At 40.9% G+C, this 54141-nt stretch carries 68 protein-coding genes, 1 rRNA gene and 2 other annotated features; of the genes, 1 reads left to right on the top strand and 68 read right to left on the bottom strand.

Annotated elements, in window-relative coordinates:
* Positions 1-703, bottom strand: a 703-nt coding sequence (locus tag KC820_RS06880; RefSeq protein ID WP_272874469.1) for a lyase family protein, incomplete at its 3' end; no start/stop codon positions are given.
* A 188-nt stretch (positions 704-891) separates the two neighbouring features.
* Here KC820_RS06880 and KC820_RS06875 point away from each other — a divergent pair.
* Positions 892-1128, top strand: coding sequence for a hypothetical protein (locus tag KC820_RS06875; RefSeq protein ID WP_212369603.1), 237 nt, complete (start codon positions 892-894; stop codon positions 1126-1128).
* Here KC820_RS06875 and truA read toward each other — a convergent pair.
* The 67 genes from truA to rrf all read right to left on the bottom strand — a co-directional run bounded on the left by truA (position 1125) and on the right by rrf (position 54037).
* Entirely contained in the window at positions 1125-1862 is a 738-nt protein-coding gene (truA, locus tag KC820_RS06870) for a tRNA pseudouridine(38-40) synthase TruA (protein ID WP_212369600.1), read from the bottom strand. The genes KC820_RS06875 and truA overlap by 4 nt on opposite strands.
* A 10-nt stretch (positions 1863-1872) precedes the next feature.
* Positions 1873-2670 (bottom strand): energy-coupling factor transporter transmembrane component T family protein, encoded by a 798-nt coding sequence (locus KC820_RS06865; protein WP_212369598.1) that lies wholly within the window; start codon positions 2668-2670, stop codon positions 1873-1875.
* A complete protein-coding gene (locus KC820_RS06860) occupies positions 2667-3533 on the bottom strand; it encodes an energy-coupling factor transporter ATPase (protein WP_144163557.1) in 867 nt (288 codons plus the stop codon). Before KC820_RS06860 ends, KC820_RS06865 begins: the two co-directional genes overlap by 4 nt.
* Positions 3509-4336, bottom strand: coding sequence for an energy-coupling factor ABC transporter ATP-binding protein (locus KC820_RS06855; protein WP_144163558.1), 828 nt, complete (start codon positions 4334-4336; stop codon positions 3509-3511). The genes KC820_RS06860 and KC820_RS06855 overlap by 25 nt, the downstream gene beginning before the upstream one ends.
* A 394-nt stretch (positions 4337-4730) precedes the next feature.
* Entirely contained in the window at positions 4731-5096 is a 366-nt protein-coding gene (gene rplQ / locus KC820_RS06850; RefSeq protein ID WP_212369596.1) for a 50S ribosomal protein L17, read from the bottom strand.
* Positions 5097-5138: 42 nt separating this feature from the next.
* Positions 5139-6083 carry a DNA-directed RNA polymerase subunit alpha gene (locus KC820_RS06845; protein WP_212369593.1) on the bottom strand — a complete coding sequence of 315 codons (945 nt, stop codon included), beginning with the start codon at positions 6081-6083 and terminating at the stop codon, positions 5139-5141.
* 165 nt (positions 6084-6248) lie between these two features.
* Positions 6249-6644, bottom strand: a complete 396-nt coding sequence (rpsK, locus tag KC820_RS06840) for a 30S ribosomal protein S11 (RefSeq protein ID WP_144088772.1) — start codon at positions 6642-6644, stop codon at positions 6249-6251.
* A gap of 25 nt (positions 6645-6669) precedes the next feature.
* On the bottom strand, positions 6670-7035 hold the full coding sequence (rpsM, locus tag KC820_RS06835; RefSeq protein ID WP_144088771.1) for a 30S ribosomal protein S13: 366 nt from the start codon (positions 7033-7035) through the stop codon (positions 6670-6672).
* A gap of 24 nt (positions 7036-7059) precedes the next feature.
* A complete protein-coding gene (gene rpmJ / locus KC820_RS06830) occupies positions 7060-7173 on the bottom strand; it encodes a 50S ribosomal protein L36 (RefSeq protein WP_144088770.1) in 114 nt (37 codons plus the stop codon).
* Between the two features lie 32 nt (positions 7174-7205).
* Positions 7206-7424, bottom strand: coding sequence for a translation initiation factor IF-1 (gene infA / locus KC820_RS06825; protein WP_144088769.1), 219 nt, complete (start codon positions 7422-7424; stop codon positions 7206-7208).
* Positions 7417-7740, bottom strand: coding sequence for a KOW domain-containing RNA-binding protein (locus KC820_RS06820; protein ID WP_212369591.1), 324 nt, complete (start codon positions 7738-7740; stop codon positions 7417-7419). Before KC820_RS06820 ends, infA begins: the two co-directional genes overlap by 8 nt.
* 21 nt (positions 7741-7761) lie before the next feature.
* On the bottom strand, positions 7762-8508 hold the full coding sequence (gene map / locus KC820_RS06815) for a type I methionyl aminopeptidase (protein WP_212369588.1): 747 nt from the start codon (positions 8506-8508) through the stop codon (positions 7762-7764).
* Positions 8509-9159, bottom strand: a complete 651-nt coding sequence (locus KC820_RS06810) for an adenylate kinase (RefSeq protein WP_212369586.1) — start codon at positions 9157-9159, stop codon at positions 8509-8511. It abuts the gene before it with no gap.
* A 33-nt stretch (positions 9160-9192) separates the two neighbouring features.
* Positions 9193-10485, bottom strand: coding sequence for a preprotein translocase subunit SecY (secY, locus tag KC820_RS06805; RefSeq protein ID WP_212369584.1), 1293 nt, complete (start codon positions 10483-10485; stop codon positions 9193-9195).
* Positions 10485-10925, bottom strand: coding sequence for a 50S ribosomal protein L15 (gene rplO / locus KC820_RS06800; protein ID WP_144088764.1), 441 nt, complete (start codon positions 10923-10925; stop codon positions 10485-10487). The genes secY and rplO overlap by 1 nt, the downstream gene beginning before the upstream one ends.
* 29 nt (positions 10926-10954) lie before the next feature.
* Complete coding sequence (rpmD, locus tag KC820_RS06795; RefSeq protein ID WP_144088763.1) at positions 10955-11137, bottom strand: 50S ribosomal protein L30; 183 nt, start codon at positions 11135-11137, stop codon at positions 10955-10957.
* Between the two features lie 12 nt (positions 11138-11149).
* Complete coding sequence (gene rpsE, locus KC820_RS06790) at positions 11150-11653, bottom strand: 30S ribosomal protein S5 (RefSeq protein ID WP_144163569.1); 504 nt, start codon at positions 11651-11653, stop codon at positions 11150-11152.
* A 27-nt stretch (positions 11654-11680) separates the two neighbouring features.
* A complete protein-coding gene (rplR, locus tag KC820_RS06785; protein ID WP_212369580.1) occupies positions 11681-12043 on the bottom strand; it encodes a 50S ribosomal protein L18 in 363 nt (120 codons plus the stop codon).
* Positions 12044-12075: 32 nt separating this feature from the next.
* Entirely contained in the window at positions 12076-12612 is a 537-nt protein-coding gene (gene rplF / locus KC820_RS06780) for a 50S ribosomal protein L6 (RefSeq protein WP_212369577.1), read from the bottom strand.
* A gap of 28 nt (positions 12613-12640) precedes the next feature.
* Positions 12641-13039: a 30S ribosomal protein S8 gene (gene rpsH, locus KC820_RS06775; RefSeq protein WP_144088759.1), complete on the bottom strand. Its 399-nt coding sequence runs from the start codon at positions 13037-13039 to the stop codon at positions 12641-12643.
* 30 nt (positions 13040-13069) lie between these two features.
* Entirely contained in the window at positions 13070-13255 is a 186-nt protein-coding gene (locus tag KC820_RS06770) for a type Z 30S ribosomal protein S14 (protein WP_144088758.1), read from the bottom strand.
* Positions 13256-13281: 26 nt separating this feature from the next.
* Positions 13282-13821 carry a 50S ribosomal protein L5 gene (rplE, locus tag KC820_RS06765; RefSeq protein WP_144088757.1) on the bottom strand — a complete coding sequence of 180 codons (540 nt, stop codon included), beginning with the start codon at positions 13819-13821 and terminating at the stop codon, positions 13282-13284.
* 26 nt (positions 13822-13847) lie between these two features.
* The gene (gene rplX / locus KC820_RS06760) at positions 13848-14159 is read right to left on the bottom strand and encodes a 50S ribosomal protein L24 (RefSeq protein ID WP_212369574.1); all 312 of its coding nucleotides are present in this window, start codon (positions 14157-14159) and stop codon (positions 13848-13850) included.
* 39 nt (positions 14160-14198) lie between these two features.
* Positions 14199-14567: a 50S ribosomal protein L14 gene (gene rplN / locus KC820_RS06755; protein WP_144088755.1), complete on the bottom strand. Its 369-nt coding sequence runs from the start codon at positions 14565-14567 to the stop codon at positions 14199-14201.
* A 40-nt stretch (positions 14568-14607) separates the two neighbouring features.
* Entirely contained in the window at positions 14608-14871 is a 264-nt protein-coding gene (rpsQ, locus tag KC820_RS06750) for a 30S ribosomal protein S17 (protein WP_144088754.1), read from the bottom strand.
* A 28-nt stretch (positions 14872-14899) separates the two neighbouring features.
* Positions 14900-15097, bottom strand: a complete 198-nt coding sequence (gene rpmC / locus KC820_RS06745; protein ID WP_144088753.1) for a 50S ribosomal protein L29 — start codon at positions 15095-15097, stop codon at positions 14900-14902.
* The gene (gene rplP / locus KC820_RS06740) at positions 15087-15521 is read right to left on the bottom strand and encodes a 50S ribosomal protein L16 (RefSeq protein WP_144088752.1); all 435 of its coding nucleotides are present in this window, start codon (positions 15519-15521) and stop codon (positions 15087-15089) included. The genes rpmC and rplP overlap by 11 nt, the downstream gene beginning before the upstream one ends.
* Before the next feature lie 18 nt (positions 15522-15539).
* Entirely contained in the window at positions 15540-16181 is a 642-nt protein-coding gene (gene rpsC / locus KC820_RS06735; protein WP_212369570.1) for a 30S ribosomal protein S3, read from the bottom strand.
* A 3-nt stretch (positions 16182-16184) separates the two neighbouring features.
* A complete protein-coding gene (rplV, locus tag KC820_RS06730) occupies positions 16185-16529 on the bottom strand; it encodes a 50S ribosomal protein L22 (protein WP_144088750.1) in 345 nt (114 codons plus the stop codon).
* A 19-nt stretch (positions 16530-16548) separates the two neighbouring features.
* Positions 16549-16827 (bottom strand): 30S ribosomal protein S19, encoded by a 279-nt coding sequence (gene rpsS, locus KC820_RS06725; RefSeq protein WP_144088749.1) that lies wholly within the window; start codon positions 16825-16827, stop codon positions 16549-16551.
* Between the two features lie 45 nt (positions 16828-16872).
* The gene (gene rplB / locus KC820_RS06720; protein WP_212369567.1) at positions 16873-17706 is read right to left on the bottom strand and encodes a 50S ribosomal protein L2; all 834 of its coding nucleotides are present in this window, start codon (positions 17704-17706) and stop codon (positions 16873-16875) included.
* Positions 17707-17739: 33 nt separating this feature from the next.
* Positions 17740-18030 carry a 50S ribosomal protein L23 gene (gene rplW / locus KC820_RS06715; RefSeq protein WP_144088747.1) on the bottom strand — a complete coding sequence of 97 codons (291 nt, stop codon included), beginning with the start codon at positions 18028-18030 and terminating at the stop codon, positions 17740-17742.
* On the bottom strand, positions 18030-18653 hold the full coding sequence (gene rplD / locus KC820_RS06710) for a 50S ribosomal protein L4 (RefSeq protein WP_144088746.1): 624 nt from the start codon (positions 18651-18653) through the stop codon (positions 18030-18032). The genes rplW and rplD overlap by 1 nt, the downstream gene beginning before the upstream one ends.
* Before the next feature lie 28 nt (positions 18654-18681).
* A complete protein-coding gene (gene rplC, locus KC820_RS06705) occupies positions 18682-19308 on the bottom strand; it encodes a 50S ribosomal protein L3 (protein WP_212369565.1) in 627 nt (208 codons plus the stop codon).
* Positions 19309-19328: 20 nt separating this feature from the next.
* Positions 19329-19637: a 30S ribosomal protein S10 gene (rpsJ, locus tag KC820_RS06700; RefSeq protein ID WP_212369563.1), complete on the bottom strand. Its 309-nt coding sequence runs from the start codon at positions 19635-19637 to the stop codon at positions 19329-19331.
* Positions 19638-20553: 916 nt separating this feature from the next.
* Entirely contained in the window at positions 20554-21744 is a 1191-nt protein-coding gene (gene tuf / locus KC820_RS06695) for an elongation factor Tu (RefSeq protein ID WP_144088743.1), read from the bottom strand.
* A gap of 123 nt (positions 21745-21867) precedes the next feature.
* Positions 21868-23946, bottom strand: coding sequence for an elongation factor G (gene fusA, locus KC820_RS06690; protein WP_212369614.1), 2079 nt, complete (start codon positions 23944-23946; stop codon positions 21868-21870).
* A 50-nt stretch (positions 23947-23996) separates the two neighbouring features.
* Entirely contained in the window at positions 23997-24467 is a 471-nt protein-coding gene (rpsG, locus tag KC820_RS06685; protein ID WP_144088741.1) for a 30S ribosomal protein S7, read from the bottom strand.
* 37 nt (positions 24468-24504) lie between these two features.
* Complete coding sequence (gene rpsL / locus KC820_RS06680; protein WP_144088740.1) at positions 24505-24918, bottom strand: 30S ribosomal protein S12; 414 nt, start codon at positions 24916-24918, stop codon at positions 24505-24507.
* Positions 24919-25018: 100 nt separating this feature from the next.
* Positions 25019-25270: a ribosomal L7Ae/L30e/S12e/Gadd45 family protein gene (locus tag KC820_RS06675; RefSeq protein WP_212369561.1), complete on the bottom strand. Its 252-nt coding sequence runs from the start codon at positions 25268-25270 to the stop codon at positions 25019-25021.
* Between the two features lie 111 nt (positions 25271-25381).
* Positions 25382-28999, bottom strand: a complete 3618-nt coding sequence (gene rpoC / locus KC820_RS06670; protein ID WP_212369558.1) for a DNA-directed RNA polymerase subunit beta' — start codon at positions 28997-28999, stop codon at positions 25382-25384.
* Positions 29000-29052: 53 nt separating this feature from the next.
* The gene (rpoB, locus tag KC820_RS06665; protein ID WP_212369556.1) at positions 29053-32601 is read right to left on the bottom strand and encodes a DNA-directed RNA polymerase subunit beta; all 3549 of its coding nucleotides are present in this window, start codon (positions 32599-32601) and stop codon (positions 29053-29055) included.
* 432 nt (positions 32602-33033) lie between these two features.
* Positions 33034-33639, bottom strand: a complete 606-nt coding sequence (locus tag KC820_RS06660) for a class I SAM-dependent methyltransferase (protein ID WP_212369552.1) — start codon at positions 33637-33639, stop codon at positions 33034-33036.
* A 124-nt stretch (positions 33640-33763) separates the two neighbouring features.
* A complete protein-coding gene (gene rplL, locus KC820_RS06655; protein WP_144088735.1) occupies positions 33764-34126 on the bottom strand; it encodes a 50S ribosomal protein L7/L12 in 363 nt (120 codons plus the stop codon).
* A 54-nt stretch (positions 34127-34180) separates the two neighbouring features.
* Positions 34181-34681 (bottom strand): 50S ribosomal protein L10, encoded by a 501-nt coding sequence (gene rplJ / locus KC820_RS06650; RefSeq protein WP_212369548.1) that lies wholly within the window; start codon positions 34679-34681, stop codon positions 34181-34183.
* 378 nt (positions 34682-35059) lie between these two features.
* Positions 35060-35226 (bottom strand) — a sequence feature (ribosomal protein L10 leader region).
* 56 nt (positions 35227-35282) lie between these two features.
* A complete protein-coding gene (gene rplA, locus KC820_RS06645) occupies positions 35283-35978 on the bottom strand; it encodes a 50S ribosomal protein L1 (protein ID WP_212369546.1) in 696 nt (231 codons plus the stop codon).
* A 161-nt stretch (positions 35979-36139) separates the two neighbouring features.
* Entirely contained in the window at positions 36140-36565 is a 426-nt protein-coding gene (rplK, locus tag KC820_RS06640; protein ID WP_144088732.1) for a 50S ribosomal protein L11, read from the bottom strand.
* A gap of 133 nt (positions 36566-36698) precedes the next feature.
* Complete coding sequence (gene nusG, locus KC820_RS06635; protein ID WP_144088731.1) at positions 36699-37232, bottom strand: transcription termination/antitermination protein NusG; 534 nt, start codon at positions 37230-37232, stop codon at positions 36699-36701.
* 261 nt (positions 37233-37493) lie between these two features.
* Entirely contained in the window at positions 37494-37661 is a 168-nt protein-coding gene (secE, locus tag KC820_RS06630; protein ID WP_144088730.1) for a preprotein translocase subunit SecE, read from the bottom strand.
* A 26-nt stretch (positions 37662-37687) separates the two neighbouring features.
* Positions 37688-37834 carry a 50S ribosomal protein L33 gene (rpmG, locus tag KC820_RS06625; protein WP_212369544.1) on the bottom strand — a complete coding sequence of 49 codons (147 nt, stop codon included), beginning with the start codon at positions 37832-37834 and terminating at the stop codon, positions 37688-37690.
* 72 nt (positions 37835-37906) lie between these two features.
* A complete protein-coding gene (gene sigH / locus KC820_RS06620) occupies positions 37907-38599 on the bottom strand; it encodes an RNA polymerase sporulation sigma factor SigH (RefSeq protein ID WP_377862673.1) in 693 nt (230 codons plus the stop codon).
* A 43-nt stretch (positions 38600-38642) separates the two neighbouring features.
* Complete coding sequence (locus KC820_RS06615) at positions 38643-39152, bottom strand: NYN domain-containing protein (protein ID WP_212369542.1); 510 nt, start codon at positions 39150-39152, stop codon at positions 38643-38645.
* 3 nt (positions 39153-39155) lie between these two features.
* Positions 39156-39896: a 23S rRNA (guanosine(2251)-2'-O)-methyltransferase RlmB gene (gene rlmB / locus KC820_RS06610; protein ID WP_212369540.1), complete on the bottom strand. Its 741-nt coding sequence runs from the start codon at positions 39894-39896 to the stop codon at positions 39156-39158.
* Positions 39889-40290, bottom strand: coding sequence for a Mini-ribonuclease 3 (locus KC820_RS06605; protein WP_212369538.1), 402 nt, complete (start codon positions 40288-40290; stop codon positions 39889-39891). Before KC820_RS06605 ends, rlmB begins: the two co-directional genes overlap by 8 nt.
* A 4-nt stretch (positions 40291-40294) precedes the next feature.
* Positions 40295-41692 carry a cysteine--tRNA ligase gene (gene cysS, locus KC820_RS06600; RefSeq protein WP_212369533.1) on the bottom strand — a complete coding sequence of 466 codons (1398 nt, stop codon included), beginning with the start codon at positions 41690-41692 and terminating at the stop codon, positions 40295-40297.
* Positions 41682-42344, bottom strand: a complete 663-nt coding sequence (gene cysE / locus KC820_RS06595; protein ID WP_212369529.1) for a serine O-acetyltransferase — start codon at positions 42342-42344, stop codon at positions 41682-41684. Before cysE ends, cysS begins: the two co-directional genes overlap by 11 nt.
* Before the next feature lie 136 nt (positions 42345-42480).
* Positions 42481-42694 (bottom strand) — a binding site (T-box leader).
* A 40-nt stretch (positions 42695-42734) separates the two neighbouring features.
* Positions 42735-44210, bottom strand: coding sequence for a glutamate--tRNA ligase (gltX, locus tag KC820_RS06590; protein ID WP_212369525.1), 1476 nt, complete (start codon positions 44208-44210; stop codon positions 42735-42737).
* Positions 44211-44243: 33 nt separating this feature from the next.
* Positions 44244-44720 carry a 2-C-methyl-D-erythritol 2,4-cyclodiphosphate synthase gene (ispF, locus tag KC820_RS06585; RefSeq protein WP_212369522.1) on the bottom strand — a complete coding sequence of 159 codons (477 nt, stop codon included), beginning with the start codon at positions 44718-44720 and terminating at the stop codon, positions 44244-44246.
* Positions 44721-45425 carry a 2-C-methyl-D-erythritol 4-phosphate cytidylyltransferase gene (gene ispD, locus KC820_RS06580; protein WP_212369519.1) on the bottom strand — a complete coding sequence of 235 codons (705 nt, stop codon included), beginning with the start codon at positions 45423-45425 and terminating at the stop codon, positions 44721-44723. It lies immediately after the preceding gene.
* Positions 45426-45551: 126 nt separating this feature from the next.
* Positions 45552-46637 (bottom strand): PIN/TRAM domain-containing protein, encoded by a 1086-nt coding sequence (locus tag KC820_RS06575; protein WP_212369516.1) that lies wholly within the window; start codon positions 46635-46637, stop codon positions 45552-45554.
* A gap of 148 nt (positions 46638-46785) precedes the next feature.
* Complete coding sequence (gene radA, locus KC820_RS06570; RefSeq protein ID WP_212369514.1) at positions 46786-48156, bottom strand: DNA repair protein RadA; 1371 nt, start codon at positions 48154-48156, stop codon at positions 46786-46788.
* A 120-nt stretch (positions 48157-48276) separates the two neighbouring features.
* Positions 48277-50736: an ATP-dependent Clp protease ATP-binding subunit gene (locus KC820_RS06565; protein WP_212369511.1), complete on the bottom strand. Its 2460-nt coding sequence runs from the start codon at positions 50734-50736 to the stop codon at positions 48277-48279.
* A gap of 15 nt (positions 50737-50751) precedes the next feature.
* Positions 50752-51822 (bottom strand): protein-arginine kinase McsB, encoded by a 1071-nt coding sequence (locus KC820_RS06560; RefSeq protein ID WP_212369507.1) that lies wholly within the window; start codon positions 51820-51822, stop codon positions 50752-50754.
* Positions 51822-52361 (bottom strand): protein-arginine kinase activator protein McsA, encoded by a 540-nt coding sequence (locus tag KC820_RS13525; protein ID WP_212369502.1) that lies wholly within the window; start codon positions 52359-52361, stop codon positions 51822-51824. Before KC820_RS13525 ends, KC820_RS06560 begins: the two co-directional genes overlap by 1 nt.
* A gap of 11 nt (positions 52362-52372) precedes the next feature.
* Complete coding sequence (locus KC820_RS06550) at positions 52373-52840, bottom strand: CtsR family transcriptional regulator (protein ID WP_212369499.1); 468 nt, start codon at positions 52838-52840, stop codon at positions 52373-52375.
* 189 nt (positions 52841-53029) lie between these two features.
* On the bottom strand, positions 53030-53728 hold the full coding sequence (locus KC820_RS06545) for an MgtC/SapB family protein (protein WP_236782553.1): 699 nt from the start codon (positions 53726-53728) through the stop codon (positions 53030-53032).
* Positions 53729-53921: 193 nt separating this feature from the next.
* Positions 53922-54037, bottom strand: a 5S ribosomal RNA gene (gene rrf, locus KC820_RS06540).
* Positions 54038-54141 lie beyond the last annotated feature (104 nt).

The following is a 54141-nucleotide window of genomic DNA, read 5'->3' as shown; positions in this document are numbered from 1 at the left end:
TCTCGATCGACGTTGCAATTAATGCGATGGTTGATACATAATGCGCATGTCGGTCACGTTGTAGCGTCTGTGTAGATATCGGTGCCGGTGAAAGTCCAAGCTTTTCACAGACGTAGTGTTCCACATACGGATCGATATTGGCATATGTCCCGACAGCACCAGATAGCTTTCCAAATTCAATGCCTCTTGCCGCTTCTTCAAAACGTTCTAAGTTCCGCTTCATCTCTTCATACCAAAGTGCTAATTTCAATCCGAATGTCGTAGGTTCTGCATGAACACCGTGCGTTCTTCCCATCATGACGGTATGCTTGTGTTCAATCGCACGCTTTGCTAGCACGTCGATAATCCGATTTAAATCGTTACGCAAAATCTCGTTTGCTTGGCGGATGACATAAGACAACGCCGTATCGACGACATCCGTTGAAGTCAGCCCATAATGAACCCATTTTTTCTCGTCACCCAAAGATTCAGAAACGGCACGCGTAAATGCGACGACATCATGCTTCGTCTCGGCTTCAATTTCCTTAATCCGGTCTGTTTGAAAAGAAGCACGTTCGCGTATTTTTTTAGCATCTGATTCAGGAATGACACCAAGCTCAGCCCACGCTTCACAAGCTAATATTTCCACCTCAAGCCAAGCTTGAAAACGATTTTCTTCTGTCCAAATACGACCCATTTCTTCTCTCGTATAGCGTTCGATCATTGATGAAAACCTCCAATTTTCCTTAAAACTCATTTTGTGTATGTTTTACTGTTTGTTTTTCTGTTTATGTTGTTTAAATAATGGTTGTTTTGCTTCTTAATTAAATTTTATATAACTTGTATTTCGGATTCGACCTGATAAAATTAATGTACACATAATTAAAATACAAGTAAAGGAGGAAACTTAGTATGTCAGAAAGTCAATTGCAATTTATCGTTCAAGTCGTTAAAGAACTTTCTGAAGGTCAAAAAACCATCATACACCGGTTCGATCGACTTGAAAAAAGTCATTACAATCTGGCCAATCGATTTAAACAGCTGACAAAAAGTCAAAGTCATCATAACCTCGCTAACCGGTTTGACAAGCTCGAACAGAATCAAATTGAAACGAATGAACGTTTATCACGAATTTTTAATCCACTCTAATAATTAACTTTCCACAAAAACAACCCCTGAGGCGGTGCAGTTTGGCCAAGCACACGACGATCGTTTGTTTCAAATGCTTCCTGAATGCACTGAAGGTTCTTCCGCTTGCTGCCAATATCGACTAATGTACCGACTATAATTCTCACCATATGAGTCAAAAAACCATCACCAGTCACTTCAACCACTACATGTTCATCCGATTCAAGTAGGTCAACGTTATGGATTGTCCGTGTTTTGTCTCCTTTTACGTTCGTTTTGGAAGCTGAAAATGAGGTAAAGTCATGTGTCCCTTGTATTTGTGCAGCTGCTTTTTTCATCTCTTCAATGTCCAATGGATAACGAATATGCCATTCATGATTTCTACTGAATACATCATAATCTTTTGAATAACGAATAAAATACCGGTACGTTTTATCTCGTGCATCTTTTCGAGCATGAAAATCACGAGAAACTTTTTCAACTTTTCCAATTGAAATATCGTTTGGCAACGTCGTTTGAAGTGCCCTCTTCCAATTCGTTTCGGTAAGATCTAATGGGCTATCAAAGTGAATGACTTGTGCTTTTGCATGCACACCTGAATCCGTCCGACCCGATGCATATATTCGAATAGCTTGTTGATGAATTTTCATTAAGCTTTTTTCAATTTCTTCCTGTACAGTTCGCGCATTTACTTGGACTTGGAATCCCGAAAACAAGGTTCCATCGTAAGCTATTTGTACTTTCAATCGTTGCATAATCTGACTCCTAACCATTGAAATAAAAGAATCCAATAACAATGATGATAAATATTAGAAATACGATTAAATCAAGCGACGTAAATTTCAATTCCCTGAATTTCGTTCTTCCATAATCGCCTCTGTATCCTCTTGCTTCCATCGCCATCGCTAAGTCTTCCGCTCGTTTAAAGGCACTAATAAACAGTGGAATCAATAAAGCAAAAATCGCCTTCAACCGATCACGCCACTTCCCTGTTCGAAAATCAATCCCTCGAGATGCTTGTGCTTTCGAGATTTTGTCCGTTTCTTCAATCAGTGTTGGAATGAACCGCAAAGAAATCGACATCATCAAGGCTAGTTCATGGATAGGTAGTTTAAGCGATTTTAAAGGTTTCAGTAATGTTTCAACTGCATCGGTAATCGAAATTGGTGTCGTTGTTAACGTTAACAGTGTCGTCATTAAGATAAGTAAAAATAACCGGGATGAGATGATTGCTGCTTGGATAACCGCTTGGTCGTAAATCGCATATCCGAAAATCGAGAATAATACCTCTCCCTGGCGTTGTATGAATAAGTGTAAGATAAACGTCAATATGATGATAAACCATATCGGACGCAAGCCTTTCACGATAAATAAAGGGTGTACGCGAGACATAACCGCGCCAAATGCAGCAAAGAGAAATAAGATCAAGTAGCTACTCAATGTCTCAGCAGAAAAGGTCACGAGGACGTAAAAAAATACGATCACTAATTTGGTACGTGCATCTAACGCATGAACAGGTGATTCCTTTGGTACATATTGACCAATGATAAAGGATTGATTCATCGGTTGCCTCCTGCGTGTAAAGCTTTTGCTATATCTTTTCCTAATTCGCTAGGACTTTGATGAAGATAGGTTATTGGTAAACCTAATGTTTGCTTTAATTGATTAATTAGCTGTAATTCTTCGGGTATGCCAAGTCCAATTTTTCGGAGACGTTCTTCTTCTTGGAATACTTCTACTGGTTCTCCTTGCATCACTAGTTCTCCTTTGTTTAACACAAACGCCTGGTTCGCGTGACGGAGAACATCTTCCATGTGATGGGTCACTAGAATGATTGTCATTCTTTTTTTCTTATGTAGCGAGTCGATTAAACTCATGATTTGCTTTCTACCTCTTGGATCGAGACCGGCCGTCGGTTCATCCAAAATCAATACGTTTGGTTCCGTAATGAGCACTCCTGCGATGGCTACCCGCCGCATTTGACCACCACTTAATTCAAACGGCGAGCGCTGGAGAACGTCTGTCGGTAACCCGACTTCTTCTAAAATAGTTGGCAGATTATGCTTTGCTTCCTCAACATCCATACCAAAGTTTTTAGGGCCAAACAGAATATCTTTCTCAACTGTTTCCTCGAATAACTGGTGCTCTGGGTATTGAAAGACTACACCAACTTTTCGACGTAGTGATTTAATCTCATTGTTCTTCTTCGTCGTCAGCTCGAAATCGCCAATACGAACTGTCCCCGAAGTTGGGCGTAGAATGCCATTTAAGTGTTGTAGCAATGTTGATTTTCCTGACCCTGTATGCCCGATAAAAGCAGCATAATCTCCATCTTTTATCGTCAGACTGATATCTTTTAATGCTTGGTGAGAAAATGGACTATTCGGTTGATAAATAAAATCTACATTTTCGAAGACAATTTCCATAGTTGATCCACCAATTCTTTCATATGTAATGGTTCTTTCTCCAGTTTAACTCCATGCTCGTTCATTCCTGCATATATACTTGATATAAGTGGTATTTCCAATCCAATCTCGGACAGCTCATTTTGGTATTGGAAAACTTCTCTCGGTTTACCACTCATCCACTGTCTTCCTTCGTTCATTACAATGATTCGGTCCGCGTAGGCTGCTTCACTCAAGTCATGTGTAATATAGACAATCGTCATCTTTTTTGTTTTTCGAAGACCTTTAATCGTTTCCAATAATTCTTGCTTTCCATTCGGATCCAACATTGTCGATGCCTCATCAAAAATGATCACTTCTGGCATAATCGCTAGAATGCCAGCGATTGCGACGCGTTGCTTCTGCCCGCCAGATAAACGATTTGGTGCTTGGTCTTTAAATGAATACATATCAACTTCTTTTAATGCGGCAGAAACTCGTTTCACCATTTCTTCTCGAGGGACACCTAAGTTTTCTAAACCAAACGCGACATCATCCATGACAGTTGTCCCAACAAATTGGTTCTCTGGATTCTGAAAAACCATGCCGACCTTCTTGCGGATTTCCCAATAGGTATCTTCTGACAACGATAGCCCGTCCACTGAAATCGTTCCGCTTGTAGGAAGAAGTAAGCCATTCATCAGTTTTGCCAGTGTAGATTTACCAGAACCATTATGACCGATCAAAGCAATCCATTCATTTTGTTCAATCGACATACTTAATTCATCTACTGCATTTCCACTATTTTTGTCATATGAATAGCTCACTTTGTTAAATTCAATCATCACTGTTGCTCCCTTGGCACCGTACTCTTTCACTAATGTTAGTTTATCATACCGACAAGTCGATTTGGTAATAGATCATGTACTAGCTATTCATTTAAAGGGAACTCTATCGTTTGGTAAACGTTTCGTATTGAGCGTTATTTCGTAATTGAAGATAGAGTTAAATTTTGATGTCCTATCTTAGAATAGAACGTTCCTAATTGATGATAGAGTTGAAATTTGATGGGCTACCCTCGATTAGAGTGCTCCTAATCGAGGATAGAGGTTAAATTTGATGCGCTATCCTCGAATAGAGTGTTCATAATTAAAGTCAGGTTCAATTTTGTACAAAATAAAAAAGGGCTCAGTCCAAAGTTTCTGGTAACTGACCACCCTTTTTCCTTTAATCATTCAATTAGTCAACTAATTCAATAATCACCGTTTTCGCACCGTCACCTTTACGTTCACCCAATTTTAGGATACGTGTGTAACCGCCTTGGCGGTCTTCAAATCGAGGTGCGATATCTGAAAACAATTTTTGTAAAGCAGATTGTGACTCTTCTTCGTCCGCTTTTGCATTGCGGATCACAGAAGCTGCTTGTCGACGAGCATGTAAGTCACCGCGTTTACCGAGTGTGATTAGTTTTTCGACAACAGAACGTAGTGCTTTTGCTTTTGCTTCTGTTGTTTCAATGCGTTCGTGCACAATTAGATCAGTAGCAAGGTTACGTAGCATTGCTTGACGTTGATCTGTTGGACGGCCTAATTTCGCTTTCGCCATTCTCAAAACCTCCTTTACCAGAAAGATTTATCGCTGTCTTGATTAATCGTCGTTACGTAGGCCTAGGTTTAAATCATTCAACTTGAATTTAACTTCATCTAATGATTTTCTTCCCAAGTTACGGACTTTCATCATATCTTCTTCGGATTTTTGTGTCAGTTCTTGAACCGTGTTGATTCCTGCACGTTTCAGACAGTTGTATGAACGCACAGAGAGGTCTAACTCTTCAATGGTCATTTCCAACACTTTTTCTTTTTGGTCTTCTTCTTTTTCTACCATGATTTCTGCTTTTTGAGCTTCATCAGTCATATTTACAAATACATTTAAATGCTCTGTAAAGACTTTAGCTCCTAAGGAAATTGCTTCCTCAGGTCGAATACTACCATCTGTGCTTACATCCAGTGTCAGCTTATCATAGTTTGCTACTTGACCAACTCGAGTGTTCTCTACTTGGTAGGTTACACCCTTAACTGGAGTAAAGATTGAATCTACTGGAATAACGCCGATCGGTTGATCATCACGTTTATTCGCATCAGCTTTACGGTAGCCACGACCTTGCTCAGCAAAAATCTTCATGGATAGACTTCCGTTTCCTGTGATTGTTGCAATTTTAAGGTCTGGGTTCAGTATTTCTACGTCACTATCATGCTGAATATCTCTAGCGAAGACTTCACCCTCGCCTTGAACATCAATTTCCAAAGTTTTCTCTTCTTCAGAGTAAATCTTTAACGATAACTCTTTTAAATTTAAAAGAATAGTCGTTACGTCTTCATAGACGTTTTCAATAGTTGAAAATTCATGAAGGACGTTTTCAATTTGGACAGACGTCACTGCAGCGCCAGGTAGTGAGGATAATAGAATACGACGTAGGGAGTTCCCTACTGTAGTTCCATAACCACGCTCTAACGGTTCAATGACGAACTTTCCGAATGTAGCATCATCACTAATTTCAATCGTTTCAACTTGCGGTTTTTCAATTTCGATCATTTACCCAAAACCCTCCTTCAAAACGTCGAAACACTTATGCGGAGTTCCCCACATTTTCTTTCAAAATCAGATACTGCTTTTTTAAAACAGCCTGATGTTCCGTGCCTGCTTATTTAAGCTATCATAACCCATTATAGACGGGCTGACAAAATATATACGAATAAATTAAACACGACGACGTTTTGGTGGGCGGCAACCATTGTGTGGAACTGGTGTTACGTCCACGATTGCAGTGATTTCAAGACCGGCTGCTTGTAAAGAGCGAATTGCTGCTTCACGACCAGCACCAGGGCCTTTTACTGCAACTTCAATTGTTTTCATGCCGTTTTCTTGTGCTGATTTCGCCGCTACTTCTGCTGCCATTTGCGCTGCAAATGGCGTGGATTTACGGGAACCTTTGAAGCCTAGCGCTCCCGCACTGCTCCAAGCTACAGCATTTCCGGCTGAGTCTGTAATTGTCACAATTGTATTATTGAATGTAGAGCGGATATGTGCTGCGCCAGACTCTATATTCTTTTTCACGCGACGTTTTCTACGAGTTGTTTGCTGCTTTTTCGCCATAATGCTTCAAACCTCCTTCGATTACTTATTTTTTCTTGTTAGCAATTGTACGACGTGGGCCTTTTCGAGTACGAGCGTTGTTCTTAGTCTTTTGACCATGAACAGGCAATCCTCTACGATGGCGAATTCCACGGTAAGAACCGATCTCGATCAATCGCTTAATGTTAAGGGATGTTTCACGACGAAGATCCCCTTCAACTGTATAGTTTTCTACACCTTTACGGATGCTAGCTAATTCGTCTTCTGTTAGATCACGTACACGTGTATCTTCAGAAACACCGACATCTTTTAACACTTGTTGAGCTGTAGATTTACCTACTCCATAAATATACGTTAGCGCGACAACGATACGTTTGTCACGAGGGACGTCAACTCCTGCAATACGAGCCATTAGTGGATGGCACCTCCTTTTTGATTATCCTTGTTTTTGTTTGTGTTTTGGATTATCACAAATCACCATAACTTTTCCTTTACGGCGGATAACTTTACACTTTTCACAAATAGGTTTAACAGATGCTCTTACTTTCATGTTCTTACCTCCTCTTAGATCGGAGTCTTCATTTATTTATAACGATAAGTGATTCGTCCTCTTGATAAATCATACGGTGACATTTCCACCGTTACTTTATCACCTGGCAAAATTCGAATATAGTGCATGCGAATCTTACCGGAGACATGGGCAAGGATTTCGTGTCCATTTTCCAACTCTACCTTAAACATAGCGTTAGGTAAAGTTTCCTGAACTGTTCCTTCCATTTCAATTACATCATCTTTAGCCATTGAGAGAATCTCCCTTCTTCCAATCTGCCAATAATTCATTAACAAATTTCGATATTGCGAAACGGAGCTTTCCATTTGTCACCCGGTTGGTCTCTTTTAAGCTCTTTTCAACTTCTGGGGAGACATAATCAATCAGCTCCACATGGTGAAGATTTTTCTTTTTCGGTCGGTCAAATTTCCTTTTCTCGCCATCCGCCAATAATACGAATTTTTCATCTAAAATATCGATGATAACCGCATACTGACTTAGTTCACGACCACGTTTAACCTGAACCAACTGGCCTATTCTAGGACTTCCCGATTCTCCATCGTTCAATCACAATCACCTTCACTTGATTTAAGCTTTTGTTAAAATTTCATAGCCATCCTCTGTCACTGCAATCGTATGCTCAAAATGTGCGCAGTTCTTCGAATCTTCCGTAACGACTGTCCAACCATCTTCCAGCGTTCGAACATAACGTTCGCCGAGGTTTACCATTGGTTCGATGGCCAGCACCATACCCTTTCTCAACCGTGGTCCTTTGTTTGGTGGACCGAAATTCGAAATATGTGGGTCTTCATGAAGGTCTTGGCCGATCCCATGGCCTCCATACTCCCGCACTATGGTATAGCCGTACGGTTCGACATAGGATTGAATGGCATGTGAAATATCGGTCAGACGTTTTCCGGGAGCAATCACGCTTAATCCTTCAAACAAAGATGCTTCAGTGACCTCGAGGAGTTTTTGCGTCTCTTCGTCAATTTCTCCGACAGCATATGTCCAAGCCGAATCTCCATGATAACCTTTATATTCCGCACCGATGTCCAATGTGACGATGTCACCATTTTTCAACTCGCGATTACTTGGGATACCATGTACGAGTTCTTCATTGACTGAAACACAGACACTCCCTTTAAAGCCATTATATCCTTTAAAAGATGGTAGTGCATCCATACTGCGTATAAACTTTTCAGCAATGTCATCTAGTTTTTTGGTAGTGATACCGGGTTTAATATGTTTCTGAAGTTCTTGGTGTGTTAACCCAACAATTTTACCTGCTTGGCGCATCAAATCAATTTCACGTGGTGTCTTTAAAATAATCATTTAGGCCAAGCCTCCGATAGTTTCATCAATTTTATTGAAAACTTCATCAATATCTTGATCACCATCAATAGCAACTAGATAACCTTTATCTTCATAGAAATCCAACAAAGGCTGTGTTTGTTCAATGTTCACGTCTAAACGGTTTTTCACTGTTTCCGGTTGATCATCCTCACGCTGAATGAGTTCAGTACCGTCATTATCACAAATGCCTTCTTGTTTAGGTGGATTGAATTCGACATGATATGTCGCTCCACAAGTCGGACAAATGCGACGACCTGTTAATCGTTCAATTAACTTTTCAGTTGGAACTTGAACGTGCAATACATAGTCAAGCTTTGTATTTAACTCATTTAACAATTTTTCGAGCGCTTCAGCTTGAGCTACCGTACGAGGAAATCCATCTAATAGAAATCCTTTTTCACAGTCCGGTTTTGATAGACGTTCTTTGACAATTCCAATGGTTACTTCGTCAGGAACCAATTCACCTTTGTCCATGTACGTTTTTGCTTCATTTCCTAATGCTGTTCCTTCTTTGATCGCAGAACGGAACATATCTCCAGTTGAGATATGAGGGATTGCATACTTTTCTACGATTTTCTCTGCTTGAGTACCTTTTCCGGCACCTGGCAAGCCCATCAAAATTAGATTCATACCTTTCCCCTCGCTCTCACAATCTAACGAAACTTATTTTATAAAGCCTCGGTAGTGTCGTTTTACCAACTGGCTTTCCAGCTGCTTCATCGTATTCAGTGCAACACCGACGACGATTAGTAAGCTTGTTCCGCCGATTTGGACGGCTGCTGGAAGGTTAGCAACACTGCCTAGAATGATCGGGAAGATAGAAACGACTGCCAAGAACAGTGCTCCAACAAAAGTTAAACGGTAAATGACTCGAGTCAAATACGTTTCGGTGTTTTTACCAGGTCGAATACCAGGTACATAACCACCTTGCTTTTGTAAGTTTTCAGCCATTTGCTCAGGGTTAACTTGAACAAATGTATAGAAATACGTAAAGGCAATGATCAATCCGACGTATATAACCATACCAATTGGTTGTGTGTAATCAAATATATATTGTACCGTTGAGGCAAATTCATTTCCTTCAAAAAATCCTGCTACGGTCTGAGGTGCAATGACAAATGAAATTGCAAAAATAATTGGAATAACGCCTGCTGCGTTTACTTTTAATGGTAAATGTGCAGAGTGTCCTCCAACAGGTGAACGATTAACCGTGCGTTTTGCATACTGTATTGGTATTTTACGCAACGCTTGTTGGATGAATATGACACCAACAATAATCGCAACGACAACTAGTAATATAATAGCCAAGATGGCAATATTAATGAATAACTGGTCGCCTGCACCTGAAATAAATTGTTCATATAGCTGGTTAATTGCATTCGGGAATCCGGCAATAATACCAGCAAAAATGAGGATGGAAATTCCGTTCCCTACCCCATACTCAGTGATCTGCTCTCCTAACCACATTAAGAAAGTCGTACCGCCAGTCAATACAATGGCTATGACAAAGTAAGTCATAATGCTTGGATCCTGAATAAGTGATCCGTTAGTCATCTCGTTGAAACCGACAGACATCCCTATTGCTTGAAGGAAAGCTAAACCGACTGTTCCGTAACGCGTAACTTGAGTCAATTTCTTTCTGCCTTGCTCTCCCTGTTTACGCCATTCCGTAAATTTCGGTACGACGTCCATTTGAAGCAACTGCATAATAATCATCGCTGTAATGTAAGGGAAAACACCCATTGCGAAGATTGAGAACTGACTTAACGCTCCCCCACCAAAGGTATCGATAAATCCAAAAGAGTTAACCTCATCCATCATCGTTAATGCATTTTTATCCGTAAAAGGAACAGGAATAAAAGTTCCCAAACGGAAAATAATGAGCACACCTAAGGTGAAAAGGATTTTGCTGCGAATGTCAGCTACGCGAAACATATTGATAAATGTGCTGAACATTAGATCACCTCAGTTTGACCGCCTGCAGCTTCGATTGCCTCTTTCGCCGAAGCAGAGAATTTATGCGCTTTAACAGTCAATTTTTTATCTAAGCTACCGTTGCCTAGAACTTTCACGCCTGCTTTCAACTTACTGACAATACCTTCTTCAAGTAGAAGTTCTGGAGTTACCTCTACACCTTCATCAAATCTATTTAATGTCTCTAAATTTACAATGACATATTCTTTACGGTGAATATTTGTGAAACCACGTTTTGGAAGACGTTGGAATAATGGTAACTGTCCGCCTTCAAATCCTGGACGAGTACCGCCTCCGGAACGTGCATTCTGACCTTTATGTCCACGGCCTGAAGTTTTTCCGTTCCCTGTAGCCATACCACGACCTACACGGTTTCTTTTCTTACGGGACCCTTCAGTACTTTTTAATTCATGAAGTTTCATTCGAGCACCTCCTCTTTGAAAAACTCTTGTTATTTTTCGTTCACTTGAACAAGATGGGATACTTTATTGATCATACCGCGAACAACAGGTGTATCCTCACGAACGACTGTTTGATGTCTTTTTCTCAGCCCAAGTGCTTCAACTGTTCTACGTTGGTCTTGTTTGCTTCCAATGACACTCCGTGTGAGGGTAATTTCTAATTGTTTAGCCATGTAAATCCCTCCTTATCCTTTCAGTTCTTCGGCTGACTTACCACGTAATTTACTTACTTGTTCTGCCGTTTTTAGTTCACTCAATCCTTGGATTGTTGCACGAACCATGTTAATAGGTGTATTTGAACCTAATGATTTAGAAAGGATATCTCCTACACCAGCAAGTTCCAATACAGCACGAACAGGTCCACCAGCAATAACCCCTGTACCTTCAGTAGCTGGTTTCAAAAGGACGTTTCCAGCTCCGAGTTGACCATGAATTTGGTGAGGAATAGTTGTGCCGACGATTGGCACACGTACCAAGTTCTTTTTACCATCCTCAATAGCTTTTTTAATCGCGTCAGGTACTTCTTGTGCTTTCCCTGTACCGAAGCCTACATGGCCATTTTTATCTCCAACGACAACGAGTGCTGTGAAACGGAAACGACGACCACCTTTCACAACTTTCGCTACACGGTTGATTGTTACTACACGTTCTTCAATATCAAGCTTGCTTGCGTCGATTTGTTTACTCAATTCATTTCCCTCCTTTTACGATCACGTTTAAAATTCCAACCCATTTTCACGAGCTGCATCCGCTAAAGCTTTTACGCGTCCGTGATAAAGGTAACCTCCACGGTCAAATACGACAGATTTTACATTTGCATCAGTCGCACGCTTCGCGAGAAGTTCACCAACTTTTTGAGCTGCTTCAACATTACCTGTTGCATCCAATTTCAATTCCGGGTCGACAGTAGAGGCACTTGCTAAGGTTTTGCCTGCTGTATCATCGATCAATTGAGCATAAATGTGTTTATTTGAACGGTATACGTTTAAACGCGGACGCTCGGCAGTGCCGGTAAGGTCACGGCGTAAACGATAATGACGTTTTTTACGAGTTGCATTCTTATCCTGCTTCGTAATCATTTAAGTCACTCCTTTCTGTCTCTTAACGGAAGTTATTTCGCAGTTTTACCTTCTTTTTGGCGTACATACTCGCCTTCATAACGAATACCTTTTCCTTTATAAGGTTCAGGTGTTCTGATTGCACGAATATTTGCTGCGGTTGCGCCGACTTTCTCTTTATTGATCCCTTTAACAACGATTTTCGTGTTCGTTGGGCATTCGATTTCAATGCCTTCCATTGGATCTACTTCAACTGGATGGGAATATCCAGCGTTAACGATTAGTTTATTACCTTGCATTTGTGCACGGTAACCAACACCATTGATCTCAAGTGCTTTTTCAAAGCCTTTTGTTACACCTTCTACCATGTTCGCAATGATCGTACGTGTCGTACCATGCAATGAACGGTGTAGTTTGCTTTCACTTGGACGCTCAACAACGAGTTGATTGTCTTCGATATTCACTTTCATATCTTCATGAATTGTACGTGACAATTCACCTTTTGGTCCTTTTACGTTCACTGTAAGACCATCTACTTTCACTTCAACGCCTTCTGGCAATTCAAGTGGTTTAAAACCGATACGTGACATTTATTCCACCTCCTGACTACACTTTCTATTACCAAACGTATGCTAGTACTTCGCCGCCGATAGCTTGCTGACGAGCTTCTTTATCTGTCAATACACCTTTTGAAGTTGAAACAACAGCGATGCCAAGTCCGTTTAATACGCGAGGCAGTTCGTCTGCTTTCACATAAACACGAAGTCCTGGTTTACTGATTTTCTTAATACCAGTGATTACACGCTCGTTGTCTTGGCCATATTTCAAGAATAGTCGCAATACACCTTGTTTACTGTCTTCAATATATTCATAATCACGAATGAAACCTTCTCGCTTCAAGATATCTACGATTTCTTTCTTCAAGTTGGAAGCTGGAACTTCCAGTTGATCATGGCGAGCCACGTTTGCATTTCGGATTCTAGTTAAAAGATCTGCAATTGGATCTGTCATTGCCATTAGATTTTACCTCCTTCCCTACAATGGGGTTTACCAGCTAGCTTTTTTGACGCCTGGGATTTGTCCTGCGTGAGCTAAGTCACGGAAACAAATTCGGCATAGCTTAAATTTACGGATTACTGAATGTGGACGTCCACAACGTTGGCAACGTGAATATTCACGAACGGAATATTTCTGTTTGCGTTTTTGTTTAGCAATCATTGATTTTTTCGCCACGATTTATCCTCCTTTTTACGTTCATGTTATTGTTTGAACGGCATTCCGAATTGCGTAAGAAGTTCACGGGCTTCTTCATCTGTCTCAGCAGTTGTCACAATTACGATATCCATTCCACGAACTTTATTTACTTTATCGTAATCAATTTCTGGGAAGATCAATTGCTCTTTGACACCAAGCGTATAGTTTCCACGTCCATCAAATGCTTTGTTGGAGATTCCGCGGAAGTCACGCACACGTGGCAAGGAAACAGCGATTAGCTTTTCGAGGAAATCGTACATGCGCTCTCCACGAAGTGTTACCTTGGCACCAATTGGCATTCCTTCACGTAGACGAAAACCTGCAATCGATTTTTTGGCACGTGTAACTACTGGTTTTTGACCTGATAGTGTTGCTAGTTCTTCAACTGCGTTATCAAGTGCTTTTGAATTTTGAACTGCATCACCGACACCCATGTTGATCACGATTTTCTCAACTTTCGGTGCTTGCATTACTGAACTGTAATTGAATTTTTCAACTAAGTTAGAAACGACTTCATCTTTGTATTTTCTTTTTAATTCATTCATTCTGTAGCCCTCCTTTCACTGCTAGACTATTTATCTAAAGCTTCGCCCGATTTCTTTGCGATTCGAACTTTTTTACCGTCTTTCACTTCATAACCGACACGTGTTGGTTGGCCACTTTTCGGATCGATTGGCATAACGTTCGAAACATGAATTGGTGCTTCGATTGTCAAAATTCCACCCTGTGGATTATCTTGAGAAGGCTGTGCGTGTTTTTTTACATAATTGACGCCCTCAACCAAAACACGTTCTTTCTTAGGAAACGCTTCTAAAATCGTTCCTTCTTTACCTTTATCTTTACCGGAAATAACGACTACTTTATCGCCTTTCTTTACATGCATGAATCGTGCACCTCCCTTGAAGGGTCTAATTTCTATTTTTTATAAAACTTCTGGAGCTAGTGAAACGATCTTCATGAACTTGTTGTCACGAAGTTCACGAGCTACCGGTCCAAAAATACGTGTACCACGAGGACTCTTATCATCACGAACGATTACTGCTGCGTTTTCATCGAAACGGATATAAGAACCATCCTTACGGCGAACACCGCTTTTCGAACGAACGATTACTGCTCTTACTACTTCACCTTTTTTGACAACGCCGCCTGGTGTAGCGTTCTTAACGGAACATACGATGACATCACCGATATTCGCTGTCTTACGCCCTGAACCACCAAGAACTTTGATCGCTTGAACTTCACGAGCTCCGGAGTTGTCAGCAACTTTTAAACGGCTTTCCTGTTGAATCATATCAATGAAACCTCCCTTCGGATTCAATCCGAGCGAACTATTATATAATTACAGCTTCTTCTGTAACTTCAATTAAACGGAAACGTTTCGTTTTTGATAACGGACGAGTTTCCATAATACGCACAACGTCACCAGTTTTCGCTTGGTTGTTTTCGTCGTGAGTTTTGAATTTCTTTGAGTACTTAACACGTTTTCCATATAGCGGATGGAATTTGTACGTTTCTACCAACACAGTGATTGTTTTATCTGTTTTGTCAGATACTACACGGCCAGTGTAAACTTTACGGTTATTGCGTTCACTCATTTGAGGTTGACCTCCTCTCAATTGTCAATTAATTAACGCCGATTTCTCTTTCACGAATTACTGTTTTCAAACGAGCAATGGATTTTTTGACTTCACGGATACGTACCGTGTTTTCAAGCTGTCCTGTCGCTAATTGAAAACGTAGGTTAAAGAGTTCTTCTTTTAAAGATTTTACTTTTTGTTCAATTTCGGCAGTGGTTAGTTCTCTGATTTCATTAGCTTTCATTGCTTTCACCACCAATTTCTTCACGTTTTACAAACTTAGTACGGATTGGAAGTTTGTGAGACGCAAGACGAAGTGCTTCACGAGCAACCTCTTCATCAACTCCGGCAATCTCAAACAAAATTCTTCCGGGCTTTACAACTGCTACCCAAGATTCAGGGGACCCTTTACCGGAACCCATACGTACTTCAAGGGGTTTTGCTGTTTTTGGTCTGTCCGGAAAGATTTTAATCCAAACTTTACCGCCACGTTTCATGTAACGAGTCATTGCAATACGGGCAGCCTCAATTTGTCGACTTGTGATCCATTCACCTTCAAGAGCTTGAAGGCCATATTCTCCAAATGCTACTTCAGTTCCACCTTTCGCACGACCTTTTAAGCTCACGCGATGTGGTTTACGGTATTTTACACGCTTTGGCATTAACATATTGCTAATCCCCCTTCCTTATTTTTCGTTTTTTGTTGGAAGGATCTCACCACGGTAAATCCACACTTTAACCCCAAGTTTTCCATAAGTGGTATCAGCTTCTGCAGTTCCATAATCGATATCTGCACGAAGTGTGTGTAGTGGTACTGTTCCTTCACTGTAGTATTCAGCACGAGCAATGTCTGCTCCGCCTAGACGTCCGGAAACCATAGTTTTAATTCCTTTAGCGCCAGCACGCATTGCGCGTTGAATGGACTGCTTTTGAACACGACGGAATGAAACACGGTTTTCCAACTGACGTGCAATATTTTGAGCAACTAATGTTGCGTCTAAGTCAGGTTTCTTAACTTCTACAATGTTGATATGAACTTTCTTGTCTGTCATGTTGCTTAGCTTTGTACGTAAAGCATCAACTTCAGATCCACCTTTACCGATCACCATTCCTGGTTTAGATGTGTGGATTGAGATATTCACTCGATTTGATGCTCTTTCGATTTCAACGTTTGATATGGATGAATCAGCTAAGCGTTCTTCAATATAATCACGGATCATGATATCTTCATGCAATAGGTCAGCGTAATCTTTCTCTGCGAACCATTTAGAGTCCCAATCACGGATGATTCCTACACGAAGACCATGAGGATTGATTTTGTTACCCACGAACTATCCCTCCTTCTGTTCTGTTACCACTACTGTAATGTGGCTGGTACGTTTATTAATTGCTGTAGCACGACCTTGTGCGCGCGGACGAAATCTCTTCAATGTAACACCTTCATTGACATATACTTCTGATACGATCAATGAATCAGTATCCATTTCATAGTTATGCTCTGCGTTTGCGACAGCAGAGTAAATAAGTTTTTCTACAATCGGTGAAGCAGCACGGTTCGTGTGCTTAAGAATTGCGATAGCTTCGCCTACTTGTTTTCCTCGAATTAAATCAACGACTAAACGAGCTTTACGAGGAGCAATACGGACTGTTTTAGCTACGGCTTTAGCTTGTTGCATCATGCAAACCTCCTCTCAACTAGCGTTTTGTTTTCTTATCGTCACCAGCATGACCTCTGTACGTACGTGTCGGTGCAAACTCACCTAGTTTGTGACCGACCATATCTTCCGTGACATATACTGGCACATGTTTGCGTCCATCATACACAGCAAAAGTGTGACCTACGAAATGTGGGAAGATGGTAGAACGACGAGACCATGTCTTGATCACTTGTTTTTTATCATTTTTATCTAGCTCTTCGACTTTTTTCATCAGATGATCATCTGCGAAAGGTCCTTTTTTCAAACTACGACCCATAAATAAACCTCCCTTCGTGACTAAGCAACTTGTTGCTTTTCATCGTTATTTCTTACGACGACGCACGATATATTTGTCTGAAGCTTTGTTACGTTTACGTGTTTTAAGTCCAAGTGTCGGTTTACCCCAAGGTGTAACTGGAGACGGCATACCGATAGGTGCACGACCTTCACCACCACCGTGTGGGTGATCGTTAGGGTTCATAACAGAACCACGTACAGTTGGTCGGATACCTTTCCAACGACTACGTCCAGCTTTACCAACACGAGTCAACTCATGTTCAATGTTTCCGACTTGGCCAACAGTAGCTCGGCAAGTACCTAAAATCATTCTTGTTTCTCCAGAAGATAAACGTACAAGTACGTACTTATCGTCTTCACGTCCAAGAATTTGAGCTTGTGCACCTGCAGAACGAACAAGCTGTCCGCCGCGGCCTGGTTTCAACTCAACGTTGTGAATTGTTGTACCTACTGGCATTTTGTTAAGTGGTAATGCATTACCTACTTTAATGTCAGCTGTTTCACCAGACATAATTTCTTGACCTACTTTAAGTCCTTTCGGTGCAAGAATATATCGTTTTTCACCATCTGCATAATGGATTAAAGCTATATTTGCTGAGCGGTTTGGATCATATTCGATCGTAGCAACGCGTCCTGGTATACCGTCTTTGTTACGACGGAAATCAATTACGCGGTACTGACGCTTATGTCCACCACCCTGATGACGAACCGTCATTCTCCCTTGGTTGTTACGTCCAGCTCTTTTCTTGAGTGGAGACAAGAGACTTTTTTCAGGTGTAGAAGTCGTAATTTCATCATTTGTTAATGTACTCATGTTACGACGACCGTTACTTGTCGGTTTATATCTTTTAATCGCCATCATATTTCCCTCCTTTTAAATTCGATTTAAGGTTTAGGCACCTTCAAAGAAATCTAGATCTTTACTGTCCTCAGACAATGTAACGACGGCTTTTTTCGTATTCGGACGATAGCCTCCGTGACGACCCATTCTTCTGAATTTACCTTTTTTATTCGCTGTGTTTACTTTTACAACATCGACATCAAAGATTAATTCTACGGCATCTTTAATTTCTGTTTTGTTCGCTTTTGTAGAAACTTCAAAAGTGTACTTTTTATCAGCCATTAAATCCGCAGAGTGCTCTGTAATTATCGGGCGCTTAATAATATCTCGTGGGTCTTTCATTATGCAAGCACCTCCCCTGCTTTTTCAGCTGCTTCTTTCGTAATAAGAAGCGTGTCATGCTTCAATACATCAAGAACGTTCAATTGAGTTACTGTTAGAACTTCTACGCCTTGAAGATTGTTAGCTGAACGCACAACGTTTTCATCTTGCTCTGTTGTAACGATCAACGCTTTCCCATTGATATTTAAATTACCTAAAAGGTTAATAACGTCTTTTGTTTTTGGTGTTTCTAGCTTTAAATCTTCCAATACGTAAATGCTTTCTTCATTTACTTTTGTAGCTAAAGCTGAACGAATTGCCAAACGACGTACTTTCTTCGGTAATTTTGTACTATAGCTTCTTGGAGTCGGACCAAATACAGTTCCGCCGCCAACCCATTGTGGGGAACGAATGGAACCTTGACGTGCACGGCCAGTTCCTTTTTGGCGCCACGGCTTGCGGCCTCCTCCTCTTACTTCTGAACGGTTCTTTACTTTATGCGTGCCCTGACGCATAGAAGCTCTTTGCATAATAACAGCATCGTGAAGAACAGTTTTGTTCGGCTCAATACCAAATACGTTTTCAGCAAGTTCTACGCTTCCTACTTCTGATCCCGCTTGGTTATATAGTGCTACTTTAGGCATGACATTTCCTCCCTTCATTCGTTATTTGTTACGCCTGATCTGCACCAGTAATTTGTACGTAAGATTTTTTAGGACCTGGTACATTTCCTTTAACAAGGATTAAGTTGTTTTCAGCGTCCACTTTCACAATCTCCAAGTTTTGGATAGTTACTGTTTCTTTACCCATTTGACCTGGAAGCTTTTTGCCTTTGAATACACGCATTGGGTCAATAACACCCATCGCACCTGGTCCACGGTGATAGTGAGAACCGTGTGTCATAGGTCCACGTGATTGATTGTGACGTTTGATAGAACCCTGGAAACCTTTACCTTTGGAAGTACCAGTTACGTTCACTTTTTCTCCTGCTTCGAATACATCCACACTTAGATCTTGACCTACTTCATACTCGTCAAGATTTACGTTACGGATTTCGCGAACGAAGCGCTTAGGGTTCGTGCTCGCTTTCTCAGCATGACCTTTTTCAGCTTTGTTCGAACGACTTTCCTTTTTGTCTGTGAAACCGAGTTGGATCGCATTGTAGCCATCGTTTTCTTCGGTTTTCTTTTGAAGTACGACATTACCTTCAGCTTGAATGACAGTAACAGGGATTAATTCGCCGTTATCTGCGAAAAGCTGTGTCATGCCGACTTTACGTCCTAAGATTCCTTTCGCCATCCGTTACACCTCCTAAAAATTTATAATTTAATTTCGATATCAACGCCAGATGGTAAATCTAAACGCATTAATGAATCCACTGTTTGTGGTGTTGGGCTCAAAATGTCGATTAACCGTTTATGTGTGCGCATCTCAAATTGCTCACGAGAATCTTTGTACTTGTGTACAGCACGCAAAACAGTGTAAACAGCACGCTCTGTAGGTAGTGGTACTGGACCTGATACGTCAGCACCTGAACGTTTTGCTGTCTCAACGATTTTCTCAGCTGATTGATCTAAAACTCTGTGATCATAAGCCTTTAAACGAATACGTATTTTTTCATTTGCCATTACTTTCCCTCCTTTTTCGCCTATATTAAAACAGACATACTCTGCGAAAATTTCCTCAACACCCGCCATGGCAAAGGGGCCGGGTGTTTCAGCAACCTTTCGCTTCATCGCCTTGGTTTTCTGCAACATTACTAATTATAAAGAATTTCAGCCTTCAATGCAAGGGAAAACTAGAATTCTTTCTGTTGCAAATACCTTTGCTATTATACAGAGATATTTGGTTGATTTCAAGGGATTTGTGGATGATTTTTTTGGTAATATAATTAAGAGATTATAGATAGTTTTCGATTATATTTATCGTGACTATTTTGGTTGGCAATTACGATTTAAATTCCGTAGAACTCTTTCTGCTTATTTGTTTATTGATGGTCAGATAAATGACCTATACGACTTCAGTGGTCACTTTTGTTTCGTTCGAGAGTGTTGAAGGTTTCTATATGACTTTTTAGCTTATTTTTCGGCTCGTTCGGCGGTATAGAGTACTCCTATTCGACCTTTCAGCTTATTTTTTGGCTCGTTCGGGGGTATAGAGCACTCCTATTCGACCTTTCAGCTTATTTTCTGGCTCGTTCAGGGGGATAGAGCACCCCTATTCGACCTTTCAGCTTATTTTTTGGCTCGTTCGGGGGTATAGAGCACTCCTATTCGACCTTTCAGCTTATTTTCTGGCTCGTTCGGGGGGATAGAGCACCCCTATTCGACCTTTCAGCTTATTTTTTTGCTCGTTCGGGGGTATAGAGCACTCCTATTCTACTCTATAGCTATTTTTTCTCGCCTGTTTGGGAGTATAGATCCGCTACCATACGACTGTCCAGCATAATTTCTTGCCCGCTCAGGGATATAGAAAAACACTGTAGCGTAAAAACACCGCCTACCCATTAACTGGATAAGCGGTGTTTGTAATTTTGTACAATAATTATTTTTGGATAGACGCTACAACGCCTGCGCCTACTGTACGTCCACCTTCACGGATTGAGAATTTAGTACCTTCTTCAATCGCGATTGGGGAGATTAGTTCAACGTCCATTTCAACGTTGTCACCAGGCATTACCATTTCAACGCCTTCTGGCAATTGGATAACACCAGTCACGTCAGTTGTACGGAAGTAGAACTGTGGACGGTAGTTAGTGAAGAATGGTGTATGACGACCACCTTCATCTTTTGATAGTACATAAACTTCAGCTTTGAAGTTTGTGTGTGGAGTGATTGAACCAGGCTTAGCTAGTACTTGACCACGGTTGATTTCTTCACGGGATACACCACGTAGAAGAGCACCGATGTTGTCTCCAGCTTCAGCATAGTCTAGAAGCTTACGGAACATTTCAACTCCAGTGATTGTTGTTTTAGAAGCTTCTTCGGCAAGACCGATGATTTCAACTTCGTCACCAACAGAGATTTGTCCACGCTCAACACGGCCAGTTGCAACTGTACCACGGCCTGTGATTGAGAATACGTCCTCAACTGGCATCATGAATGGCTTGTCAGTGTCACGCTCTGGGTTTGGAATGTAGTCATCTACTTTTTCCATAAGGTCAAGGATTGCTTTTTCGTGCTCTTCGTCACCTTCTAGTGCTTTAAGAGCAGAACCTTGTGCAACTGGAATGTCGTCGCCAGGGAAGTCGTAGTCGCTTAGTAGGTCACGAACTTCCATTTCAACTAGTTCTAGTAGCTCTTCGTCGTCAACTTGGTCAGTTTTGTTCAAGAATACAACGAATGCTGGCACGCCAACTTGGCGAGAAAGCAAGATGTGCTCACGAGTTTGTGGCATTGGGCCATCAGCTGCAGATACAACTAGGATCGCACCATCCATTTGAGCAGCACCAGTGATCATGTTTTTAACGTAGTCTGCGTGTCCTGGGCAGTCAACGTGTGCATAGTGACGGTTTGCAGTTTCATACTCAACGTGGGAAGTCGCGATTGTGATTCCACGCTCTTTTTCTTCTGGAGCACCGTCGATTTGATCATAAGCCATTGCAGAACCTTCACCGTAATGCTTGTGAAGTACAGTAGTGATTGCTGCAGTTAGAGTAGTTTTTCCGTGGTCAACGTGTCCAAGAGTACCAATGTTAACATGGGGCTTGGAGCGGTCGAATTTTTCTTTAGCCATTTATATTTCCTCCTTAAATGAAATAAAAGTTTTTTTATTTATATTGTCATGTTGTCTTTTGGCATTATACCAAAAGACAACAACTTACAATACTTTTATAAGTGATTTATTAATAAAAATCAATTATTGTCCACTATTTTTCTTAATGATCTCTTCAGAAATCGATTTTGGAACTTCTTCATAGTGATCGAAGTACATAGTGAACGTTCCACGTCCTTGCGTGTTAGAACGAAGTGATGTTGCGTAACCGAACATTTCAGCAAGTGGGATGAATGCATTAACGACAGATGCGTTTCCGCGGCTACCCATTCCTTCAACACGGCCACGACGAGAAGTAACATCACCCATGATGTCTCCCATGTATTCTTCAGGAACAACGATTTCTACTTTCATCATTGGTTCCAATAGAACTGGGTTACATTTGTTTTTAGCTTCTTTAAGAGCCATTGATGCTGCTACTTTAAAGGCAGTTTCGTTAGAGTCAACATCGTGGTAAGAACCGTCATATAGTGTCGCCTTGACATCAATTAATGGGTATCCGGCAAGTACACCGTTTTCTAACGATTCTTTAATTCCTGCTTCAACAGCTGGGATGTATTCACGTGGAACAACCCCACCAACAATATTGTTAACGAATTCGAAGCCAGCTCCTTCTTCGTTTGGTTCGAATTTAACCCAAACGTGACCGAACTGTCCACGACCACCTGACTGACGTACGAATTTACCTTCAGCGTTTGCAGAAGCACGGAACGTTTCACGGTAAGCAACTTGTGGTGCACCAACTTGTGCATCTACTTTGAATTCACGTTTCAAACGATCAACGATGATATCAAGGTGAAGTTCACCCATACCGTGAATGATTGTTTGACCCGTTTCTTCGTTTGTTTCCGTTTTGAACGTTGGATCTTCTTCAGCAAGTTTCGCTAAAGCAGTACCCATTTTATCTTGGTCAGCTTTTGATTTTGGTTCAATCGCGACACCGATAACTGGGTCAGGGAAGTCCATTGATTCTAAAATAACTTGGCTCTTCTCGGCACAAAGTGTTTCACCTGTACCAGTTTCTTTCAGACCGACACCTGCAGCAATGTCTCCTGCATATACAGTGTCAACTTCTTCTCTGTGGTTTGCGTGCATCTGTAGGATACGTCCAACACGCTCACGTTTATCTTTGATTGTGTTTTGGACATATGAACCACTAGACAACGTACCTGAGTATACACGGAAGAATGTTAACTTACCAACATAAGGGTCAGTCATAACTTTAAATGCCAATGCTGAGAATGGCTCGTTATCATCAGATTTACGCTCAACTGTTTCCTCAGTTTTCTTATCGAAACCTTGGATTGGAGGTACATCTAATGGTGATGGCAAGTAGTCTACTACACCATCTAGTAGAAGCTGAACACCTTTGTTTTTAAATGCTGAACCACAGAATACTGGGTAGAAATCAACATCTACAGTTGCTTGACGAATTCCTGCTTTCAATTCTTCTTTGGAAATTTCTTCACCTTCCAAATACTTATCCATCAGGTTTTCATCAAGTTCTGAAATAGCTTCAACTAGGCGATCGCGATATTCCTGTGCTTGCTCTTTATACTCATCAGGAATTTCTGTATCTGATGCTTTCGTTCCTAGGTCATCTTCATAGATGTATGCTTTCATTTCAACCAAGTCGATAATTCCTTCGAATTGGTCTTCAGCACCGATTGGTAGCTGTACTGGGTGAGCATTTGCCCCCAATCTTTCTTTCAATGTGCCTACGGAATAAAGGAAGTCAGCCCCCACTTTATCCATTTTGTTAATAAATACAACACGTGGTACGCCGTATGTTGTTGCTTGGCGCCAAACTGTTTCTGTTTGCGGCTCAACTCCAGACTGTGCGTCTAACAATGCTACAGCACCGTCAAGAACACGTAGGGAACGTTCAACTTCTACTGTAAAGTCAACGTGTCCTGGAGTATCAATGATATTGATACGATGGTCATTCCACTGAGCTGTTGTCGCAGCAGAGGTAATCGTGATTCCACGCTCCTGCTCCTGATCCATCCAGTCCATTTGGGATGCACCTTCGTGAGTTTCTCCGAGTTTATGAATTCTACCAGTATAGAAAAGAATCCTTTCAGTACAAGTAGTTTTACCGGCATCAATGTGAGCCATGATCCCGATATTACGATATTTGTCTAAGGAGAACTCTCTTGGCATAATCATTTCTCCTTTCTGCATAACTGCTATGTTTTTTTATTAAATGATTTTTACCAGCGATAGTGTGCGAAAGCTTTGTTGGCTTCAGCCATTTTATGCATTTCTTCACGACGTTTCACTGCTGCACCTGTATTGTTGGCTGCATCCATGATTTCATTCGCAAGACGCTCTTCCATCGTTTTCTCTCCGCGGAGTCTTGAATAGTTTACGATGAAACGTAAACCTAGCGCTTGGCGACGTTCTGGACGAACCTCCATTGGTACTTGGTAGTTGGACCCACCAACACGTCTAGCACGAACTTCAAGAACAGGCATAACGTTTTTCATTGCTTCTTCAAATACGTCCATTGGGTTTTGACCGGTACGTTCGCCGACAAGATCAAACGCATTATAAAGAATTTTTTGGGCAACACCTTTTTTACCGTCAACCATAATTTGGTTGATTAGGCGTGTTACTAGTTTTGATTCGTGAATCGGATCTGGCAACACATCTCTTTTTGGTACGGCTCCTTTACGTGGCATAGCTACTCCTCCTTTCTTCATCGTTTATCGTTGTTACTTATTTTTTTGCTTTTTTCGCACCGTATTTAGAACGGCTCTGTTTACGTCCTTCAACACCGGCAGTGTCTAATGCACCACGTACGATGTGGTAACGTACCCCTGGCAAGTCTTTTACACGGCCACCGCGAATTAATACGACACTGTGCTCTTGCAAGTTGTGTCCAATTCCAGGAATGTAAGCTGTAACTTCAATCTGGTTAGACAAACGAACACGTGCATATTTACGAAGTGCTGAGTTTGGCTTTTTAGGAGTCATGGTAGCAACACGTGTACATACTCCACGTTTTTGAGGAGCGTTGTTATTCGTAAATTTTTTCTTGAACGAGTTGAAACCTTTGTTAAGTGCTGGAGAGTCAGATCCTTTTGTTTTGGATTGACGACCTTTACGCACTAATTGGTTAATAGTTGGCATGTTGTTTCCTCCCTTCTCGTCTCGTTTTGTAATCCCACACATCCAGGTGGTTCATCTTTAAGCAAAAAACAAAACTCAACACGAACAGGTCGTGCAAAGTTTATTTTTTGATTGCCACTGTAGCTGCGCCTACTTCAATACCACTTGCTTTCCCCAATTGTTTCATCGATTCGACAAATACAACGGGTACGTTCATTTGGTCAGCAGTAAGCAGTATGTGATCCGTCACACGTCGTTCAGCATTTTCTGCAACAACGACTTCTAGTACTTCGCCATCTCTCATGGCTTTTTGTACTTGTTTCGCTCCAATGACTAAATTATTTTTAGCTTCTGCTACTTTTTCATAAGACATTCTCGTAATCCTCCAAAGTAACAACTTTAGTATGAAGCACCTTGAATATATTATCATTGTCTAAAAATGTTGTCAATGATAATATCAATCTTTTTCAAGGTGCTTCACACCTTATATTTCTTGTGTTTGTTCTTCTAAGTTTTCTTCCTCTGTTTCTTGAAAAGCTTCATCTTTTTCAGCTTCTAAGCGTCGATATCTTTGTAACCCCGTACCTGCTGGGACAAGCTTACCGATGATGACGTTCTCTTTCAATCCGAGCAATTCATCGTACTTACCTTTTATCGCTGCATCTGTCAGTATACGTGTAGTCTCCTGGAAGGATGCCGCAGACAAGAAGGAATCTGTTTCAAGTGATGCTTTCGTAATTCCGAGAATTACCGGTTTAGCTGTTGCTGGTTGTTTACCCTCCAACAACACTTCTTGGTTCGCTTCTCTGAACTGATTGACTTCCATGAGTGAACCAGGAAGCAATTCTGTATCTCCGGCATCGTTTACACGGACTTTACGAAGCATTTGACGGACCATGACTTCAATGTGTTTGTCACTGATCTCAACACCTTGCATACGGTATACTTTTTGTACTTCTTTAAGCAAGTATTCCTGTACGCCTTGTGTTCCTTGAACAACAATCAATTCTTTCGGATCGATGGAACCTTCTGTCAACGCCTCGCCTGATTCTACGACGTCTCCAACTTCTACTTTTATACGTGCATTGTACGGTGTTGTGTAAGTCTTTGTTTCAACGTCACTTTGTACAATGACTTCTTTTTTATCTTTTTCACTGTTAATATCCGTAACCGTTCCGTTGATTTCTGTGATAACTGCTTTACCTTTCGGATTACGCGCCTCAAAGACCTCTTGAATACGTGGTAAACCTTGGGTAATATCATCACCTGCAACCCCACCTGTGTGGAAGGTACGCATCGTCAACTGAGTACCTGGCTCACCAATCGATTGAGCGGCAATAATACCAACTGCCTCTCCAACATCTACTTGGTCGCCTGTTGCCATGTTACGTCCATAACACTTATTACAAGCACCATGTTGCGTGTTACATGTGAATACAGAACGGATTGTTACTGATTCAATGCCCGCTTCTAAGATTTCAGCGGAAATATCTTCAGTAATTAACTCATTACGTTGAACGATGACTTCGCCTGTTTCTGGATGTTTCACAGCTCTGAACGCTGTTCTTCCAACTAAGCGATCACTTAAAGGAACGATGACCTCGTTTCCTTCCTGTATAGTGGAAACCGTCATGCCACGGTCAGTACCGCAATCCTCTTCACGGATGATGACATCTTGTGCAACATCTACCAAACGACGTGTTAAGTAACCAGAGTCTGCCGTTTTCAGCGCCGTATCTGCAAGACCTTTACGTGCACCGTGCGTGGAAATAAAGTATTCCAAGACAGTTAGTCCTTCACGGAAGCTCGATTTAATTGGTAGTTCGATAATTCGTCCAGATGGGTTAGCCATCAAGCCACGCATACCTGCAAGCTGCGTAAAGTTAGATGGGTTACCACGCGCACCCGAGTCACTCATCATGAAGATTGGGTTCAACGGTTCCAATGACTTCATCAGTTTTTCTTGAATGACGTCTTTGGCATCTGTCCAAATTTGAATGACACGGTCATAACGTTCGCTGTCCGTGATAAGTCCTCGCTTAAACTGCTTTTGAACGTTATCTACTTTTTCTTGTGCTTCATCCAAGATCTCATTTTTATCTGCCAGTACAACGATATCGGAAACACCAATGGTAATCCCGGCTTTCGTTGAGTACTTAAAGCCTAAGTCCTTCAAACGGTCAAGCATCTTAGACGTCTCTGAAAGTTTATAAAACTTAAAGACTTCCGCAATGACATCTCCGAGAATACCTTTTTTGAATGGTAAATTCAGCTCGCGTTCTTTCAACGCTTCCTTCACATTGACGTCTCGATCGATAAAGTGATGATCTTCAAGTCCATCATGTAGATTCGATTTGGACGGTTCGTTCATGTAAGGGAACGTTGGCGGCAAGATATCATTGAAAATTATCTTTCCGACAGTTGTTAGCAATAACTTTTTGTTTTGCTCTTCTGTAAACTTCGGATTCTTCAATGAGCCTGCATCGATCGCAATCCGGCTGTGTAAATGAACATACCCGTTATCGTAAGCGAGTTTTGCTTCATCTGCATTACCGAATACAAACCCTTCACCAAGTGCGTTTTCTCTCTCAAGCGTCAAGTAGTAGTTTCCTAATACCATATCTTGAGATGGTGTAACGACTGGTTTTCCGTCTTTTGGATTCAAAATATTGTGTGCTGCAAGCATAAGAATTCTTGCTTCTGCTTGTGCCTCTGGTGAAAGTGGCACGTGAACAGCCATTTGGTCTCCGTCAAAGTCAGCGTTATATGCTGTACAAACGAGCGGGTGCAAACGGATGGCACGGCCATCTACCAATTTAGGCTGGAATGCTTGAATCCCTAAACGGTGCAGTGTTGGTGCACGGTTTAATAAGACAGGGTGTTCTTTAATGACATCTTCCAACACGCCCCAGATTTCTGGACGTAATCGTTCAATGTTTCGTTTGGCTGACTTGATGTTGTGTGCTAAACCGCGCTTAACGAGTTCACGCATAACAAACGGCTTGAATAATTCAATAGCCATCTCTTTCGGCAATCCACACTCATACATCTTCAAGTTCGGTCCAACGACGATTACTGAACGTCCGGAATAGTCAACACGTTTACCTAACAAGTTTTGACGGAAACGTCCTTGCTTACCTTTCAACATATGTGAAAGTGATTTTAGTGGACGGTTTCCTGGTCCAGTAACTGGACGACCACGACGACCGTTGTCGACGAGTGCGTCCACGGATTCTTGAAGCATCCGTTTTTCGTTTTGAACGATAATGGATGGTGCTCCAAGATCTAACAATCTTTTCAACCGGTTATTTCGGTTAATAACTCGGCGGTATAAGTCGTTCAAGTCGGACGTTGCGAATCGACCACCATCTAACTGAACCATTGGGCGTAGTTCTGGTGGAATAATTGGTAATACATCTAAAATCATCCAAGACGGATCATTTCCAGAATTACGGAATGATTCAAGGACCTCTAAACGTTTGATGGCTCTCGTACGTCTTTGACCTTGAGCTGTTTTTAACTCTTCTTTTAATTCGTGAACTTCCTTCTCCAAATCGATATCTTGAAGAAGTTTACGGATTGCTTCCGCACCCATTTGTGCATTGAAGACATTACCGTATTTATCATAATAAGTTCGGTATTCTCTCTCTGAAAGCAACTGTTTCTTCTCGAGAGGTGTGTCACCCGGCTCTGTAACGACGTAAGAAGCAAAGTAAATAATTTCTTCCAACGCACGTGGAGAGAGGTCTAACACTAGCCCCATACGACTTGGGATTCCTTTAAAATACCAAATATGAGAGACAGGGGCAGCTAATTCAATATGCCCCATACGTTCTCTTCGTACCTTTGATTTCGTTACTTCAACGCCACAGCGATCACAAACGACACCTTTATAACGAACACGTTTGTATTTACCACAGTGACATTCCCAATCTTTTGTCGGCCCAAAAATTCGCTCACAGAAAAGACCGTCCTTTTCAGGCTTCAATGTACGATAGTTAATTGTTTCTGGCTTTTTCACTTCACCGTAAGACCAAGAACGAATCTTATTCGGTGAGGCTAAACCAATTTTCATAAACTCAAATTTATTGACATCTATCAAGGAGCCTACCTCCCTTATTTTATCCTGCGATAGGTGGGTTTTATCTTCTGGCTTTATTCATCTGATGTTTCTTTGTTCTCTAGATCGACATTCAGCTGTTCGCCAGCTTGCTCATCGTCTTCTAAATCTCTCATGTCGATTTCGTTCTGTTCATCTGTCAGCATCTTAACATCCATTCCAAGACTTTGAAGCTCTTTGATCAAGACGCGGAATGATTCCGGTACGCCTGGTTCTGGTAAATTCTCACCTTTGACGATCGCTTCATATGTTTGTACACGACCAACGACGTCATCTGATTTAACGGTTAAGATTTCTTGTAGGGTATATGCGGCACCATACGCTTCCAATGCCCAAACTTCCATCTCACCGAAACGCTGTCCACCAAATTGAGCTTTACCACCAAGTGGCTGCTGTGTAACCAATGAGTATGGTCCAGTGGAACGAGCGTGCAATTTATCATCTACCATGTGTTCAAGCTTGATCAAGTACATGACACCTACGGATACGCGGTTATCAAATGCTTCACCAGAACGACCATCATAGAGAACTGTTTTACCATCTCTAGCAAGGCCGGCTTCTGTCATCGTTTCCCATACATCTTCTTCGTTCGCTCCGTCGAATACCGGTGTCGCAACATGAATGCCCATTTCTCTAGCAGCCATTCCTAAATGGAGCTCAAGAACCTGACCGATATTCATACGAGATGGAACGCCAAGCGGGTTCAACATAACGTCTACCGGGGTACCGTCTGGCATAAATGGCATGTCTTCTTCAGGTAGAATTTTTGAGATAACACCTTTGTTACCGTGTCTACCAGCCATTTTATCCCCTTCTGAAATCTTACGCTTCTGAACGATATACACCCGAACGAGTTTGTTCACACCAGGAGAAAGTTCGTCACCGTCTTCACGGTTAAATACTTTCACATCGTGGACGATTCCGCCTCCTCCGTTTGGCACACGAAGTGACGTGTCACGAACTTCACGAGCTTTTTCTCCGAAGATTGCATGTAATAAGCGTTCTTCCGCAGATAATTCAGTCATACCTTTAGGAGTTACTTTTCCGACAAGAATATCGCCATCGACGACTTCAGCACCAACGCGGATAATTCCGTCTTCATCCAAGTTTTTCAGTGCTTCATCTCCAACGTTCGGAATATCACGAGTGATTTCCTCCGGTCCGAGCTTTGTGTCTCTCGCTTCTGATTCAAACTCTTCGATGTGGATTGAAGTAAACACGTCATCCTTGACGAAGCGTTCACTCATGATGACCGCATCCTCGTAGTTATAACCATCCCAAGTCATAAATGCGACGAGGGCATTTCGACCAAGTGCCAGTTCACCATTATCCATAGATGGACCGTCTGCAAGGATTTCTCCTTTTACGACACGGTCGCCTTTTGAGACAATCGGCTTTTGGTTGTAGCACGTTCCTTGGTTCGAACGGATGAACTTTTGTAAGCGATAATGATCTAAATCGCCTTCTACTTCTTTTCCGTCTACTTCAGAGATACGACGAACGTAAATTTCTTTCGCATCTACTCTTTCAACAATTCCATCATGCTTGCTGATGACTGCAGCACCGGAGTCTTTTCCAGATACATATTCCATACCTGTTCCTACTAAAGGAGCCTCGGCACGCAACAATGGTACAGCCTGACGCTGCATGTTCGCACCCATCAATGCACGGTTTGAGTCATCGTTTTCCAAGAATGGAATGCAGGCTGTCGCAGCTGATACAACTTGTTTTGGCGAAACGTCCATATAGTCAATTTGATCACGATCGACGACAATGTTTTCACCACGGAAACGAGCAATGACTTCTTCGTTTTGGAATGTGCCATCATCATTCAAAGGTGCGTTCGCCTGTGCGACAATATAGTTATCTTCTTCATCTGCTGTCAGATAGTCCGTTTCGGTAGTAACTATACCTGTTTCATGATCGACTCTACGATACGGTGTTTCAATAAAGCCGAATGGATTTACACGCGCGAAGGATGATAATGAGTTAATCAACCCAATATTTGGACCTTCTGGCGTTTCAATCGGACACATACGACCGTAGTGAGAGTAGTGAACGTCACGTACTTCGAAACCAGCACGTTCACGCGTCAAACCACCAGGTCCTAATGCTGAAAGACGTCTTTTATGCGTCAATTCAGCCAGTGGATTCGTTTGATACATAAACTGCGAGAGCTGAGAACTTCCGAAGAACTCTTTAATAGACGCAATGACCGGTCGGATGTTGATTAATTGTTGCGGTGTAATCGATTCGCTATCTTGGATGGACATTCTTTCACGAACGACACGTTCCATTCTTGATAGACCAATTCGGAACTGATTCTGTAGCAACTCACCAACAGAGCGCAAACGACGGTTACCTAAGTGGTCAATATCGTCTGTGTTTCCGACTTCATGCAAAATATTAAAGAAATAGTTAATGGAAGCTAAAATATCTTCGTACGTAATATGTTTAATGTCTTGGCTGACATTTCCATTACTCACAACATTTAATGTTCTTTCGCCCTCTGGGTCTGTCGGGTCGAATATTTTAATGGATTGAACTTTAACTGGTTCATCTAACACGCCATCTTGCGGCTCCAAAATCTTTTCGCCAGCTGCGTCTTCTTCCTTCTCAAAGTAAGGAATCAATTTATCCAGTAAACGACGGTTCAGTTTGTCACCTTTTCGGGCGAGCACTTCACCAGTCTCTTCATCTGCAATCGTCTCTGCCAACACTTGGTTGAATAAACGATTTTTAATATGAAGCTTTTTATTCATCTTATAACGTCCTACCCGAGCTAAATCATAGCGTTTCGGATCAAAAAAGCGTGAGAACAATAAACTACGTGCGTTTTCAGCAGTAGGTGGTTCTCCAGGACGTAATCTTTCATAGATTTCAATAAGCGCTTTATCGCTATCTTCAGTATTATCTTTATCTAACGTATTACGTAAATACTCATTATCACCGATTAGATCGATAATTTCTTCGTCTGAGCTGAATCCGAGTGCACGCAATAAAACCGTGATCGGCAATTTACGGGTTCTGTCGATTCGTACATGAACAACGTTTTTTGCGTCCGTTTCCATTTCCAACCATGCACCACGGCTAGGAATGACGGTTGATGTGTAACCTTTACGACCGTTTTTATCAATTTTGTCATTGAAATAAACGCTCGGCGAACGCACAAGCTGGGATACAATAACGCGCTCTGCGCCATTGATGATGAATGTTCCGTTTTCTGTCATTAACGGAAAATCACCCATAAAGACTTCTTGTTCTTTCACTTCCCCAGACTCTTTGTTCAAAAGACGAACTTTTACCCGCAATGGGGCGTTATATGTCACATCTCTCTCTTTCGCTTCATCCAATGGATATTTAGGCTCACCTAAACTATAATCCACAAATTCCAAAGATAAATTACCGGTGAAATCTTCAATCGGTGAAATATCTCTGAACATCTCTTTCAAACCTTCTTCCAAGAACCATTCATAAGAAGCGGTTTGAATTTCAATTAAGTTAGGAAGCTCTTGAACTTCACTAATTCGCGCGTAACTTCTACGCTGGCGGTGTCGACCATATTGGACTAGTTGACCTAACAACTGCTTCACCCCTCAACTACCAGATTTAAAAGAAAGGGCTCTCTCATCCTAACTGATGAACCTCCACATTCATCGGAAAGGACTTTTCAGAAAGAGCTTAAGTAAAATAAAAATGGTCCGACAAGAATGCATGCCGAACTTGCTTGCTTTAAAAGGCTTAATGCAAGCATCTATTTGAACATTCAATAAGAATGTCAAGTTATAAAGTTATAAGTTAATAGAAGAAGTTTCATGTACCATTAAGACCTCAATTCATGTTTAATGAACGGTACCATTATCGGTTTATCTGAAGAATATTATACATCAGAACAGTAGAATCGTAACTTCATCTGTTTTTACCATCCAGATCTGCAGTCAAGTATTTTTTCAAAAAACACTTGACAAAAAAATAAATCTATTGGCATTTTTTAATGTTATCACACCGTATAATAGCTAGTCAAACTTTTTGGCACGTAAAATATAGTACCCTTTGTCTTTGCTGACAGTATCCACTTGTGAAAATAATGATTCCAGCTTTTTCTTTAATGAAGGTGCGCCCTGCTTTTTTTGTACCACGACCCATAATTCGCCACCAGGTTTTAATACGTCAAAGCTTTCTTCCATTATTCGATGAACCACTTTCTTCCCAGCTCGAAATGGCGGATTCGTAATGACCGAAGCAAATTGTTCATCTTTGACAGCAGATAATGCATCGCTAAAACGGACCTTCGCATTTTCCAAATCATTCAATTCAATATTCTCTTGCGCTAAGTGAATCGCACGTTCATTGACATCAACCATTACAACGGATCGTCCCGGAAATTGTTTTGCTAACGTGATTCCGATTGGACCATAGCCACAACCGACATCCAAAAATTCACCCATAACCTTCGGCTGCTTAAATTGTGCCAATAATGCTTTCGTGCCATAATCAACTTGTTTTTTGGAAAATACACCATCATCTGTTTGGAAAGTAAATGTGAACGTGTTTAATATTGCGTTGAAAAAAGTAGGATTGCTTTCACTTGTGGGGTGACGTTCATAGTAGTGCTCGCTCATTCAACCGACCACCTTCATTGATATATTGGAAAAATTCATCTGATAAGAACTTTATTGAATTCGTTCAATCAATGAAAAATCAAGCTCGCTGAACTGGTTCAGCGAGCTTATTGGAGTTTGTTGACTATTTAAGTTCGATTTTCGCGCCAACTTCTTCTAGTTTAGCTTTCATTTCTTCAGCTTCTTCTTTAGCTACGCCTTCTTTGATAGCGCCCGGTGCGTTGTCAACAAGTTCTTTCGCATCTTTCAAGCCAAGGCCTGTGATTTCACGAACTGCTTTAACAACTTTAATTTTAGAAGCACCTGCATCTTCAAGTACAACGTCAAAGTCAGATTTTTCTTCAGCAGCTTCTTCTCCGCCACCGCCAGCAACTGCAACTGGTGCAGCAGCTGTAACACCGAATTCTTCCTCAATAGCTTTTACTAAATCGTTCAATTCTAGAACGGACATTTCTTTAATCGCATCAATGATTTGATCTTTAGACATGTTAAATCCTCCTCAGTATTTTTTATTAACGTCTATACGATTAGGCGCTTATATTTAGGCACCTTCTTCTTCTTTTTGCTCTGCAATCGCTTTTGTTGCGTATGCAAAGTTTCTGACTGGAGCTTGTAGTACGCTTAAAAGCATAGATAGAAGCCCGTCGTGAGATGGTAGTTCGGAAAGTTCTTTGATTTGATCAAGTGTCGCAACGTTTCCTTCAACAATGCCACCTTTGATTTCCAAAGCTTCGTGCTCTTTCGCAAATCCACCTAACACTTTAGCTGGTGCAACTGCATCGTCTTCAGAGAAAGCGATGGCTGTCGGTCCAACTAAAACTTCGTGTAGTTCTTCAAAGCCTGCTTTTTCAGTTGCACGGCGTGTCATTGTGTTTTTGTAAACTTTATATTCAACGCCCGCTTCTCTCAATTGTTTACGAAGTTCAGTGACTTCTTCAACATTCAATCCACGATAATCAACTAATACAGCTGTTTTTGCATTTGAAAACTTTTCTGCGATTTCTTCTACGTGCTGTTTCTTTTGCTCGATAATTGAGCTCATCGTTCCACCTCCTAATTGAAATTTGATTCCTCATACCGTGAGCGTGTCAATCACTTTTATCCATTGGATTTTCCTAAAGTCCATTGTTGAATTGCAATCCGCTATCGGCGGGCGCTTTTACCCACAGGGCATAAGGCGACATCTGCGATTACTCGCAGTGTCTTCTATACCGCGGGCACGGCTCGAGCCTCCTCGGAAGAAAAGCACTTCCTGTGGGGTCTCGAGACACGTGCTGTTCCGACGCCATGGACGGCTAGTGTCAACGCTGGCCACAGGACGTGGCCGGTCTTAGTTGACCCGCAGGAGTCGCCACCTTCGCTTCTACAATTCAGCAACTCAGTGCAACTTCACTATAAAGAACACTAAACTTTATCAAATCCATCCATTAAAAAAGCTCCCATGTAGACATGGGAGCATGATTGTTTACACATTTACGACTCAATCCACTCAAAGGTAGATTGACTGCAAAGATCACACACCTCGGCAGGATTTGTTTAAGCAATTGAAATTGCTCCTGCTGTCTACGGTATAATTCATTCATTTATTTAATTGACAAGACATAGTATATATGCCGTTTATCAAAAAGTCAATGATTTCTTGATTAATTGGTGAAACTTGATACGTCTACGCGTACACCAGGTCCCATCGTTGATGAGATGGCAGCATTACGCATATATTTACCTTTTGAAGCTTGAGGCTTTGCTTTCACTAGTGTTTCAGTGATTGCAGCAAAGTTCTCTACCAATTTGTCGTCTTCGAAAGAGACTTTCCCGATTGGAACGTGAATGTTACCAGCTTTATCAACGCGGTATTCAACTTTACCTGCTTTGATTTCCTGAACGGCTTTTTCCACTTCGAAAGTAACTGTGCCAGTTTTCGGGTTAGGCATTAAACCTTTTGGTCCAAGTACACGACCAAGCTTACCGACTTCAGCCATCATGTCTGGTGTAGCAACGATTACATCAAAATCAAACCAACCTTCATTGATTTTGCTGATGTATTCTTGATCGCCTACGTAGTCAGCGCCTGCCGCTTCAGCCTCTTTAGCTTTGTCGCCTTTTGCAAAGACAAGAACACGTCGTGTTTTACCAGTACCGTGTGGTAATACCATTGCGCCACGGATTTGTTGGTCAGCTTTCTTTGGATCAACACCCAAACGGAAAGCAGCTTCAACAGTTTCATCGAACTTAGCTGTAGATGCTTTTTTCACAAGCTCAATCGCTTCTTTAGAATCATAGCTTTTTGAACGATCAACTAATTTTAGTGCTTCGCTATATTTTTTACCTTTTTTAGCCATTATATTTTCCTCCTCTTTGTGGTTTTAACGGTTAAACCTCCCACTTACGAAAACTTACCGAAGTAAGTCTTCGGGTAAAGACAATCGTCTCTACTGGACTTTTGTTAACCTGTAATAAAGGTTGCGAAAGTATTCATCCGCAACCTTTCATAGCATTGACATTAGTCTTCAATCGTAACACCCATGCTGCGGGCAGTACCTTCTACCATACGTACAGCAGCATCCACATCAGCAGCGTTTAAATCCTGCATTTTTGTTTCAGCAATTTCACGTACTTGATCGCGTTTAACTGTTGCGACCTTGTTACGGTTTGGTTCACCAGAACCGGATTCAATACCTGCCGCTTTTTTAAGAAGCACAGCAGCCGGTGGAGTTTTTGTTATGAAAGTAAATGAACGATCTTCAAAAACAGAAATTTCAACCGGGATAATCATGCCAGCTTCATCTTGTGTTTGTGCGTTAAATTCCTTACAGAATCCCATGATATTAATACCAGCTTGACCCAATGCAGGACCGACTGGCGGTGCAGGGTTTGCTTTACCTGCTGGAATTTGAAGTTTAATAACGTTAACTACTTTTTTAGCCACGAGACACACCTCCTTAAAGTCCGTGATGTGGTAATTGGGGCTTGCCCCTCCCACTCATTTTTATCATTAGCCGATCAGGCCATGAGAAACATAAAAATCTTAGCATTTTTCGACTATGAATGCAAGTGGTTTGTTATAATTTTTCTATCTGATTAAAGTCTAGTTCGACAGGTGTTTCTCTACCAAACATGTTGACATGGACTTTGACCTTCAATTTATCTGTATCGATATTTTCGATTGTACCAGTGAAATTCGCGAAAGGACCTTCTGTCACGCGAACCGTCTCTTTTAATTCAAAATCAATTTCAGGCGCTTGATCTTTGACACCCATTCGTTTTAAAATTCGCTCAGATTCTTCTGGCAATAATGGTGTCGGCTTTTGTCCAGCTCCTGTTGATCCAACAAACCCTGTGACGCCAGGTGTATTTCTAACGACAAACCAGGAATCATCCGTCATAATCATTTCTGTCAAAACATATCCAGGAAATACTTTCTTCAAAGCTGTCTTTCTTTTTCCATTTTTAACTTCTGTCTCTTCCTCTTCGGGAACAATCACTCTAAAAATTTTATCTTCCATACCCATTGATTCTATTCTTTTTTCTAAGTTTAATTTAACTTTGTTTTCATAACCAGAATACGTATGAACCACATACCAGTTTTTCTCCATAATTACAGGCTTATGCCTTCCCTCCTATTCATTGACCCTTTCGATTTCCAAACATCCCAATCTATTGCAACATGAGAAACCAAAGAGATCAGAGTAGCTTCTGCTTTCTCATCTTCCAACAACTTGAACTCCCATCTCAATGCTGTACTCGTTGGTTGAATTATACGTTATTTAGCAAAAAAATGTATAATAAAAAACCCGGCAAGCGGGTTTTATGTCATTAGCTATTATAGCACAACACTCTGTCATTAAACCATTGAATTAAAAGAGCTCTAAAATTTGAGATAAAACTAAATCAGTTACGGTGAAAAAGACACCAAAGAAAATAACAGTCACCAATACGATCACAGTATATCGGGTTAGCTCATTTCCTTTAGGCCACGATACTTTACGCATTTCTCGATTGACATCTTTTAAGAACTTGACCATCTACATCCCCCTTACCTTGCTGCACACTATTTCGTCTCTCGGTGTAACGTATGACTACCACACGTTTTACAAAATTTTTTTATTTCAATTCGCTCACTAGAACTTGTTTTTTTATCTGTTGTATAGTTACGCGACTGACAAACCGAACATGCCAGTGCTACTTTTTTTCTCATAAATTAACCTCAATCTGATTTCATTCATACCCAATAAACTTACCACGAGGGTAAGAGTGTGTCAAATAATGTTTAAAGCGTTACTTCGTTCACTTGCAAGTAACGTTCCAACTTTCTTTTCACCCTCTGGAGAGCATTGTCAATCGATTTAACGTGACGATTTAATTTTAGTGAAATCTCTTGATACGAGCATCCATCTAAATAAAGGTTTAGAACTTCTTGCTCGAGCTCACTTAACACTTCACGCATTTTGATTTCCATATCACCATTTTTCTCACGGTTGATCAATAGCTTCTCCGGATCACCTAACTCATCTTCCGCGATAACATCAATTAGTGTACGGTCAGATTCCTCGTCATAAATTGGCTTGTCTAACGAAACATAGGAATTCAGCGGAATATGCTTTTGGCGGGTCGCTGTTTTGATTGCCGTAATAATTTGGCGCGTTACACAAAGCTCCGCAAACATCTTAAACGATGAGAGCTTGTCCGGTCGGTAATCACGGATCGCTTTATATAAACCGATCATCCCTTCTTGAATGATATCTTCTCGGTCTGCACCAATTAGAAAATATGTACGAGCTTTTCCTCGGACAAAGCCTTTATATTTCAGAATCAATTGATTCAAAGCTTGCCCATCTCCCTGCTGAACGAGTTCCACGAGGCGTTCATCTTCTGACTCCATCATGTCCTGTTTCATCTTCAATTCTGTCTTAGTGATCACGTTAGCTCCTCCTGAATGATAACAGATATAAGAATACAACATTATTATACAGGATTTGTGAATTTTCAGTCAACTATTGTTTGAACTATTTTCTTCCTCTTCTCATTTCTTCAAATTTCGAGCGAAGGTCTTGATCAAGTAATATCTTATGTTTCGGCGCTAACTTTTGGTTATTCGCTAGGTCGATTTGAATATCTTTTTCCATTCGTTGAATCTCTAAAAACAACTCGCGAGCAGACTTCCTTAACGCTCCTTGTGAGAAAACAGTCCATTGTTCTTGAAAGTCAGATGTCGCTACATACACTTTCGTTTTGACATTCTTCACTTCTTTAATCAACTTTTCTATCGCCTCATCAGCGGTTTCATTTTCTTTCGTATAAATCAATTGAACTTTTTTGAATGTTTCGCGGCTCTCTGGCCCTTTAACGTTATAAGCATCGAAAATGACAATGATTCGATAATCCATATAAGCTTGAAATTCCGCTAACAACTCAACTAACTTCGCCCGTGCCTCTTCTAAGCTTTTTTCTTTTAATTTCTTTAGCACGGGCCAATCACCAATCATATTGTAACCATCGACAATGAGTACGATCATGGATCATTCACCTAACGGATTCCGTTTTCGGTATACTTCATACATGAGCAAGCTCGCCGAAACAGAAGCATTTAGTGATGTAACATGACCAATCATCGGAAGCTTAATATGCCAATCGCACTTCTTCGCGACCAAGCGGCTGATTCCTTTTCCTTCACTACCAATCACAAGAGCTAGCGGCATATCATACGTTCCTTGCCGATAATCCTCGGAAGCTGAAGCGTCGGTTCCAATTACCCAGATGTTTTCCTCTTTCAATCGCTCGATTGTCTGTGCCATATTCGTCACTCGAGCCACTGGAACGTATTCAATCGCACCGGTAGATGCTTTCGCTACCGTTTGCGTCAGTTGCACTGAGCGTCTCTTCGGAATAATAATTCCATGCACACCGATCGCATCGGCTGTACGCATAATAGATCCTAAATTATGTGGGTCTTCTAACTCATCTAATAGGACGAAAAAAGGAGTCTCGTTTTTATTTTCTGGAATAAGAAGCAAATCTTCGAGATCTAAATATTCATATGCAGCAACAGAAGCAGCGACACCTTGGTGATGTTCACCTAATTGGTCAAGTTTATTTCTCGGTACTTTTTGCACATGAATATTCGCCTGCTTCGCTGCCTGTATGAGCTCCCCTTGGGCAGCAGGCTTCATGGATTCAAGAACAAGCACTTTGTTAATTGCACGCCCAGATTTCAATGTTTCTAATACGGCATTTCTTCCTACAATCCATTCTTCACTCACGTTTTGTTCTCCTTTCTTCTGCGTCCATAATCGCCATAGAAATCAATTGTTCCAGTCGATCGGTTTCTTGATTTAAATATAAATAACCAAGTAATGCTTCAAATGCGGTACTTAGTCGATATGTCTGTACATCTGTACTCTTCGGTTTATTCGACTTCGCGTTTCTCCCTCTACGTACGATCGCTTCTTCCTTCTCCGTTAGAAATCTATCATTAAGCCAGCTTTTCACCGTAGATGCTTGTGCAGTTGCGGCTACAAATGATATAGCGGATTGGTGAAGCTTTTGCGGCTTCACCTCTCCTTTTTCAATTAAATAAGCCCTAACGTAAACTTCATAAATGGCATCTCCCATGTAAGCAAGTGCCAAGCTCTTCATTTGAAATGGTTCAGTCATACATTCACTTCCGCTTCCATCGAGTTCCTTGTGGCGTATCCTCTAATACAATACCTTTTTCATCCAATAAATCACGAATTTCGTCCGCACGACCGAAATTCCGGTCCTTCCTTGCTTGAACACGTTCTTCTATTAATTGTTCAATATCTTCATCATGTAGCTCCTCTGTCTCTAACTTCAGTCCGAGTACTCCAGTAATTTCTTCAAACAGCTCGATGAAAACATCGATAACTGTTGTATCTGTCTGTTTGTTTTCCAAATAACGATTGGCGTCTTTTGCCAATTCAAACAGAACCGAGATCGCATTGGCAGTATTGAAGTCATCATTCATTTCTTCAATGAATCTTGAACGATGTGAGTCAATGGAATCCATCCACTGTGCATGGTTATCCGTTAAGTTTACACTTGTTTCTTTTCGATATAACAAATTTTGATAAGCCGTTTGGATTCGATCAAAGCTATTACGCGTATTTTCGATGACCGACTGGCTGAAGTTAATCGGATTGCGGTAATGAACACTTAGCATGAAAAATCGAATGATGTTTGGATCGAACTGCTCAATGATATCTTTCACCAAAATAAAGTTACCTAGTGATTTAGACATTTTTTCATTTTCTATTTGAATATAACCGTTATGAATCCAATAGTTTGCGAACGTTTTGTCATTATTCGCTTCAGACTGTGCGATTTCATTTTCATGGTGTGGGAAAGTTAAGTCTTGACCACCCGCATGAATATCGATTGTTTCACCTAAATACTTTTTCGCCATAGCTGAACATTCGATATGCCACCCCGGTCGTCCTTCTCCCCAAGGACTTTCCCAAGAGATTTCTCCATCTTTCGCTTTTTTCCATAAAGCAAAATCAAGCGGGTCGTCTTTCTTCTCTCCAACTTGTATTCTCGCTCCAGAGCGAAGTTCGTCTATCGATTGATGAGATAACTTCCCATATTCTTCAAACTTTCTTGTCCGATAGTATACATCTCCATCCACTTCATAAGCAAAGCCTTTTTCAACTAATCCTTCAATGAAAGCAATGATCTCTTCCATGGATTCGGTAACTCTCGGATGATGGACCGCTTCTTGTACGTGTAATTTAGAAACATCCTCTTTATACGCTTTAATAAAGCGTTCGGCGATGTCTGGAACTTCCTCACCTAGTTCTTTAGCTGCTTTAATTAATTTATCGTCGACATCTGTAAAGTTTAATACGTATTCCACTTCGTATCCGACGTATTCCAAGAAACGACGAACCGTATCAAAGACGATTGCTGGGCGGGCGTTTCCGATATGAATATAGTTGTAAACGGTCGGCCCACACACATACATCTTTACTTTACCTTCTTCTATCGGTTGAAATTCCTCTTTTTTCCGCGTTAACGAATTGTATAACTTAATCGTCATCCACAGACACTCCTTTCAGCTTAGCCAATTCTTTCTCCAATTCTTTGATCCTGCCTTCTAAACGATTGCAATGCTCTTGGACCGGATCCGGCATTTTATGGTGATCTAAGTTCTTTTTCACTTTCACACCATTCTGGACAACGACACGCCCAGGTATGCCGACAACAGTTGAATGCTTCGGAACATCTTTCAATACAACGGACCCTGCACCAATTTTTGAATGTTCTTCAATAGTAATGGAGCCCAACACTTTCGCTCCAGTTGCAACAAGCACATTATCTTTAAGAGTCGGATGTCTTTTCCCTTTCTCTTTACCTGTTCCACCAAGTGTTACTCCTTGATACAACGTTACATTATCACCAATTTCACACGTTTCACCGATGACGACCGCCATTCCATGATCGATAAAAAAGCGGCGTCCAATCTTTGCTCCTGGGTGAATTTCAATCCCCGTGAAAAAACGACTGACTTGTGAAATGACACGAGCGATAAACTTCATATTCCGTTTATGAAAGCCATGTGCAAAGCGATGTGCCCAAACGGCATGCACGCCGGAATACGTCAATACGACTTCGAACGTATTTCTTGCTGCCGGGTCTTGGTCAAAGACGACTTTTACATCATCTTTCAATAAACTGAAAAACTTTCTCATATCCATCCTCCTCCCTTTGATGCTTATATCTTCTTGAACACGAATGATGTTTTTAGTAGGTGGTGAAATTCTTTGAAAATGTATTTCGCATTATAAAGCTACTTTAATGCAAAAAGCCTCTGTCTATCATTCAATAGACAGAGGCGTATATAAACGCGGTTCCACTCTGCTTCAAGGTATTTAACACCTTTCGCTCAGACGGATAACGATCGTTACTCGCTTTTTCTTACTGAGTTTCAGAAAAAGAACTCCGAGGGGCATTTCACCGATTGTCCGGAAAGCTGTTCTCACCTATACAGCTCTCTCTGTGATCCTTTCAATCGGCTACTTTTCCTCATCCACGTTTTTATTCAATGATATATTGTTATTATATACAAAAAACCGTTGTTGTTACGAATTATTTAACTCATCAATTAACTGACCTAATCGATGAACGACCGTTTCCTTTCCAAGTAGGTGGATTGCCTGTGGTAATTCAGGGCCGTTTGTCTCAGCTGTCGTTGCAACACGGATTGGCATGAATAACTTCTTGCCTTTGTTTCCAGTATCTTTTTGAGTTGCTTTAATTGCCGCTTTAATATCATCCGCTTCAAAGGATTCTAATCCTTCTAGCTGAGTTCTGAAGTTCGCAAGCATTTCAGGAACGTGTCCTTGACTAAGAACATCCATCGCTTCATCTGAATACTCCGCTTCTTTCTTGAAGAACAACTCGGTCAATTCTACAATCTCAGCACCGTAACTTAGCTGTTCTTTGTATAACGCAATCAATTCATGAACCCACTTTTCTGTTTCTTCATCGGCATTTTCTTCAATTTTACCTGCTTTTAATAAGTGTGGTTTTGCTAATTGAATGACTCGCTCCAAAGAGCTTGACTTAATATATTGGTTGTTCATCCACTTTAATTTCGCACTATCAAAAACAGCCGGTGATGTTGATAATCGCTCAGGGTCGAACATTTCAATAAATTCTTCTTTTGTAAAGATTTCTTCTTCTCCAACTGGGGACCAACCAAGCAAGGAAATGAAGTTAAACAAAGCTTCAGGCAAATAACCTAACTCTTCGTACTGTTCAATGAACTGAATAATACTTTCATCACGCTTGCTGAGTTTCTTTCTTTCTTCATTGACGATTAATGTCATATGCGCATAAGTAGGCACTTCCCAATCAAACGCACGGTAAACCATCATTTGTTTTGGTGTATTTGAAATATGGTCTTCACCCCGAAGAACATGAGTAATTTTCATTAGATGGTCATCAACTGCTACCGCAAAGTTGTACGTCGGTGTGCCATCTTTTTTCAAAATAACCCAATCACCAAAGTCAGCTGATTCAAACGTTATTTTCCCTTTCACGATATCGAAAAAGGTATACGTTTCTTGACTTGGAACGCGCAAACGAATGCTAGGCTTACGACCTTCCCGTTCGTATTTCTCTTGTTCTTCTTGAGTCAGATTGCGGTGTGCACCAGAGTACATTGGGACTTGGCCCTTCGCCCGCTGTTCTTCTCTTTCTTGCTCTAATTCGTCTTCCGTCATATAGCATTTATAAGCTAGATCACGTTCCAATAACTCATCAACATATTTTCGGTAAATGTCCAATCGCTCCATTTGGCGATACGGGCCATAGTCGCCTTCACGATCGATACTTTCATCCCAATCGATTCCTAGCCATTTCAAATAATTAAGCTGACTAAGCTCTCCACCTTCAACGTTTCTCTTCTGGTCGGTATCTTCAATACGGATGATGAATTTACCGCCTGTATGTCTAGCGTATAAATAGTTAAACAAAGCTGTTCGAGCATTTCCAATATGCAAATGTCCTGTTGGACTTGGTGCGTAGCGTACACGTACTTCTTGTGCTGACATGGTGATATTCCCTCCATCAATAAATATTACTGTTTATTTTTGTTGCAAAAGAATCACAGCTTGTGCAGCGATTCCTTCTTTTCTACCGATAAAGCTTAATTGTTCAGTCGTTGTCGCTTTTACATTAATTTGATCCGTTTCCGCATGCAGTAATTCAGCAATTACATTGCGGATATCGTCTATATAAGGAGCCATTTTCGGTGCTTGAGCAATGACCGTACAATCAATATTGACTAAAGTGAACCCTTTTTGTTCCACAAGTGCCCAAACATGACGAAGCAATTCTTTTGAATCCGCATCTTTGTATGCTGGGTCTGTGTCAGGAAAGTGCTTCCCGATGTCCCCTTCTCCAATTGCTCCAAGGGCAGCATCTGCTATTGTGTGTAATAAAACATCCGCATCCGAGTGCCCAATCAACCCTTGATCGTGCGGTATTTCAACGCCACCAATAATACAAGGGCGATTCGGTGCAAACTGATGTACATCAAAACCTTGTCCAATCCGAAACAATTATAGCTCCTCCTCTTGTTTAGAATGCCTATTTATTTGTAGCACATTTTCAGCTCTTTGTATATCCTCCGGCGTTGTCAGCTTCATATTCCGGTAACTACCTTCAACCAATTCAACTGCTTGCTCCATTAACTCAAGCAATTGCACATCATCTGTCGCCTGTATATTTTCGTTGTGTGCCCATTCATGAGCGCGTTGAATCAAATCGTATCGAAAAGCTTGAGGCGTTTGGGCGGCAAATAACACGCTTCGCTTCAACGTTTTCACACGCCCACCATCAACTTGCTTAATCGTGTCCGTAACAGGAACAGCGAGAAATGCAGCGCCTGTCCTCTCCGTTGCTTTATGTAATCGGTGTAGCTCCTCCTGACTGACAAATGGTCTAGCACCATCATGAATCATCGTAATCTTAGATGGGTCAGCCGCTTCCAGCCCTAACCGTACACTGTCTTGACGCTCTTTTCCACCTGTTACATACTGCCTTACTTTCGAAAAATTCTTTTCATCTACAATGGATTCAATCATTTCCCGATCATTTGGCTGAATAACCAAATAAATCGCCTCACACCAATCATCTTGTTCAAAAACATCAATCGTATGTGCAAGTAATGGTTCTGAGCCGATGGTAATAAATTGTTTATTAACGTTTGCTTTCATTCTCTTTCCTTGACCAGCCGCCAATATAATGACTTGATATGATTCCATAGGATCCTCCTGCATTTTGGTTGAACACAATTTCAACAACGAATTTCAACATATCTTTCTTAATAAAAGGTTGGCTTTCAACGCTTCAACAGAAACTTAGAGCCAACCTTTTCGCACATTGTATTATTATTGGGCCTGCTCAAAAGCTTTCGGCTTGGCAAAGATCATTCTACCAGCAGAAGTTTGCAAGACGCTGGTAACAATAACTTTAATTGTTTTTCCGATGAAATTCTTACCTTCCTCGATGACAATCATTGTTCCGTCATCCAAGTAAGCTACACCTTGATCATCTTCTTTTCCTGCCTTAATCACATGTACTTGCATTTTTTCTCCTGGTAACACAATTGGCTTCACAGCATTTGCAAGGTCATTAATATTCAACACACTCACGTTTTGAAACTCAGATACCTTATTTAAATTATAATCGTTCGTCACTAAAATACCATCCAGAAGCTTAGTCAGCTTTACAAGCTTGCTATCTACTTCTTGGATGTCATCAAAGTCACCCTCATAAAATTGCACATCCACCGGTAGCTCTTTTTGCAGCCGGTTTAAAATATCCAATCCTCTGCGGCCTCGATTACGTTTCAATAAGTCAGATGAATCCGCAATATGCTGCAATTCTTCCAAAACAAAACGTGGAATCATAATGGTGCCTTCCAAAAATTTCGTTTCACAAATATCAGCTATTCTTCCGTCAATAATGACACTTGTATCAAGAATTTTCGGCTTGATTTGTTGGTCATTCGCTTTTTCTTGAATTGCCTTTTCTTTTTCTTCTGGTTCTTTTTTAGATAGAAGACCTGCAAACTCATTTCGTCGCTTAAACCCAACTTGAAAGCCTAAATAGGCTAAAATAATAGATAAGAAAACAGGTAAAACCCCAGAAATAATGGGTATGCCCAGTCCTTGGACGAAAGTGTTGATCAAGAATGCAATCAACAGCCCGACGACGAGACCGATACTTCCAAACAATAAATCGGCAACTGGTACCCCGACTAACTTCTCTTCAATAAAAACTAAAAATCCAACGATATAATCCGCAATAAATAGACTAATAAAAAAGAATATAAGTGCACCTAAAAATAAACCAAAATACGGAACGAGCCAGCTCGGCATATAATTTGCGACCTGGTTAATATCGGGGACATACAAAAAACCAATCATTCCACCGGCAACCAATATAAATAATTGGACAATCTTCTTAAGCATCTCGGCACCTCCTTTGTGCATCGTTAGAAAAGTATTTTTGGGTGGTTCAAATTATACCACCCGCTTATTTGATAGTCAAAAGATACAAACAGAACAGTATATCACCGTTAAAGTTATATGTCAATTTGGTTACAATGATTTAACAGATTTATTCTAGAGCTATCCGTAAAGCATCATGGACTGAATCTACACCTACTAAATCGATGCCATCTGGTTTCGTAATGCCACTTAAATTTCGGTTTGGTAGGATTACCCGTTTAAAGCCTAATTTTTGCGCTTCCTTGATCCGCTGCTCAATCCGCGATACACGTCGAATTTCACCTGTTAGTCCTACTTCTCCGATAAATACATCGTCTTTTTGTGTCGGCTGGTCTCTAAAGCTTGAAGCAATACACACAGCGACAGCGAGGTCAATGGCTGGCTCATCTAACTTTACGCCGCCCGCTACTTTCACATAAGCATCTTGGTTTTGTAGGAGAAGGCCTGCACGCTTTTCTAAAACGGCCATCAATAAAGGTACACGGTTATGATCTAATCCAGTCGCCATTCTTCTAGCATTTCCAAATTGAGTCGGAGAAATAAGTGCTTGGATTTCTACGAGCATCGGTCTTGTCCCTTCCATCGAGGCAACAATCGTCGATCCGGCAATACCTTGTGATCGCTCTTCTAAGAAAATCTCAGAAGGATTACTAACTTCGACCAACCCTTCTTCTTTCATTTCAAAAATACCCATTTCATGCGTGCTACCGAAACGATTTTTTACACTGCGCAAAATACGGAAAGCATGATGACGCTCACCTTCAAAATAAAGAACCGTATCCACCATATGTTCAAGCAGACGAGGACCAGCAATTGCTCCCTCTTTCGTCACGTGGCCTACAATAAAGATAGGTATGCCTTTGGTTTTGGCGACTTTCATTAAGGCTGAGGTACATTCTCGAACTTGCGAAACAGATCCTGCTGCAGAAGTGACAGTATCTAAATAGATTGTTTGAATCGAGTCAATGACGACAAAATCAGGATTCATTTCATTGATGGAGTCGATGACGTACTCTAAGTTTGTTTCAGAAAAAATGTACAATGAATCGTTATTAATATTTAGCCGACTCGCGCGAAGTTTCGTTTGTTTCTCTGATTCCTCACCAGAAATATAAAGAGCTGTATGTTTTGCGGCTGCTAATTGGGAGGATAGCTGTAATAATAACGTGGACTTCCCAATACCAGGGTCTCCACCAATCAACACAAGCGAGCCAGGTACAACTCCCCCACCGAGGACCCGATTCATTTCTTCCATATCAATTCGTATACGCTTTTCATCTTGCATGGACACTTCATTAATTGTCGTAGGCTTTCGTTTCGTCCTATTTTCCTGTTGTCCGAATGTATGTCGTTCTTTCGTTGTTTGTAATTTCTCTTCAACAAAGCTATTCCATTGGTGACAAGCTGGACACTTTCCCATCCATTTAGGAGATTCGTATCCACATTCCTGACACATGAAAACTGTTTTTTTCTTTGCCATTCTCAGGCTCCTTTTCTATCGATCTTTCGAGTTAATTGCACACTCATTATATAATTCCATTGTACAAGAAAAAACAGCCAGCGGGTACTTTTCCTACTGGCTGTTTGAATAAATTAGCAACTATTTTACGTCTTCAAAAGCTTTTTTCGCAGAGACATAGAAATCACCATGCTCATCTACATCGATTTCAACCGACTCACCTTTCTCCAAGTCACCTTTCAGTAACTCTTCAGAAAGGAAGTCTTCGACGTTTTTCTGAAGGGAACGGCGGAGAGGACGAGCCCCATATTCTAAATCCATTCCTTCATCAGCGATTTTATTAATCGCCTGATCTGAAAGTGTAAAGTGAATTTCCTTTTCTTCTAAACGATCTTGAAGCTGTTTCACCATCAATTTAACAATTTGACGGATATGTTTCTCTTCCAGTGAATGGAAGACGATTGTGTCGTCTATCCGGTTTAAAAACTCTGGACGGAATGCTTTCTTTAATTCTTCCAATACTTTGTCTTTCATACTCTTATAATCTCTTTTATCATCGCTTAAGCTGAAGCCAACAGATTTTTCGCGACGTAATTCATGCGCGCCAACGTTAGATGTCATTATTAGAATCGTATTTCTGAAATCAACTGTTCTTCCTTTTGAGTCAGTTAAGCGACCGTCTTCAAGTACTTGTAGCAAAATATTGAACACTTCTGGGTGCGCTTTTTCAATCTCATCCAACAGAATTACGGAATATGGTTTTTGACGGACTTTTTCTGTCAACTGCCCGCCTTCATCATAACCTACATATCCTGGAGGCGAACCGACAAGTCGAGATGTCGCGTGCTTTTCCATATACTCGGACATATCAATGCGAATCATCGCATCTTCTTCTCCAAACATCGTTGATGCTAATGCGCGTGCAAGTTCTGTCTTACCGACACCAGTTGGTCCTAAGAAAATGAATGAACCAATTGGACGTTTCGGATCTTTTAGTCCAGCACGAGCTCTTCGAATTGCTTTCGAGATGGATTGAACTGCCTCTTCCTGTCCAATTACTCGGTTATGCAAGTTTTCCTCTAAGTTCAATAGACGTTCTTTTTCGTCTTTTTCCATCCGTGAAACTGGAACACCAGTCCATGTGGAGACGACATGAGCAATATCATCTAATGTCACTTCGGAACTCTCTTGCCCTTGTTTTTCTTTCCATTCATTTTTCGTTTTCTCAACTTCATCTTTCAGCTTTTGTTCTTTGTCTCGTAAAGAAGCTGCCGTTTCAAACTCTTGGCTTTGAACAGCTGCATCTTTCTCCTTCTTCACTTCATCCAGCTTTTCTTCCAACTCTTTTAAGTTTGGTGGAACTGTATAGTTACGAAGTCTGACACGAGAAGCCGCTTCGTCAATCAAGTCAATGGCCTTATCCGGTAGGAACCGATCCGTAATGTAACGATCTGAAAAACTCACTGCACTTTCAATCGCATCATCCGAAATGGTCACACGGTGGTGTGCCTCATAACGATCACGAAGACCTTGTAAGATCTTCATCGATTCTTCTGTCGTTGGTTCGGATACTTGAATTGGCTGGAAACGACGTTCTAACGCCGCGTCTTTCTCGATATACTTACGGTATTCATCCAATGTTGTAGCACCGATACATTGCAGTTCACCACGAGCTAATGCTGGTTTAAGAATATTGGATGCATCAATTGCACCTTCTGCACCACCAGCACCAATTAATGTGTGCAATTCATCAATGAATAAAATGATATTTTTTGCCTGGCGAATCTCTTCAATTACTTTCTTCAAACGATCTTCAAATTCACCACGGTATTTTGTACCCGCAACAACGGTTCCCATATCTAATGTCATCACTCGTTTATCGCGAAGAATCTCAGGTATTTCATTATTTACAATTTGCTGAGCTAGCCCTTCCGCGATCGCCGTCTTACCAACACCTGGTTCACCAATTAACACAGGGTTATTTTTTCGGCGGCGGCTAAGCACTTGAATCACTCGTTCGATTTCTTCACTTCGTCCAATAACCGGGTCTACATTGCCTTCACGGGCAGTAGCTGTTAAATCAGAAGCTAGTGAATCGAGTGTTGGTGTTTGTGCATTTGAGTTTTGTTTTTGCTTCCGCTGATGTGGATGACCTGATGTCGAGTCATTACTGCCAAGTAGTTGTAATACTTGCTGGCGTGCTTTATTTAAGCTAACACCTAAGTTGTTGAATACGCGAGCTGCCACCCCTTCACCTTCACGAATTAATCCTAAAAGAATGTGCTCTGTCCCGACATAGGAGTGATTCAACTTTCTTGCCTCATCCATGGAAAGTTCGATTACTTTTTTAGCACGTGGCGTATAATGGATCGTTTGATTCGTCGCCTCTCCCTTTCCAATTAACTGCTCAACTTCTTGCTGTATTTTTTCACTATCGATATCAAGCGATTTCAATGCTTTCGCAGCAATGCCCTCGCCTTCTTTAATCAATCCTAATAAAATGTGTTCTGTTCCAATGTTGTTATGGCCTAATCGTAAGGCTTCTTCTTGTGAAAGTGCCAATACTTTTTGAGCTCTTTCTGTAAATCTACCAAACATCATATAAATGACCTCCTTTTATTTCTCTTCTTCCATCGTTAGTCGTTCACGAATCAATTTTGCGCGAAATACATCTCGTTCTCTCGGTGAAAGTCCCTTCTTCGCATAATGTTGTAAGAAGCCGGGTTGGGTTAATACCATTAATTCATTCAAGATTGTTTTAGAAATACCTTTAATCCATCCTAAATCAATTGCTAAACGAATATCTGACAAACATTTTGATGCTTCCTTCGACTGAATGATCCGGCTATTGGATAAAATTCCGTACGAGCGAAACAGTTTATCTTCTAACTGTATACCCGATTGCTGAACAATCCATTCTCTGGACCTACGTTCGCTATCAATTAATTCTTTTACAACACTCGTTAAATCTTGAATGATTTCTTCTTCAGACTTTCCTAAGGTCACTTGATTGGAAACTTGATAAAGGTTACCTAATGCCTCGCTACCTTCTCCGTAGATCCCACGTACAACTAATCCTAGCTTGTTAATCTCAGGAACAATCTGATTCATCTGATTTGTCATCGTCAATGCCGGAAGATGCATCATAACGGATGCTCTTAATCCTGTACCGACATTTGTCGGGCAACTCGTTAAATATCCTTTCTCTTCATCAAAAGCATATCCAATTTTACCTTCGATCCAATCATCGATTTCGAATGCCGTATCTACTGCTTGTTTCAGTTGCAATCCTGGATAATAGATTTGCAGTCGTAAATGATCTTCTTCATTGACCATAATTGAAACTTGCTCATTTTTTGAAATGAGAACAGCTCCACTACGTTCATTTTCAGCTAAATTCGGGCTAATCAAATGCTTCTCTATCAAAACCCTTTTTTCCACCGGATCAAGGTCTGACATCTTAGCAAGTTGAAAATCTTTAAATCCATTGAACGTTTGGCCATTAAACTCTTCTTCCATGTACTCTAATACCTTTTCTAATGGTTCTTCTTTACCACTAGTAGGAAAAGGAACTTTATCCAAGTTTCTTGCTAAACGAATGCGACTGCTTAAAACGATATCGTTATCCTCTCCACCGTCATTTAACCAAGGGCTGATGGCATCGTCTATAAAGTCCTGTAATGACATTATGCTTCACCACCTTTTCGTTCCTCTTCTAACTCTTGCTTTAATTGATGGATTTGATCTCTTATTGTTGCTGCTTCTTCAAAAGCTTCCGCTTGAATTGCTTCTTGCAATTTTGTTCGCAAATTTTCAACCTCACGCTGCTTGTGTAAATTACCACCAATTCTTTTCGGGATCTTTCCAACATGTTCAGTATTCCCACTATGAACTCGCTTTAGAAGGGGTGTCAAGTAGGAAGAAAACGACTCATAACAATGGCTGCAGCCAAACTTTCCTTTTCTGCGGAATTCTCCATAGGTCATTCCGCAATAGTCACATTGTGTTGCCGTCTCCGGCTGGATGCTTTGATTTTTTTTGAATGCAGAGTCGAGTGGAACCATACTTGTCAAGAACTGATGCATCGAAAGGTGTTGGTTAGAAAAATCCATATAGCCTTCTTTCTCTGCACACTTTTCACATAAATGGACCTCATCTTTTTTTCCATTAATAACTTGAGTATAGTGCACACTAGCAGTGTTTTCATGACATCTTTGACATTCCACATGAATCCCTCCTATCGATCGTGAACCTTCAATGTCATAATTAACTCACGAAACAATTTTGATCGAATAATATCTCGATTGGGTAACGGAATAGATAATACATCCCGATGTAAAAGCTTATTCATTAAATGAGACTCTCTTTCGGTTAATAGCCGCTCTTCATATAACCGGTCTAATAAGTCCATACTTGCCTGTTGTGATAACGGATTATCCGTGATTGAGAGCATCTCATCCAGTAATGCTTGCTTTGATTTAGGCCTTAAACGTATGATACGAATATAGCCCCCGCCTCCACGCTTACTCTCGACAATATATCCCTTTTCGGCAGTAAAGCGTGTTTTGATGACGTAATTGATTTGCGAAGGAACACACTCAAAGCGATCTGCTATCTCACTTCTTTTTATTTCAACAATATCTTCACCACTCAACTGAAGCACTCTCTTTAAATATGCTTCAATGACATCAGATATGTTCTTCAACGTGCGAACCCTCCTTTTCACTATAATTCCCTTTAACTTACTTAAATAAAAGTCAATTGTTCTAACTTTGACTTTGACTATCTTTGACTATAAGTTTATTATACTTATTTTTATGTTCGATGCAAAATATTTTGCTTCATTTTTTTATAAAAAAAGATGATTCTTTTTCGAATCATCTTCTTGGTGTTATTATTTTGGCTTATGGACATACGTTACATACTGAATGCGACTAATTTCATCTAGTAATTCATGTCGGTTAAATAATTGATCCTTTTCAAGTTCAATATAAATATTACGCTGATCAACACTCTCTGTGTCAATTTCAATTCTTTTAATATATAAGTCATAGTTTTCAAATACATCCAAGATATCACCAACATTTGCTTTGTTATCAATCATAAGGTGGATGAGGTATTTCCCTTTGCCTTTTGAAAATAATTTTTCGAATGAGTTTAAAAAGACCAAGCTAAGTAAAACAACAATCGTCGTTAAAATAGCCAGTGGATACAAACCTGCACCTACAACTAATCCAATACCTGCTACAGTCCAAATCGATGCTGCAGTTGTTAAACCACGAATTGTCATGCCATGAACCATAATCGTACCTGCACCTAAAAAACCAATTCCACTGATGACATACGATGGAATTCTCGCAGGATCAAAGCGAATGTTATCATATTGTGAAATGTATTGATCGAACCCGTACAATGACAAAAGCATCATCATACAAGCTCCCACTCCTACTAATATATGTGTGCGAAAGCCAGCCTGGTGTTTATTTAATTCCCTTTCAAAACCGATCAAACCACAAAGTACGGTTGCTAATGTTATACGCAGAAGCATATCTGAGAAGTTTTCCCCAAAAAGTTGATTCATCGATTCAATCATTCTCTCTCTCCTCACTTATTTATACTTTAAGTTCTGCTATAGCATGATGTTCCATAACAATAAGAAAACACTCATAACACCTTGTTTATCACTAAAATTCGTATGGCGATAAACCTATGGTTATGCAACTAAAAATCAAATATTCTTTTTAATGTGCAAAAAAAGCCAAGAAGTTTTCTTCTTGGCTTTGACCGCCCGGCAACGTCCTACTCTTGCAGGGGAAAAACCCCAACTACCCTCGGCGCTAGAGAGCTTAACTTCTGTGTTCGGAATGGGAACAGGTGTGACCTCTCTGCCATCGTCACCGGACAAATATAATGTTGATAGGCATATACCTTCAAAACTAGATAAGAAACAATACATCATCAAGTAAGTTAAGTCCTCGACCGATTAGTATCCGTCAGCTTCACGTG

Origin of the sequence: Allobacillus saliphilus, from assembly GCF_018138385.1 — a bacterium.
Lineage (GTDB): Bacteria > Bacillota > Bacilli > Bacillales > Alkalibacillaceae > Allobacillus > Allobacillus saliphilus.
The sequence above is the reverse complement of the archived record's forward strand: the minus strand, read 5'-3'. Positions and strand labels throughout refer to the sequence as shown.

Coding starts and splice junctions, on each gene's coding strand:
- KC820_RS06875 (WP_212369603.1), top strand. CDS start 892: ATGTCAGAAAGTCAATTGCAATTTATCGTTCAAGTCGTTAAAGAACTT.
- truA (WP_212369600.1), bottom strand. CDS start 1,862: ATGCAACGATTGAAAGTACAAATAGCTTACGATGGAACCTTGTTTTCG.
- KC820_RS06865 (WP_212369598.1), bottom strand. CDS start 2,670: ATGAATCAATCCTTTATCATTGGTCAATATGTACCAAAGGAATCACCT.
- KC820_RS06860 (WP_144163557.1), bottom strand. CDS start 3,533: ATGGAAATTGTCTTCGAAAATGTAGATTTTATTTATCAACCGAATAGT.
- KC820_RS06855 (WP_144163558.1), bottom strand. CDS start 4,336: ATGATTGAATTTAACAAAGTGAGCTATTCATATGACAAAAATAGTGGA.
- rplQ (WP_212369596.1), bottom strand. CDS start 5,096: ATGGCGAAAGCGAAATTAGGCCGTCCAACAGATCAACGTCAAGCAATG.
- KC820_RS06845 (WP_212369593.1), bottom strand. CDS start 6,083: ATGATCGAAATTGAAAAACCGCAAGTTGAAACGATTGAAATTAGTGAT.
- rpsK (WP_144088772.1), bottom strand. CDS start 6,644: ATGGCGAAAAAGCAGCAAACAACTCGTAGAAAACGTCGCGTGAAAAAG.
- rpsM (WP_144088771.1), bottom strand. CDS start 7,035: ATGGCTCGTATTGCAGGAGTTGACGTCCCTCGTGACAAACGTATCGTT.
- rpmJ (WP_144088770.1), bottom strand. CDS start 7,173: ATGAAAGTAAGAGCATCTGTTAAACCTATTTGTGAAAAGTGTAAAGTT.
- infA (WP_144088769.1), bottom strand. CDS start 7,424: ATGGCTAAAGATGATGTAATTGAAATGGAAGGAACAGTTCAGGAAACT.
- map (WP_212369588.1), bottom strand. CDS start 8,508: ATGATTATTTTAAAGACACCACGTGAAATTGATTTGATGCGCCAAGCA.
- KC820_RS06810 (WP_212369586.1), bottom strand. CDS start 9,159: ATGAATCTAATTTTGATGGGCTTGCCAGGTGCCGGAAAAGGTACTCAA.
- secY (WP_212369584.1), bottom strand. CDS start 10,485: ATGTTCAGCACATTTATCAATATGTTTCGCGTAGCTGACATTCGCAGC.
- rplO (WP_144088764.1), bottom strand. CDS start 10,925: ATGAAACTTCATGAATTAAAAAGTACTGAAGGGTCCCGTAAGAAAAGA.
- rpmD (WP_144088763.1), bottom strand. CDS start 11,137: ATGGCTAAACAATTAGAAATTACCCTCACACGGAGTGTCATTGGAAGC.
- rplR (WP_212369580.1), bottom strand. CDS start 12,043: ATGATTACGAAGCAGGATAAGAATGCAACTCGTAAAAAACGTCATTAT.
- rplF (WP_212369577.1), bottom strand. CDS start 12,612: ATGTCACGTATCGGTTTTAAACCACTTGAATTGCCAGAAGGCGTTGAA.
- rpsH (WP_144088759.1), bottom strand. CDS start 13,039: ATGGCAATGACAGATCCAATTGCAGATCTTTTAACTAGAATCCGAAAT.
- rplE (WP_144088757.1), bottom strand. CDS start 13,821: ATGAATGAATTAAAAAGAAAATACAAAGATGAAGTCGTTTCTAACTTA.
- rplX (WP_212369574.1), bottom strand. CDS start 14,159: ATGCATGTAAAGAAAGGCGATAAAGTAGTCGTTATTTCCGGTAAAGAT.
- rplN (WP_144088755.1), bottom strand. CDS start 14,567: ATGATTCAACAGGAAAGCCGTTTAAAAGTTGCTGACAACTCCGGAGCT.
- rpsQ (WP_144088754.1), bottom strand. CDS start 14,871: ATGAGTGAACGCAATAACCGTAAAGTTTACACTGGCCGTGTAGTATCT.
- rpmC (WP_144088753.1), bottom strand. CDS start 15,097: ATGAAAGCTAATGAAATCAGAGAACTAACCACTGCCGAAATTGAACAA.
- rplP (WP_144088752.1), bottom strand. CDS start 15,521: ATGTTAATGCCAAAGCGTGTAAAATACCGTAAACCACATCGCGTGAGC.
- rplV (WP_144088750.1), bottom strand. CDS start 16,529: ATGCAACAAGCTAAAGCCGTAGCTAAAACAGTCCGTATTGCTCCTCGT.
- rpsS (WP_144088749.1), bottom strand. CDS start 16,827: ATGGGTCGTAGTTTGAAAAAAGGACCTTTCGCAGATGATCATCTGATG.
- rplB (WP_212369567.1), bottom strand. CDS start 17,706: ATGGCGATTAAAAGATATAAACCGACAAGTAACGGTCGTCGTAACATG.
- rplW (WP_144088747.1), bottom strand. CDS start 18,030: ATGAAAGACCCACGAGATATTATTAAGCGCCCGATAATTACAGAGCAC.
- rplD (WP_144088746.1), bottom strand. CDS start 18,653: ATGCCTAAAGTAGCACTATATAACCAAGCGGGATCAGAAGTAGGAAGC.
- rplC (WP_212369565.1), bottom strand. CDS start 19,308: ATGGCGAAAGGAATCTTAGGACGTAAAGTCGGCATGACACAGCTTTTC.
- rpsJ (WP_212369563.1), bottom strand. CDS start 19,637: ATGGCAAATGAAAAAATACGTATTCGTTTAAAGGCTTATGATCACAGA.
- tuf (WP_144088743.1), bottom strand. CDS start 21,744: ATGGCTAAAGAAAAATTCGACCGCTCCAAGCCCCATGTTAACATTGGT.
- fusA (WP_212369614.1), bottom strand. CDS start 23,946: ATGCCAAGAGAGTTCTCCTTAGACAAATATCGTAATATCGGGATCATG.
- rpsG (WP_144088741.1), bottom strand. CDS start 24,467: ATGCCACGTAAAGGAGCCGTACCAAAAAGAGATGTGTTGCCAGATCCG.
- rpsL (WP_144088740.1), bottom strand. CDS start 24,918: ATGCCAACTATTAACCAATTAGTGCGTAAAGGTCGTCAATCCAAAACA.
- KC820_RS06675 (WP_212369561.1), bottom strand. CDS start 25,270: ATGTCTTATGAAAAAGTAGCAGAAGCTAAAAATAATTTAGTCATTGGA.
- KC820_RS06660 (WP_212369552.1), bottom strand. CDS start 33,639: ATGAGCGAGCACTACTATGAACGTCACCCCACAAGTGAAAGCAATCCT.
- rplL (WP_144088735.1), bottom strand. CDS start 34,126: ATGTCTAAAGATCAAATCATTGATGCGATTAAAGAAATGTCCGTTCTA.
- rplJ (WP_212369548.1), bottom strand. CDS start 34,681: ATGAGCTCAATTATCGAGCAAAAGAAACAGCACGTAGAAGAAATCGCA.
- rplA (WP_212369546.1), bottom strand. CDS start 35,978: ATGGCTAAAAAAGGTAAAAAATATAGCGAAGCACTAAAATTAGTTGAT.
- nusG (WP_144088731.1), bottom strand. CDS start 37,232: ATGGAGAAAAACTGGTATGTGGTTCATACGTATTCTGGTTATGAAAAC.
- secE (WP_144088730.1), bottom strand. CDS start 37,661: ATGGTCAAGTTCTTAAAAGATGTCAATCGAGAAATGCGTAAAGTATCG.
- rpmG (WP_212369544.1), bottom strand. CDS start 37,834: ATGAGAAAAAAAGTAGCACTGGCATGTTCGGTTTGTCAGTCGCGTAAC.
- sigH (WP_377862673.1), bottom strand. CDS start 38,599: ATGTTGTATTCTTATATCTGTTATCATTCAGGAGGAGCTAACGTGATC.
- KC820_RS06615 (WP_212369542.1), bottom strand. CDS start 39,152: ATGATCGTACTCATTGTCGATGGTTACAATATGATTGGTGATTGGCCC.
- KC820_RS06605 (WP_212369538.1), bottom strand. CDS start 40,290: ATGACTGAACCATTTCAAATGAAGAGCTTGGCACTTGCTTACATGGGA.
- cysS (WP_212369533.1), bottom strand. CDS start 41,692: ATGACGATTAAGTTATACAATTCGTTAACGCGGAAAAAAGAGGAATTT.
- cysE (WP_212369529.1), bottom strand. CDS start 42,344: ATGAGAAAGTTTTTCAGTTTATTGAAAGATGATGTAAAAGTCGTCTTT.
- gltX (WP_212369525.1), bottom strand. CDS start 44,210: ATGTCAGCACAAGAAGTACGTGTACGCTACGCACCAAGTCCAACAGGA.
- ispD (WP_212369519.1), bottom strand. CDS start 45,425: ATGGAATCATATCAAGTCATTATATTGGCGGCTGGTCAAGGAAAGAGA.
- KC820_RS06575 (WP_212369516.1), bottom strand. CDS start 46,637: ATGCTTAAGAAGATTGTCCAATTATTTATATTGGTTGCCGGTGGAATG.
- radA (WP_212369514.1), bottom strand. CDS start 48,156: ATGGCAAAGAAAAAAACAGTTTTCATGTGTCAGGAATGTGGATACGAA.
- KC820_RS06565 (WP_212369511.1), bottom strand. CDS start 50,736: ATGATGTTTGGTAGATTTACAGAAAGAGCTCAAAAAGTATTGGCACTT.
- KC820_RS06560 (WP_212369507.1), bottom strand. CDS start 51,822: ATGTCATTACAGGACTTTATAGACGATGCCATCAGCCCTTGGTTAAAT.
- KC820_RS06545 (WP_236782553.1), bottom strand. CDS start 53,728: ATGATTGAATCGATGAATCAACTTTTTGGGGAAAACTTCTCAGATATG.